This is a genomic window from Sinorhizobium meliloti, assembly GCF_017876815.1.
Taxonomy (GTDB): domain Bacteria; phylum Pseudomonadota; class Alphaproteobacteria; order Rhizobiales; family Rhizobiaceae; genus Sinorhizobium; species Sinorhizobium meliloti.
Window position 1 is genome coordinate 738,391 of the sequence record NZ_JAGIOS010000002.1, and the last position, 57,371, is coordinate 795,761.

The window sequence follows — 57,371 nt, forward strand, 5'->3', positions numbered from 1 at the left end:
TTGCGGGCTTCACCGTCTCGTCCTTCGCCAGCGCGACGGAGGCGCTCGCCGAACTTTCCGCCGACTTCGCGGGCATCGTCATCAGCGATATCCGCATGCCGGGCATGGACGGCCTTGCCCTTTTCGGCAAAGTTCTGGCGCTCGACCCTGACCTGCCAATGATCCTCGTCACGGGGCACGGCGACATACCGATGGCGGTGCAGGCGATCCAGGACGGCGCCTATGACTTCATCGCCAAGCCGTTTGCCGCCGATCGTCTTGTCCAGAGCGCCCGGCGCGCAGAGGAGAAGCGGCGGCTCGTCATGGAGAACCGGTCGCTGCGCCGCGCGGCCGAGGCCGCATCCGAAGGCCTGCCGCTGATCGGCCAGACGCCGGCCATGGAGCGGCTTCGCCAGACCTTGAAACACATCGCCGACACCGATGTCGACGTGCTGGTCGCCGGCGAGACGGGCAGCGGCAAGGAGGTCGTCGCCACGCTGCTGCACCAATGGAGCCGCCGCAGGACCGGCAACTTCGTGGCGCTGAATTGCGGCGCTCTGCCGGAAACGGTGATCGAAAGCGAGCTCTTCGGCCACGAGCCCGGCGCCTTCACCGGCGCCGTCAAGAAGCGGATCGGCCGGATCGAGCATGCGAGCGGCGGCACGCTCTTCCTCGACGAGATCGAGGCCATGCCGCCGGCAACGCAGGTGAAGATGCTGCGCGTGCTCGAAGCCCGCGAGATCACGCCGCTCGGCACCAACCTGACCCGCCCGGTCGACATCCGCGTCGTCGCCGCCGCCAAGGTCGATCTCGGCGACCCGGCCGCACGCGGCGATTTCCGCGAGGATCTCTATTACCGGCTGAACGTCGTGACGCTCTCGATCCCGCCCCTGCGCGAACGGCGCGACGACATCCCCCTCCTCTTCTCCCATTTCCTGGCCCGCGCCTCGGAACGCTTCGGCCGCGAAGTGCCCGCGATCTCGGCTGCCATGCGCGCGTACCTGGCGACGCATTCCTGGCCCGGCAATGTGCGCGAGCTTTCGCACTTCGCCGAACGGGTGGCGCTGGGGGTGGAGGGAAACCTGGGAGTTCCGGCCGCAGCGCCCGCCTCAAGCGGAGCGACCCTGCCGGAAAGATTGGAACGCTACGAGGCCGATATCCTCAAGCAGGCGCTCACGGCGCATTGCGGCGACGTCAAAGAGACCCTGCAAGTCCTCGGCATCCCCCGCAAGACTTTTTACGACAAGCTGCAGCGCCATGGGATCAACCGGGCAGATTATGTCGAACGGGCGGGCCCGGGGCGTCCCAATGCCATATCGAAAACTTGAGCCTGCGGCAGCGACAAAGTCGGTGACCGTGCGGCAGGTTTAAGCCCCTCCCACCTGTGGGGAGGGGCGATCACTTGCCCGGCGCTGCAAGTCGTCTGCGCCCGGCATGAGGTGAGAAGGCCGCCTATTCCGCCGTCGCCTCGAAGTCGACCCTGTCGAGAAGCAAGAGCGGATTTTGCGAAGCAACCGCGAATTCGAGCGCACCGATTCCGTTTGCGGATTTGGATTTGACCGTCAACGTGAACATCCCCGGTTTGGCAATGAACTGCGAAGCTGCGTCCAGCACGTCCTGCAACCGAGGCTCCTGCGCGGCAAACTGCTGCAACGCCACCGAAGCCGTCATCGTGAGCATGCCGCGCGCCTGATCCTCCGTCATGTCGTTTTGCTCGGCATAGGCCTTTATGGCCTTGGCGGCGAGACCTTTGTCCTCGATCTTCAGCTTTGCTTCACGGGCGGTGAGGCCGAACAGCGCTGCCCGCATCTTCGCCTCGTCGCCGGAAAAGAAGTCGCCGCTCACGCCCCCCAGCAGGCCGGAGAGGGAAAAGCCGCCAATATCTTTTCCACGTGCGGAGATATCCTTGATGACCAGAGTCTGGTTCGGCTCGTCCCAGGCGGCTTCGATGTTGGACGACAGGACCACCTCATTGAAACCGAGGTTGCGAAGCTGCGCGAACGGCTCGTCGTGCATATGCTCCGGGATCGGCAGGGTCAGATCCTGATATCTGATGCGGATGTCGGTCGGAATGCCGTTGCGTGGCTTCGTGAGCGCCAACTCGTAATCCTTGAGCGAGAAGCGGACGCGCCTCGGCACCGAATCCTGTGTGTCGCTCTCGGCGTCTTCGGTTTCTGTATCGGGCAGATCGGCATCCAGACCCGCCAGCCGGACCGTACCGAATTCCGGCAACAGTGTCGTGAAGGCAAATCTCTCGCGCTGCTGCTCGTCGAGCGCGACCATCCTCTGCAGACCCTCCAAGGTCGAATTCCAGGAAAATCCCGAAATGCTCGCTTCGGAGACCTTGACGTAGTCCGCGCCCTCTCCCATCGAGAGGCCATTCAGCGTGCCGTCAAGCTTCCGTCCATCGACCTCGAGGGCTAGGCGATCTATCGAAACCTTGATCCTCTCGCCTTCGTCACCGTCCTTCATCGGCGCGTCGATCGTAAGGCCGAGCATTTCCATGTCGGCCTTCTTCGTCATGTCGATAATCGACAAGACCCGATTGAAATAGGCTTGGCGTTCCGCCGGCGGCAATTGATCCGGCGCCGAGACCGATTTCAGCTTTTTGAGCGTCTCGACCAGCGGCTCGGCCGGCATTCGCATGCTGAAGCCGCTGCTGCGAACCTCGTCATAGCCGAAGCTCGCCTCGCCATCCGAGAAGGCGATGTCCTTTACCGAAATCGGCCCATAGACAGGCTTTGCCTCGTTGTCGTCCGAGCCGGCTTTTTCGGTATAGAGCCGCGCCAGATAGGCGGCATCGATATCCTGCGCCGTCACGGCTCCGATGGAACCCGCCACCCTATTCTTCCTGCCGCCCTCTCCCCCCGAACGGTCCACGCCGACTTCGAAGCTGCCGCCGCTCGCCGAATAGCGGGCGATACGCCCATCGGCGATGCCTTCCGAGACCACGTTCCTGTAGATCAGCTTCTGCTCGGTCCCGGCAACGATCTGTGCGAAGACGATCTCCGGGGCGGAGATACGCCTTGCCGTGAAAAGTTCTACTCGCTTGGAGATCGAGAGTTCGCTCTTCCCGCCGAACATCTGCTCCAAGGTGCCGCGATCAAAATCTGCTTCTTCGACGACCGCGCGCGGGACAGAGACCGTGCCGAAAGCAGTCTTGAGTTCAAGGCCGCTTACTTCGAGCATGCCCTGGAGGAAAAAGATACTGGGCCGGCCGTCAACCGCGGCGATACGAACGTCCGACCCGTCCTTCAGCGGCAAGGCCACGTCGCGCAGATGAATTCGCCCAAGGAAATCCGCTTCGACGCTGCCCGCCTTGCCACCGCGCTCGGCGATCATCCTGCTCACGCGATTTTCTACGATGGTCTTGTAGCCGGCCATGCCGGCGGCGGTGATTGCTATCACCGCAACTGCGGCCCAAAGCGCCTTGCGTCTCTTTTTTCCCGTTGCTGCCTCAGCTTGCCCCACGACAATCGTCCTTCCGCTACCTGCTTCACCGCGCCCCATTCGTGACGCGTGATTAGATGCAAGGAGCTGCATTTGCAAGCATGGCGGGAGGACAATCCAGAGCAGATAACTGACGCGCCCGACATCCTCGCCCGGGACCGGACCGCGCCGGAGGCGGCCATTCAAAAACCATCTTGACGCCGTGCCGATAACCGTTCCTAATTGCGCCATTCACCAGGGGGGTCCCGGCAAGGGGCTGAGATACTGCTAGAGCGCGCAGTGACCCGTTGAACCTGATCCAGTTCATACTGGCGTAGGGACGGTGCAGACGTGCGACAGCCAGGATTCCGTGTACCCGCGATCCGTCGGCCAAACGTCTTTTCATCCTTCCGGCTTCAGAACTGGGTCTCCAACGCGAAAACTTTGGAGCCTCAAGATGAATCTAGTCAAACCTCTCGCCGCGGCGCCCTCGGTCACCCAGGGACCGCTTCCCGCATCCCGCAAGGTCTACAAGCCGGGCGATATCCATCCCGACATCCGCGTGCCGATGCGCGAGATCGCGCTCCATCCGACCTCCGGCGAGCCGCCGGTCACCGTTTACGACTCCTCCGGTCCCTACACGATCGAAAACGCCGATATCCGCATCGACGCGGGCCTGCCGCGGCTTCGCAGCGACTGGGTTCTCAAGCGCGGCGATGTCGAAAGCTACGACGGCCGTGCGGTGAAGGCCGAGGATAACGGCTTTGCGACCGGCGAACGGCTGACGCCGGAATTCCCGGTTCGCAATCGGCCGCTCAGGGCCAAGCCCGGAAAAGCGGTGACCCAGCTCGCCTATGCCCGCGCCGGCATCGTCACGCCGGAGATGGAGTTCATCGCCATTCGCGAAAATCTCGGCCGGAAGGCCGCGAAGGAGGCGCTCGCCCGAGACGGCGAAAGCTTCGGCGCCTCGGTACCCGATTTCGTCACACCTGAATTCGTCCGCCAGGAGGTGGCCGCCGGCCGGGCGATCATTCCGGCCAACATCAACCATCCGGAAGCCGAGCCGATGATCATCGGCCGCAACTTTCTGGTGAAGATCAACGCGAATATCGGCAATTCCGCCGTCACCTCCTCGATGGCCGAAGAGGTGGAGAAGATGGTCTGGGCGACGCGCTGGGGCGCCGATACGGTCATGGACCTTTCCACCGGCCGCAACATTCACAACATCCGCGAATGGATCATCCGCAATTCGCCGGTACCGATCGGCACGGTACCGCTCTACCAGGCGCTGGAAAAGGTAAACGGCATCGCCGAAGACCTTTCCTGGGAGGTCTTCCGCGACACGCTGATCGAGCAGGCGGAACAGGGCGTCGACTATTTCACCATCCATGCCGGCGTCAGGCTTCACTATATTCCGCTCACCGTGGATCGCGTCACCGGCATCGTCTCGCGCGGCGGGTCGATCATGGCAAAATGGTGCCTGCATCACCATCGCGAAAGCTTCCTCTACGAGCATTTCGAGGATATCTGCGACATCTGCCGCGCCTATGACGTCTCCTTCTCGCTCGGCGACGGCCTGCGTCCCGGCTCGATCGCCGACGCCAACGACAGGGCCCAGTTCGCCGAGCTCGAAACGCTCGGCGAACTGACGAAGATCGCCTGGGCCAAGGATTGCCAGGTGATGATCGAAGGGCCGGGCCATGTGCCTATGCACAAGATCAAGGAGAACATGGACAAGCAGCTCGCCGTCTGCGGCGAAGCGCCCTTCTATACGCTCGGGCCGCTCACCACCGATATCGCGCCCGGCTACGACCACATCACGTCAGGCATCGGCGCGGCGATGATCGGCTGGTTCGGCACCGCCATGCTCTGCTACGTGACGCCGAAGGAACATCTGGGCCTGCCCGACCGCAACGACGTCAAGACCGGCGTCATCACCTACAAGATCGCCGCCCACGCCGCCGATCTCGCCAAGGGGCACCCGGCCGCCCGAACCCGCGACGACGCGCTGTCGCGCGCCCGCTTCGAGTTCCGCTGGGAGGACCAGTTCAACCTCTCGCTCGACCCCGAAACCGCGCGCAACTTCCACGACGAGACGCTGCCCAAGGAGGCGCACAAGGTCGCGCATTTCTGCTCCATGTGCGGGCCGAAATTCTGTTCGATGCGGATTTCCCACGATATCCGCGCCGAGGCGCAGAAGGAGGGGCTCGAGGCAATGGCGGCCAAATATCGCGACGGTGGCGACCTTTACATGCCGCTCGATCAAAGCAATGCCGCGCCCGCTGGAGAATGAGATGCGCGTGCTGATCAGAGGGGCCGGCGTCGCCGGCCTCACCGCCGCCCATGAACTTCTCGCGCGCGGCGCCGAAGTAACGATCATCGAAAATGCCGCCGGCTTCACCGGGGCCGCTTCCTGGTATGCGGGCGGCATGCTCGCTCCCTGGTGCGAGCGCGAAAGCGCCGAGGAAACCGTCCTGACGCTGGGAATCGGCGCCGCCGACTGGTGGGAAGCCGCCCTCCCCGCCGGTTCCGTCCATCGCAACGGCACGCTCGTCGTGGCGCAACCCCGTGACGGAGCCGAACTCAAGCGCTTCGCCTCGCGCACCTCCGGCTTCCGCTGGCTCGATGCGGAGGAGATCGCAGCGCTTGAGCCGGCTCTCGCCGGCCGTTTCCGGCAGGCGCTGTTCTTTCCGCAGGAGGCGCATCTCGACCCCCGCCGGGCACTCTCGGCGCTCCGGCAAGGGCTGGCGGCACGCGGCGCCGCCTTCGCCGGCGAGGACATGGACGATCGCGGTTTCGCGCTCACCGTCGATTGCACCGGCGCGTCGAGGATCGGCGAGTTCGACGGACTTCGCGGCGTTCGCGGCGAGATGGCCTATCTGCAGACGGACGAGGTGACGCTCTCGCGCCCCGTGCGCATGCTGCATCCCCGCATCCCGCTCTATATCGTGCCGCGCGGCGGCGGGCTCTTCATGTGCGGCGCGACGATGATCGAGAGCGACGACGCCGGTCCGATCACCACCCGCTCGCTGATGGAACTGCTGAACGCCGCCTATTCGCTCCATCCGGCTTTCGCCGAAGCGCGCCTGGTCGAAACCGGCACGGGCGTGCGCCCCGCTCTTACCGACAACCTGCCGCGGGCCTGGCGCCGTGAAAACAGGATTACCGTCAACGGCCTCTATCGGCACGGCTTCCTCCTCTCCCCGGCCATGGCCGGGGAGGTGGCGGCACTGGCCCTTGGCGAAGAGAATCTTAGAGGAGATATCCGATGAAGCTGACCATCAACGGCGAGGAACATGAGCTTCAGGCCGCGACGCTCGCCGAACTCCTGCAGCGCCTCGAATTCGAGGGCGACTGGCTGGCGACCGCCGTAAACGGCGAACTCGTCCGGAAGGCCGACCGCGCCGGTCACCGGCTTGAGGACAGCGACCGTATCGAAATCCTGTCGCCCATGCAGGGAGGCTGACGATGCCGCTATTCTATGAAACCGAGGTCCGATCGCGGCTCCTGCTCGGAACCGCCCGCTATCCCTCGCCGGCCGTGCTCGCCGAAGCGGTGCGGCGGTCGGGCACCGATATCGTCACGGTCTCGCTCCGCCGCGAGACGGCCGGCGGGCGCCAGGGCGGCGCCTTCTTCGAGCTGATCCGCGAACTCGGCGTGCGCGTGCTGCCCAACACGGCCGGCTGCCATTCCGTCTCGGAGGCCGTGCTGACCGCCAGGATGGCGCGCGAGGTGTTCGGCACCGACTGGATCAAGCTGGAAGTGATCGGCCACCAGGACACATTGCAGCCGGACGTCTTCGGCCTCGTGGAGGGGGCTCGCATCCTCACCGGGGAAGGTTTCCAGGTCTTCCCCTACACGACGGACGACCTCGTCGTCGCCGAAAGGCTGCTGGAGGCGGGCTGCCAAGTGCTGATGCCCTGGTGCGCGCCGATCGGCAGCGCCATGGGACCGCAGAATGTGCAGGGCTTGCGCGCCATGCGCGCGGAATTTCCCGACGTGCCGCTGATCGTCGACGCCGGCATCGGCCGCCCGTCCCACGCGACGACGGTCATGGAACTCGGCTACGACGCGGTCCTGCTCAACACGGCCGTTGCCGGCGCTGCCGATCCCGCCGCCATGGCCGAAGCCTTCACCAAGGCGATCGATGCCGGCCACGCGGCTCACGGCGCCGGCATGCTGGAGCCGCGCGACATGGCCGTTCCATCCACCCCCGTTATCGGAAAGGCAGTCTTCTCGTGAAGCTCGATCCCTTCTATCTCATCGTCGACAGCGCCCAATGGATCGAACGGCTGGTGCCGCTCGGCGTCAAACTCGTGCAGCTCCGCATCAAGGACCGGAACGAGGAAGACATCCGCCACCAGATACGGGTCGCCAGGGCAGTCTGCTCCGCCCATGCATGCCAGCTGATCGTCAACGACTACTGGCAGCTGGCGATAGAGGAAGCCTGCGATTTCATCCATCTCGGTCAGGAGGATCTGGCGGAGGCCGATCTTGCCGCCATCCGTGCCGCCGGGCTCAAGCTCGGCGTCAGCACCCATGACGAGGCGGAACTGGCGAAGGCGCTCGCAGCCGAACCGGACTACGTCGCGCTCGGGCCGATCTATCCGACGATCCTCAAGAAGATGAAGTGGGCGCCGCAGGGGCTGGAGCGGCTTTCATGGTGGCGCGAGCGCGTTCACCCGCTCCCGCTCGTCGCCATCGGCGGCCTCAATACGGAGCGGATCGAAGGCGTCTTCGCGCATGGCGCCGACAGCGCCGCCGTGGTGACTGACATCACGCTGAATGCCGATCCGGAAGGAAGGACAAGGGAGTGGATACGGAAGACGGAGGCGTGGAGATAGCGGTAGCGCGGGGGGAGACGGCCCGGCCTCATGGGTCGAAGCAGCGATGCTTGACATTTGTCACATGTGATGAATTAAGTCAGGGTTTCCGTCCGAAAGAACTCCATGCCGATCCGCGCCAACGATCAGATCATCCACAAGGCCGCCTGGCTCTACTATACGCATGGCCTGCGCCAGGATGAAGTCGCCCAACGTCTCGAAATCTCGCGTGCTTCCATCGCCATGTATCTGCGCAAGGCCCGCGAGATGGGGATAGTCACCATCACCACGTCGACGGAACTCTTCTCCGACGACGTCCTTGCCCGCGAGCTGGAGGACGCCGCAGGACTGACGAGTGTCTGGATCGTCCCCGAGGACCGGCAGGCCATGGACCCGGCCGTCGAGATGCCCGTGGTGGCGGCCTCGGTTTTCCTGGAGCTCATCAACAAGGGCGACAGGATCGGTGTCGCCTGGGGCCGCACCGTATATCACATAGCGGACGTCATGCCGTTTGCCGATCTTCGGGGCGTGTCGGTCGTGCAGCTCTGCGGCAATCTCGGCGCTCCCTACTCCTACCGCCCGGATCAGTGCACCACGGAAATCGCCCGCCGTCTCAATGCGGAAGGCATCAATTTCTATGCGCCCCTCGTCCTCTCATCCGAGCGGCTCGCCGAGGAGTTGCGCCGCGAGCCCGTCATCAGGGAGCAACTTGCCACGATTTCGGACTGCAAGCTCGCGCTCTACTCCGTCGGGGGCATCGAGGAGGATAGCCACCTCGTCAAATGCGGTGCCCTTTCGGCGAAGGACCTGCATGCGATGGGCAAAAGGGGGGCAGCCGGCGTCATCGCCGGACAGCTGATCGATCTCGACGGCCAGTGGATGGACTGCGCGCACAACCGACGCTGCATCTCGGCAGACCTCGACTCCATCCGCGCGATCCGGAAGCGCATGCTGGTGGTGCAGGAGGAAAGCAAGTTCGAGCCGCTGATGGCGGCTCTGAAGGGCGGGTTTGCTTCGCATCTCGTCGTTACCGCCTCGATGGCGCGACGGATCATGGACCGCTGGAGCCGCGATCATTGAATATGCGCGCCGAGCGTCCATCGGGACGCGCGGCGCACGTAATCAGGGCTTCGGCATCCAGGCCGGCATGGCGACGTCGGCATGCGCGAATTGCGGCAGCTTCACGCCGAGTTCTTCCATGTTCTTGATGTCCTGATCGCTGAGGTCCTTCTGGGTGATCAGCGTCGGGGGCACGATCACCTGCCGGCCGGGATTCTCGCCGGCAAGCAGCATGGCGAGCGAACGCACCGAGACCTGGCCGACGACGGCAGGATTGGTCGCCGCGGTCGCCACCCAGGCCGAGCCCGCCTCCCGCATGGCGGCGATGTCCGAGGTCGAGATGTCGGCTGAGTAGATCTTCACGCTGGAGGAGAGGCCCGCCTCGTCGACCGCGATCTTCACACCCTTGGCGAATTCGTCATAGGGGGCGAACATCACCGTGATGTCCGGGTTGGCTGAAATCACGGAACGGGCCTGGTTGGCGACGGAATTGGCGATCGGGTTGTCCATGGTGCCGAACTGGGCAGCTTCCTCGATGCCGGAATATTTCTTCTTGAATTCCTTCCAGGTCTCGTCGCGGCGGTCGAGCGGGGCGATCCCGGCGACGTAGACGTAACCGGCCTTGAAGCTCTCGCCGTTCTCCTTGATCGCCTGTTCGAGGGCGAGACGGGCGAGGTCGCGGTCGGACTGTTCGATCTGCGGAATCTTCTCATTCTCGACATTCACGTCGAAGGCGACGACCTTGATGCCGGCATCGACCGCGCGCTGGGCAGCTTCCTTCATGGATTCCGTCAGGCCGTGCTGGATAATGATGCCATCCACTCCGAGCGCTATCGCCTGATCGACCATATCGGCCTGGAGCGCGGCGTCCTGACGGCTGTCGAAGATCTGAAGCTCAACGCCGAGCGCCTTGGCCTGCGCCTCGACGCCTGCGAGATAGGACTGAAAGAAGTCGCCGGTCGAAAGATAACGCACGAGCGCGATCTTCACGTCGCCGGGCTTGTCGAACGGCTTCGGCATGTCGGCGGCAAGGGACGGCACGGCAGAGGCAGCCGCGCCCATAAGCGCGAGCGTCCATCTGCCCAGGGTTCTTCGAGTTATGTCCATGTCAGTCTCCTCCACTGATGAACTTTGATGGTCCGCCGAGGTCTCCTCAGCGTTTGCCTCTTTTCGAGAGCGCAAAGGTAAAGATCAGGGCGACGACGAGCACGGCGCCCTTGATGAAATCCTGCGTGTAGTAAGGCGCATTCATCATCGTCAGGCCCTGCAGTAGGATCCCGACGAAAAGCGCGCCGACGGCCGTTCCGAAAGCGTTCGGCTTGGCCGCACCCAGCACGGCAAAACCGATCAGCGCGGCGGCGACGGCGTCGAGCAGCAGGTTGTTTCCGGAGGCGATATCGCCGCGGCCGAGGCGTGCTGCAAGCAGAATGCCGCCGATAGAGGCGAAGACGCCGGAAATGACGTAGGCCGAAATCTTGTAGGCATTGACCGGCGCCCCTGCGAGCGCGGCCGCGCGCTCGTTGGACCCGACCGCATACATTATGCGGCCGAAGCGGGTGTATTCGAGGAAGAACCAGATCGCTATGGCGAGCACCACGAGCACCACGACCGAGACCGGCACGAGGTTGGGCAGGACGAGATCGAAGCGGTGGCGCCCGAGCGCCAGGAAAGCCGGACTGAAAGTGCCGGTCGCGACCGAACCGTCGGGCAGCGTCATGCCCGCGGCAATCGAGCGGCCCTCGGTCGGGATGCGCTGAAGGCCGAGCAGCAGGAACATCATGCCGAGGGTAGCCAGAAGGTCCGGAACGCGCATGTAGACGATGATGAAGCCGTTGATCAGGCCGACGAGCGCGCCGACGGCGAGGCATACGAGCGCTGCCGTAAGCGCGTCGCCTCCCATCACCACCATAACATAGGAGGAAGCCATCATCGCCGTGGTGGCGACCGAGCCAATCGAGAGGTCGAACCCCCCGACGACAAGCGTCGCCGTCACGCCGAGGGCGAGAATGCCGGTGATCGACACGGATTGCAGAATGAAGACTGCGCTTTGAGGGGAGGCAAAACCTCCGGTTACGAGCGAGAAATAAAGAACCATGCCGGCGAGCAGCATGAGGAAGCCGTACTTGATCGCGGTCTCCCTGATGCCCCACGTGCCCGGAAGTACGGGGGCCGCGGCGGGTTTGCTCTGTTCACTGCTCATGATGCATGACCTGCTGATGGGATTGACCGGCGATCTCCGACAGCAGGCGCTCGACATCGACTTCAGTGTTTCGATGTTCGCCGACGATGGTCTGCTCCGACATGACGAGGATGCGGTCGGCGACCTCGAACGCTTCGTCGAGTTCGGTAAGGAAGAGGATGGTGGAACGGCCCGCGGCCGAGATGCGCAGCTTGTTGCCGATGTCCCGGCGCGCGGCGATGTCGACGCCCTGGAACGGCTCGTCGAGGATGAGCAATCGCGAAGGCTCGCAGAGCCAGCGCCCGACCATCACCTTCTGCTGGTTTCCGCCCGAAAGTGTCTGCATCTCGTCGCGTTCGTTTCGGCAGATCACGCCGAGCGAGGTGATCTGCCCGCGCGCCTTGGCCCTTTCGGCCCTGCGGCTGGATATGCCGCAGCGGGAGAGCTTGCCCAGAAACGGCAGGCTGATGTTCTCGTAGATGTTGAAATCGGGCACGATGCCGCTTTCGGCGCGGTCCTTCGCGACGAGGAAAACGCCGCGCGCAATCGCCTGACCGGTTGCCTTCGGCGCATAGCGCAATCCGTCAAGGGTCATTTCGCCGGCCAGCGGGGAGCGCGCACCAAACAGCGTTTCGGCAAGCGCCGTCTTGCCGACCCCCACTAGGCCGGTGACCGCGACGATCTCGCCGTCAAGGAGATCGAAATCGAAAGGCCGCGCATGGTCGGACAGCTTCAGGCCGCGCACCTTGAAGATCGGCCCGCCGGCCTTGTGCACCGCGATTTTGCCCGCCGAAACCTTGCGGCCCAGCATCGCGTCGACGGCGCCCTCATAGTCGAGATCGGGCCCGTCGAAACGGCCCGTGATCCGGCCATCGCGAAGCGAGACGATGCGGTCGGCGAGGCGGCGGATATCCGACATGCGGTGCGAGATATAGAGAATGGCGACGCCGCGTGCCTTTAGCCGGTCGACGAGATCGAAGAGGCGTTCCGCTTCGGCGCTCGAGAGGGAGGACGTCGGCTCGTCGAGGATAAGCACCTTCGGCTCATGCGACATCGCCCGGGCAATCGCCACCATCTGCCGGTCGGCAAGGGTCAGGTCGTTGACGTTGGCGGCAAGATCGATGGAGAGCCCCATATGGGCGGCGACCGCAGCCGCCTCGCGCCGGACGCGCCGCGGATTGAAGAAGAACCGCGAGCCACGTCCGTTCAGCCGGTCGAACGTCAGATTGGTTGCGACGTCGAGGTCGGCGACGACCCCATCATTGATGTTCTGGTGCACGGTGACGACGCCGGCGCGGATCGCCTCGGCAGGCGTCACCGGCTCGAAAGCCGCATCCGCAAGCGTGATCGCGCCGGAGTCGCGCGCATAGACGCCGGAGAGAATGCGCACGAGGGTGGATTTTCCGGCGCCGTTGGCGCCCATCAAAATCGTTACCGCGCCGGCCTCAAGATCGAGATCCACCCCTTGGAGAACCTGCACGGGTCCAAAGGATTTGCGCACGCCCTCGATGCGAAACACTGCCTGTCCGCTCATTGTCTCCTCCCGACGCTGCACGTTAGGATAGGCTTTCATCAAATGTCAAGGTCATTGACATTTGACAGAATGGTGCCTTAGCTGTGCCATGGCGGCGGGCGGTGGAGGCCGCGCCATCCGCAGGAGGAGGACGATATGGACAAGCAAGTCTTCGAGGCGCTCAGCGCCGAGTCATTGCCGCATCGGCTCGGCGGCAATTCCGCTCTCAGGGAGAAGATCGGCGGGGACGTTTCGCACTGGACCGTCAAGGAGATCGGCGACGGCAACCTCAACCTCGTGTTCATCGTCACGGGCAGCAAAGGCACGGCGGTCGTCAAGCAGGCCCTGCCCTATGTTCGCCTTGTCGGCGAGAGCTGGCCGCTGCCTCTGAAACGCTCCTTCTTCGAATACCACGCGCTGGTGCGCCAGGCTGCGCGTGCTCCCGGTATGGTGCCGGAGATTTTCTTCTTCGACGAGACGCAGGCGCTGATCGTCATGGAGTATCTGACACCGCACGTCATCCTGCGCCGCGCGCTGATCGATGGGCGCGAACTGCCCAATATAGGTTGCGATCTCGGCCTCTTCGCCGCCCGCACGCTTTTCCGCGGCTCGGACCTTTCCATGGCGACGCGCGACAAAAAAGCGGACCTGGCACTCTTTGCAGACAATGTCGAACTGTGCGACATCACCGAAAATCTCGTTTTCTCCGACCCTTATTTCGAAGCCGATCTCAACCGCCACACCGCGCCGCAGCTCGACCCGATCGTGATAGAGCTCCGCTCCGACCGCGACCTCAAGGTCGAGGCGCAGCGGCTGAAGCATCTCTTCTCCGCCAAGGCCGAAACGCTCTGCCACGGCGACCTGCATACCGGTTCGGTGATGGTCACGGACGCCGAGACCCGCGTCATAGACCCGGAATTCGCCTTCTACGGACCGATCAGCTTCGACGTCGGGATGCTTCTCGCCAATTTCTGGATGAGCTACTTCTCGCAGAGCGGCCAGGAGAGCACCACCGGCGCGCGCGACGGCATGCGCGCCTATCTGCTCGAGACGATCGAAACGATCTGGGAAACGTTCCGCTCCGAATTTGCCCAGCTCTGGCGGACCGAGCGCATGGGCATCCTCTACCAGGCGCGCGTTTTCGAGGACAGGAACGACCCGCTCGGCGCCGAGCAGGCGCTCAACATCGTCATCGACGATATCTGGCGCGAGATGCTGGGCTTTGCCGGAATTGAGATCCACCGCCGCATTCTCGGCCTCGCCCACAATGCCGATTTCGAAACGATTGCCGATCCCGACCGCCGCGCCGCCTGCGAAAGCAAGGCGTTGAAGCTCGGACGTCATCTCGCCGTCAATCGGCATCGCATCCACAGCCTCTGGGACATCCGCGCCACGGCGGAGCGGCTTCAGAAGGAGACACTCGCGTGAAAGTCGGAGACCGTCATTACCATACGATCTGGCTCAACGAGGATGGCCGCTCCGTCGACATCATCGACCAGCGCTGGCTGCCGCACGACTTGCGTGTCGTGACGCTGAAGACTGTCGCCGACGTGGCCCTCGCCATTCGCGACATGTGGGTGCGCGGCGCGCCGCTGATCGGCGTCACCGCCGCCTACGGCGTTGCCATCGCCATGACGAAGGACCCATCGGATGCGCATCTTGATGCCGTCTGGGACGAGCTTCACCAAACGCGGCCGACCGCCATCAACCTGCGTTGGGCGCTCGACGCGATGCGGGACCATCTGCGCCCGCTGCCGGAAGCAGGACGCGCGGACGCCGCCTACCAGCGCGCCACGGAAATCGCGGAAGAGGACATCGAACTCAACCGCGCCATCGGCGCGAACGGCCTCAAGGTCATCCGCCAAATCGCCGCCAAGAAGAAGCCGGGCGAGCCGGTTCGCATCCTCACCCACTGCAATGCCGGCTGGCTGGCGACCGTCGATTACGGCACCGCGACGGCGCCGATCTACATGGCGGTCGAGGAAGGCATACCGGTGCACGTCTATGTCGACGAGACGCGGCCGCGCAACCAGGGCGCCTATCTCACCGCCTGGGAGATGAGCAGCCATGGCGTGCCGCACACGCTGATCGTCGACAATGCCGGCGGCCATCTCATGCAGCACGGCGACGTGGACTTGGTGATCGTCGGCACCGACCGCACCACGGCCAATGGCGACGTCTGCAACAAGATCGGCACCTACCTCAAGGCGCTCGCCGCACGGGATAACGGCGTGCCCTTCTATGTCGCTCTGCCGTCGCCGACGATCGACTGGACGGTCCATGACGGGGTCAAGGAAATTCCGATCGAGGAACGGCCCGGCGACGAGGTGAGCTTCGTGCAGGGACGCGCGTCCGACGGCTCCATCGCCAGCGTGCGCATCTCGCCGGAGGGCAGTCCCGCGGCAAATCCCGCCTTCGACGTGACGCCCGCACGCCTGATCACCGGCCTTATCACCGAGCGCGGCATCGCCACGCCGTCACCGGAAGGGCTTAAAGCGCTCTTCCCCGAACGGCGTTGAGACGATGCCGCGACCGGACGGCAGTCAGACCTCTATGCTGCGCCGCGAGGCCACGACATAGAGCCCGCTCGCGAGGGTCGCGACAGCGCAATAGGTGATGGCGCCGAGCGGGCCGAAGCTGTCCACGAAGAGCCCGCCGAGGACAGCGCCGCTGGCGATGCCGACCTGGAAGGTCGCGACGATGAGGCCGCCCGTGCTTTCCGCATGGTCGGGGGCGGCTCGCACCATCCAGGTCTGGACGGCGACGGGCAGCGCCCCGAATGCGAAGCCCCAGAGGGTCACCGCCACGGCCGACACGACATCGAACGAACCGAAGGTCACGAGGGCGAACGCCATCGCTGCGATGAGCAGCGTTCCGATGCTCACGGCCGCCGTGATGCTGCGTTCGATGATGAGCCCGCCGGCGAGATTGCCGAAGAAGCCGCCGGTGCCGTAAGCCAGCAGGATCAGCGAGATCGCCTCGATGCCGAATTCCGGGACGTTTTCGAGGAACGGGCGCACATAGGTGAAGCCGGCGAAGTGGCCCGAGACGAAAAGCAGGACGGTGATGATCCCGATGCGGATGCTCGGCATGCGCATCAGATCGAAGAGGAGCTTCAGGCTCGGCGCCGATTGCGGCGGCAGCCGCGGTATGGTCGCCATCTGCACGATCAGCGTTACGGCACCGACCGCCGCAGCCATCAGGAATGCGGCGCGCCAGCCCCAGAGATCGCCGATATAGGCGCCTATGGGCGCCGCGCAGACCGTCGCCACCGAGACGCCGGTGAAGACGATCGACATGGCACGCGGCACGAGCGACATCGGCACGAGACGCAAGGCGATTGCCGCCATCATCGACCAGAAGCCGCCGAGCCCGATGCCGAGGACGACGCGTGCGGCAAGGAGCATGGCGAGATTGGTGGCGAAAGCCGCAAGCAGGCTGGAGGCGATCAGCGCCAGGGTGAAGCCCCAAAGCACGAGCCGGCGGTCGAACCGGCGCGTGGCGATGGCGATCGTCAGCCCGGCAACCGCGCCGACGACGGCGGTCGCCGTCACCGCCTGGCCGGCCGTGCCCGTGCTGATACCGAGATCGGCGGCCATCGGCGTCAGAATGCTGACGGGGAGGAATTCTGCGGTGACGAGGCCGAACACGCCGAGCGCGAGGGAGCCGACCCCGGCCCATGCCGGATCGATTCGCTCCTCGCTTTCCGGTATGAACGTGGCGTCCAGAGTGGTCGCTGTATCTGTCATAAGAGCGGTCTCCTTGAGAGGGTCCGGCTTAGATAAGGCGTGACGCCCTGGACATTCCATGCTAGAAATTCCGCAATGCTTGATCATTCGTCCAAAACATCGTCTTCCGCTTCGGAGGATTTTCTCAGCGAACTCCTGCGCGGACTGCGCCTCGACGGCGTCGACTACGTCCGTTGCGAATTGACCGCCCCCTGGGGAATTTCATTTCCGGCGCAGGAGGCGGCGCGCTTCCACTTCATCTGCGGAGACTGCTGGCTACGGGTGGCCGACGGAGACTGGATCGAACTGAAGCGCGGCGATGCCGTGCTTCTGCCGCGTGGCGGCGCGCATGCGCTGGCGAGCGCGCCCGGCGAGAAGCTGTCGCCGCTCGAAGCCTATTCGGTCGAGGAGGTATGCCATTGCGTCTACGACGTCTGCGGCGGCGGGCGCGGCAAAACCACCATCCTTTTCTGCGGCAGTCTGCGGTTCAACATGGATGCCATGCATCCGTTGCTGCGCATGATGCCCGACGTAATGCGCATCGACGCCCTGACGGCCAGCGAGCCGGCGATCCCGCATATGCTCGACGCCATGGCGCGGGAAGTCGGCGCCAGCCGCGTCGGCTCCGGCGGCGTGCTGGCGCGGCTCGCCGACGTGCTCGCGGCGCTCATCATCCGCTCCTGGGTGGAGCACGGATGCGGCAATACGAACGGCTGGGTGGCGGCGGTCCGCCACCCCGGGCTCGGCCGCGTGATCGCGGCCATGCACCTCGATCCGGAAAAGACCTGGACCGTGGATTCCCTCGCCAAGCTCATGGGCGCCTCGCGCTCCGGCTTCGCGCAGCAGTTCGCCGCCGTGGTCGGCGAGACGCCGGCCCGCTATCTCACGCAAGTGCGCATGCACCAGGCACGGCAATGGCTGACCCGCGACCGCATGCGCATCTCCGTGGTTGCACGCCGCCTCGGCTATGACTCGGAGGCCTCGTTCAGCCGCGCCTTCAAGCGTGTGATCGGCCTGCCGCCAAGCCACTATCGCGGCTCCGAACCGCCGGAGGCGCCGACATTCGCCGTCGGCGAGGGGTGAGGGAGAGGCAAAGAAGACCTATCCTGGAAGTGCTTTAGGGCGGCCACTCCTCGGCTGTCCATTCCCGCACGGTGTGGATGACGCGCAGGATCATGACGCTTTGGCGGCCGCCGTGATTCATCAGTGCATATGCGATTACATAGGGCAAGCGGGTGATGGACTTCTCGTACGTGCCGATCACCCGCCCCGGCCTCCCGGTCGCCATCTCGCCAAGTGCTGCAGCCGTGTCGCGAACCCGTCCCGCCACTCTTGCCGCTGAGTCCGGATCTTCCCGTGCAATGAAGAGAACCTGATCCTTGAGGTCGTCCAGAGCTGCACGCGACCACTGAACAGGCCGCCTCAAACTTTGTCGCCCTTACCGGTCTCGGCCTTCCGGATCACGTCGAAAATTTCAGCCATGGCCTCTTCATGCGGAACGAGGCGGCCAGCTTCGGCATCGGCCATACCGCGCTTGATCCCGTCGATGATTTCAAGCTCCCGGTCCACATAGGCAGCTACGGCTTCGCCCGCGAGGAAGGAGCGGCTACGCGAAGTGGCGCTAGCGATCCGATCGAGCTTCTTCTTTAGCTCGGGGCTGACCCGAATGGTCATAGTGGTGCTGACGGGCATAATGTTATCCTGTATTCGGCTGTGTACATGTTAACACATGATGCCGAATCGGTTCAAGGCTATGCCTCTTCGGAGGACGGAGCGCTCACCATTGGACCAAGTCATCCCACATCTCGTCGTAAGCTTCGCGCTGAAGTGGCTTACTTGCCGCCCCACCAATGACGATCCCGTGCTTCTCTCGAAGCCGTCTTGCCGTCTCCAATGGCTTTTCCCGATTGCGACGGCGGTCGATAGCCTCCTTCATGGCGGTGACGATCGCCTCTCTTATGCTGAGACCTGCCATACGGGCGAACGTGCGCGTCAAAGCATCCGCCTGGGGGTCGTTGATATTGATCGCCATCGCAGCAGCCCATTCAGATCGCATTCGCTGATAATGCGGGCACTATCCCGTGCAAGCAAGCTCGCGAGGCGACGGCATGAGAACGCGGCCTGATCCCTCTACCGCAAACGCCGCCCGTCTTCGGCGAAGAACCGCCTTCGGTCATCGGGCACGGCGAAAGAAAGTTTTTCCCCCGCCTGCCAGTTCGGGCCCTCGCGCTGTTCGACGACGAGGCTCTGGCCGTCTTCGAGCTGGCAATAGAGGTAGCGCGTTCCGCCGAGATATTCCGAGAACTCGACCTGGGCAGCGATCCGTTCCGGCCCCGGCTCCGCCACCGCGATATGTTCGGGCCGTATGCCGAGAAGCAGGCGCTCGCCTTGCTTCAGACTGCCGCCGTCGATCGCTGCCTCGAGTGTGGTCTCGCCGACCCGGATCGTCCCGTCCCCCTGCCATTCCGCATCGAGGAAATTCATCCGCGGCGAACCGATGAAGCCTGCCACGAACATGTTGGCCGGGTCCTCGTAAACGTCGCGGGGGCTGCCGGCCTGCTCGATCCGGCCGTCCCGAAGCACGACGATCTGATCGGCCAGCGTCATCGCTTCCGTCTGATCGTGGGTGACATAGACCATCGTGTTGCCGAGCTCGCGGTGCAGGCGGGCAATCTCGATGCGCATCGAGACGCGCAGTTCCGCATCGAGGTTGGAAAGCGGCTCGTCGAACAGGAAGACGTCGGGCTTGCGCACGATCGCCCGGCCGATCGCCACGCGCTGGCGCTGGCCTCCGGAAAGCTGGCCGGGCCTTCGGTCGAGCAGATGGTCGATCTTGAGGATGGCCGAGACCTGCGCGACGCGGCGCGCGATTTCGGCCGGGTCGGTTCGGGCCATCTTGAGCCCGAAACCGAGATTTTCGCTGACGCTCATATGCGGGTAGAGCGCGTAGGACTGGAAGACCATGGCGATGCCGCGCTCGGAGGGGTCGAGGTCTGTCACGTCCCTGCCCTTGATGGCGATCTCCCCCTCGGTCACCTCTTCGAGCCCCGCGATCATGCGCAGCAGGGTCGATTTCCCGCAGCCTGACGGGCCGACGAAAACGACGAAATCGCCTTCCTCGATCGTCAGGTCGATGCCATGGATAACCTCCAGGCCGCCATAACTCTTGCGTATGTCGCTGAGCACGACACTCTTGTTGCTGATGCCGTTCGCCATCCTGGAGATCGCCTACTTGTCCGCCTGGACCCAGACGAGCATCTCGCCCGGCGCCCGGTTGTCCCAGAGATGATAGGGCACGAAGCGTGCTTTGTGCGGGCGGCGCTCAGGCCTCGTCTGGCGGTAAAGCGCCTTGCCCCAGTCTTCCGTTTCCTCGCGCTCGACGGAAATGTCGATGGCGACCGCACCGTTCAGATCGTCGAGCACGACGGTCTCGGCAGGCGGCAGTTCGCGGGGAAGCGCGATTGCGTTCAGGTCCTCGCCATTGTCCGTGGCCTCGACGCAGTAGACGAGCGGACCGCGCATCAGCGCCACGCGGCCGACGTCCTGCCGCACCTTCGGATTGGCATATTGCGGCCGAAGCGCCAGCGGCAGGTAAAGCGCCACGCGGTCGCCGTCCGACCATTCGCGTTCGATGCGGGCATAGCCGCCGGTCAGATGCGCCGAGAGATCGAGCATCGTACCGTTGACGCTGAGCGTCGCGCCCGCCGCCCATTCCGGTATGCGCAAGGACAGCGCGAATTTCGCCGGCCTGTCGAGCTTCGTCGTGAAGGCGATCGCCCCCTCCCAGGGATAGTTGGTCTCTTGCCTGAGCTCGACCTCGGCGCCGCTCGCGAGTTTCAGCCGCGCCGTGCTTTCGCCGTAGAGATGGACGGCGATCTCGTCCTCGGCGACCGCATACATATAGGAACCGATCGAGGTCACGAGCCGCGCGATATTGGGCGGGCAGCAGGGGCAATGATGCCACTTCCATCGGTGGTGCCTGCCGGTGCTTTCGAGCGGATTGTCGTAGAAGAAAGTCCTGCCGTCGATGGAAAGGCCCGGCAAGGCGCCGTTATAGAGCGCCTGTTCCATGATGTCGGCATAGCGGCGGTCCGGGCCGCGGCCGAGCATGCGGCTCGCCCAGAAGACAAGGCCGACGGAAGCGCAGGTCTCGGCATAGGCCGTGTCGTTGGGCAGGTCGTAATAACTGGTGAAACCCTCGTTCGACGCAGCCGGGCCGATGCCGCCGGTGATGTACATCTGCTTCGTGGTGAGGTCGTCCCACAACGTTTCCAAGGCTGCCGTCAGGCTGTCGTCCCTGTATTCGGTCGCGATATCGGCCATGCCGGAATAGAGGTACATCGCGCGCACGGCGTGGCCGACGACCTTCGTCTGTTCGCGCACCGGCTGGTGCGCCTGGCCGTACTCATAGGTCCTCTGGATGAAGCTTTCCGGATCGCGGCCATCGCGTCTGGCTTCCTCGGTGAAGAAATGCGGCTCGGTGCCGCGCTCGTCGATGAAGAACTTCGAAAGGTCGAGATACTTCTTCTCGCCCGTCACGCGCGCAAGCTTGACGAGCGCGAGCTCGATCTCCTCATGGCCGCAATAACCAGGGATCTGCCCTTCGCCGCGCCCGAAGACCGTGATCATATAGTCCGTAAAGCGGCACATGATGTCGAGAAGCTTGCGCTTGCCGGTCGCCTGGTAATAGGCGACGGCAGCCTCGATCAGATGGCCGGCGCAATAGAGCTCGTGGTGGTCGCGCAGATTGGTCCAGCGCCTGTCGGGCTGGACGCGCTGGAACCAGGCATTGAGATATCCGTCCTGGTCCTGCAGCTTCTCGTACATGTCGATGATCCGGTCGGCGCGCGCCTCGAGTTCCGGATTGGGGCGGCGGTAGAGCGAATAGGCGATCGTCTCGATCGACTTGCCGAGGTCTGAGTCCCAGAACATCTGCGTGGTACCGCCCCAGGGTTGGATGGGGATGACGATGCCGGGGCTCGGCTGACTGGCGTCGATCGCCTTGATCATGCCCGCCTCGACGCAGCGGTCGAGCAGGGTTTCGGCGGTGGATCGGCAGACGGCATCCTGCCATTTGCCCCAGAATCCGCCGAGTTCGACATCGGGAACGGCAACGGGGCGAAACTGGCGGTCTTTCACGGTCTTTGTCATGAGGTCACTTTCTCTCGGATCATTTCACCGCGCCGGCCATCAGCCCGCGCATGTAATAGCGTTGCAGAAGAAGGAACACGAAGAGGCAGGGAACGACCATCACCGCGACGCCGGCCTGCACCGCGCCCCAGTTGATCGCGCCGAGACGGCCGGCGCGCACGGCGGTCATCAGAACGGGAAGCGTGTAATTGTCGTTGCTGGCCAGGAGGACGAGCGCGGCGAAGAATTCGTTCCAGGCATTGAGGAAGGCGAAGATCGACACGGTCGCAATCCCGGGCATGACCAGCGGCAACAGCACCCGGACGAGAAGTTTCAGGTCGCGGGCGCCGTCGATGCGCGCCGCTTCCTCGATCTCCTTCGGCACGGCATCGAAGGCGTTGCGCATCATGAAGACGGAAAAGGGAAGCTGCAGCGTCACATAGACGAGCATCAGCCCGACGAGCGAATTGTTGAGCCCGAGCCGCGCCAGAATGATGAAGAGCGGCGTCAGGATCGATTGGAACGGGACCATCAGCGTCGCGATGATCAGTACGAAGAGCGCGTTCTTGAACGGGAAGCGGTAGCGGGAGAAGCCGTAGCCGGCGAGCACGCTGACCGCGACGGTCAGGACGACCGTTCCGATCGACACGAGGAGCGAATTGAACATGTGCTGCCAGATGCCGGCACCGAAGCTGTCGAGCGCCCGGTAGGCGTCGAAACTCAGCCCCGAGATCGGCCATGGCGGCAGCGGCGGCCTGCCGGATTCGCTGTTCGGCCGGAAGGAGGCAAGAAAGGAAACGGCAAAGGGCGCCAGGAAGAAGAAGGCCGTGCCGATGCCGATGCCGTGATAGACGATCCTGTCCCGGAGCGCCTTGCGGGCGCGGATTTCGCGGCGCGTCCTCATGGGCGTTCATCCCCCACCTTGAGCAGCCAGAGCTGGACGACGCTGAGCGTCACCAGGATCAGGAGGAGCGCGATCGACAGTGCCGCGCCGTAGCCGAGATTGAAGGACACGAAGGACTGGTTGAAGATATAGTAGACGACGGAGATCATCTTGTTCTGCGGACCGCCGCTGGTCATGATGTAGAACTGGTCGAAGGCGAGGATCGAGCCGGTGACCGAAAGGATGAGCGCCAGCGCCATGGTCCGGCGCATCAGGGGCAGCGTCAGGTGGCGGAAGCGTTGCCAGCGGCCGGCACCGTCGATGCGCGCGGCCTCTGTCAGTTCGGCCGGGATGGCCTGCAGCCCGGTCAGCAGGATAATCATGGTGAAGCCGGCGATCTTCCAGACGACCATGACGATGATCGTCAGAAACGCGGTATCGAACTTGGCGAGCAGGTTGATCCGTCCGGAGGTCAGGCCCAGTATATCGAAGAGCGGCGCGAAGAGCCCGCTGTCGACATTGGCGAGCCACACCCAGAGCAGCGAGGCGGACGCGAGCCCCACCACGACAGGCAGAAAGACGATGGTCCGGTAGAGCGAGACCAACGGCCTCTGTTTCTCCACGAAAATCGCCAGCGGGAAGGCGACCGCGAAAATCGCTATCGTGACGATCAGGGTATAGTGGGCGGTGAAACCGAGCGCGTTGAAGAACCGCGCATCGGTGAACATCCGCGTATAGTTGCGCAGGCCGATCCAGGCCGGCTCGCCGAGCAGCGGCCATTTGTGCAGGCTCATCCACAGCGTGAACAGCACCGGCAGCACGAAGAAGAGCGTGACGAGCGCCATGGCGGGCGCGATATAGATGAGGCCGCGCCATCCGGCTTGCCGCTTCGGGCGTCGCCGGCGGGTGGCGGATGTGAGTGCTGACGTCGTCATGGATGCGCTTTCAAGGGTTTCGAGGCATCGGCGGCAGGGGGGAAACACCCTCTCGGCATATTCATGTTCGCGGGTTGGCGCAGGCCCTGCTTCTTGCCGATCTCCCCCTTTGTGGGGGAGATGCCCGGCAGGGCAGAGGGGGGATGTCCCCCATCCGCCATTCACGAAGCAGCACACCTTTCGTGCCAGCCTCACTGCCCCGCGTCGATGATCGACTGCATCTCGTCTTGTGCGTTCGAGAACGCACCGTCGACGTCGTCGCCATAGATCGCGGCATTGGTAAAGGTCGCCCACGGCCCGTTGGCGCTGTTGATCAGGTCGTTGAACTGCAGCGTATAAGGCGTCTGGGCGACGGCGATCGCCTCCATGCCGACCTTCAGGCGCGGGTCGAGGCCTTCGAGCACCTCATTGGCGATGTCGCCGCGGGTGGGCAGGCTGCCGAATTTCGCCATGATCTTCTGGCCTTCCGGCGAATAGGTATATTCGAGGAATTCCTTGACCTCTTCGAGCTTCGGCGTTCCCTTGGTGACGACGAAGTTGTCGCCGCCGGCAAAGGAGGACGGCTTGCCGTCGACGCCGGGGATCAGCGTCACACCGAAATCGATCTCGGGATGCTGCGTCACCAGCGTGCCTATGGCGAAGGCGCCGAGGCTCTGCTGGCCGATCTTGCCATTGGTGAAGCTGAGGAAATTCACGCCGTTGTCGCTCGCGGCACCCGCAGGAACGAGGTCCTTCTCGACCATGTTGCGGTAAATGTCGACGGCCTTGCGCATCTGCGGCGTATCGAGCGTCGCGGTCTTGCCGTCGGCCGAAAGGATGTCGGCGCCCGCGCCCCAGGTCAGCGGCGTGAAGGTGAAGATCATGCAGCCGCCGCAGCCGCCGCCGGAGAAGTAGAAGCCGTAGGTGTCGCCGCCGAGCGCGCGGATTTTTTCGGCATTGGCGGTGATCTCCTCCCAGGTCTTCGGCGCCTTTTCGGGGTCGAGGCCGGCCTTTTTGTAGAGGTCCTTGTTCCAGGCGAAGATCGAGGTCTCGACCGTGAGCGGCAGGCCGTAGATCTTGTCCTCATAGGTGCCGAGCTTCACATGCGAGGGCGAGAGCGAATTGAAGTAGGGCAGCGCCTTCGACCAGTCGGTGAGGTCTTCCAACTGACCGGCGGCGGCGAAGGCCGGCGTGTAGATCAGGTCGAGCGAAAGCGCGTCTGGCGCCTGCCCGCCGGCGATCGCAGTGGCATATTTCTGCACGAGCTCGGCAAAAGGCACTTCGGTGAGCTCCACCTTGTTCTCGTGACCTGCATTGTAGGCCTTGACGACTTCCTTGAACGAGTCGCCGATACCCGAGCGGACCCACATGCTGATCGTCTCGGCCGAAGCGGCCGAAATCATGCTGGCCGATATGAGGGCCGTCGCTGCCATCAGTTTCTTGAACATTTCGCATTCCTCCCAAATGCGGGGCCACCTCGGGTGAACCCCATCTCCTCAATCAGTTCTGTCGTCCCACGCCTCCGCAGGAGTCCCGTACGACAAGCCTGCAGGGCAGCTTGCGCAGGCCGGGCTCGATCGTCCGGCCCTCCGCAAGCGCGAGCACCATCAGCCCGGCCTCCCGCCCAAGCTCCTTCAGGTTCATGTCGACGGTCGTCAGCGGCGGCCGCGTCTGCGCCGCCATGATCTCCCAATTGTCGAAACCGATGACGGAGACATCCTCCGGCACCCTCACGCCGCGTTCGCGCAGCGCATCGACCACGCCCCGGGCGATCTGGTCGTTGCCGCAGAAGATGCCGTCGGGCCTTTCGCCGCCCGTATTCCAGATGCGGTCGATCGCCTCGTGACCCCAGGCCTCCGACCAGACTCCATGCAGGACCGGCGCCCCACCGCCCGCAACGGCCCGAAATGCCTCGGCGCGCTCGACCGCGGAGGTGAATTCCAGCGGGCCCGTGATGTGCAACAACCGCTTGCGGCCCATCTTCTTCAGCCGTTCCGCCGCCAGCCTCGCACCGTGACCGTCGTCGGAAGTCAGCGTCACGCTGCCGGGCTCGCCCTTGGTGAAAGCATAGACGACCGGCACCGGCAGGCCGGCGAGATCGACCGGGAGAGACCTGTCGACCCGCTTGCCTGTCGCGATGATGCCGTCCACCTGCTTGTCCAGCATGGCGTCGACATGAATTTTCCCAAGCGCCGGGTCGTCCTCTATGGCGCACAGGAAGACCGATACTCCATGATCCACCAGTGCTTCCGAAACCCCGGCCATGACCGGCAGCGTGAAGCGCCCATAGGTGTCGTTCGTCAGAAGGCCTACGGTGAAACTGCGGTTGCTCAAGAGCCCCCGCGCTAGCGCGTTCGGCCGGAAGCCGATCTCCGCCGCGAGATTCTTGATCCGCTCGCGCGTGTCGGCAGCCATGCGACCATTGTCGTTGAGAGCCTTCGAAACGGTCGAAACGCTCACGCCGGCGACCCTCGCCAGATCGTGAATGGTGACCCGATGCCCCTTGCTGCGCTGTGAATTCAGTTTCGCCTCCTCCCGAGAGTCACAATGAGAAAACCTTTTCTCAATGCGAGAGTCAAGCTGAGAAAAGGTTTTCTCACCAAATAAGTATGATTTTCGCGAGTGGTGTGGGCGACGAAGGTGGCAGCAGCTTGCCCCTCACCCTAACGCTCTCCCCGCGCGCGGGGAGAGGGGACGAGTACGACGCTGCCGCGAGTCCCCTTCGCCCCGCCTGCGGGGAGAAGGTGGCCGGCAGGCCGGATGAGGGGGGGTGCTGGCGTTTAAGCTTCAGATCACAATGATTTTAGTTAGAGCGGGATGCGGGCGGAAAACCACACATACTTTTCCTCGTCCCGCTCGTCAGGAGAAACTGAGCGGCCGATCGCCCTGTTCATCCTTGATGCGGGTCGGCAGGCCGATCCGGTTGAGGATATCGAGGAACGGCCGCGGGGGCAGTTCTTCCACATTCGCCATCTGCCTGGCGTCCCACTCGCCGCTGGCGATCAGCATGGCGGCCGCCACCGGCGGAACGCCGGCCGTGTAGGAGATGCCCTGCGAGCCCACTTCTTCATAGGCTTGCCTGTGGTCGGCGACGTTGTAGATGAACACCTCGCGTTCCCTGCCGTCCTTCAGGCCCTTGACGAAATCGCCGATGCAGGTCTTGCCCTCGTAGCCAGGCGCGAGCGACGCCGGGTCGGGCAGGACCGCCTTTACCACCTTCAGCGGCACGACTTCGAGGCCCTCGGCGGTCTTGACCGGCTGCTCGGACAGGAGGCCCAGGTTCTTCAGAACCGTGAAGACGTTGATGTAATGGTCGCCAAAGCCCATCCAGAAGCGCACATCGGCCCCGTCCATGTTCTTCGACAGCGAGTGAACCTCGTCATGGCCGGTCATATAGGCCTGGCGCTTGCCCACGACGGGCAGGTCGAACTCCTTGCCGACCTCGAACATCCGGTTCGTCTGCCAGGCACCCTTCTGCCAAGAATAGACGACGCCGGTAAATTCGCGAAAGTTGATCTCCGGATCGAAGTTGGTGGCGAAATACTTGCCGTGGTTGCCGGCATTGATATCGACGATGTCGACATCCGTGATCTTGTCGAAATATTCGTCCTTGGCGAGACGGGCATAGGCATTGACCACGCCCGGGTCGAAGCCGACGCCGAGAATGGCGGTGATGCCCTTCTCCTTGCACTCGGCGGCGCGCTTCCATTCATAGTTCCCGTACCACGGCGGCGTTTCGCAGATCTTGTTCGGCTCCTCATGGATCGCCGTGTCCATATAGGCCACACCCGTGTCCATGCAGGCGCGTAGCACCGACATGTTGACGAAGGCGGAGCCGACATTGATCACGATCTGAGAGCCGGTGCTGACGATGAGCGCCTTCGTCGCCTCGACGTCGAGCGCATCGAGCGCATGCGCCTCCAGCTTCACCTCGGTCTTCAGGCTCTTCTTTTCGCGTACGGACTCGACGATCTTGCGGCACTTGTCGACCGTGCGTGAGGCAATATGAATATCTCCCAATACATCGCTGTTCTGGGCGCATTTGTGCGCCACGACCTGTGCCACGCCACCGGCGCCGATGATGAGAACGTTCTTTTTCATTTCGGGGGATATCTCCTTCTACCCGTCTTGCTTGCGTGAAGCCTCAGGAGAGGCTCTGCTCGTAGTCCGCGTAGGTGAATTCGCGGACGGTCCTGACGCTTCCGTCAAGTTCCCTGATGGCGATCGCCGGCATCTTCACGCCGTTGAACCAGTTCTTCTTGACCATCGTGTAACCGGCGGCGTCCTGAAACGAGATGCGGTCGCCGACCTTAAGCTCTTCGGCGAAGCGGAACTCGCCGAAGACGTCGCCGGCGAGGCAGGACTTGCCGCAGATCATGTAGCTATGCGACCCCTCGTTCGGCAAAACCTTGGCGGTCTCGCGATAGATCAACAAGTCCAGCATATGCGCCTCGATCGAACTGTCGACGATGGCGAGATTCTTGCCGTTGTAGAGCGTGTCGAGCACCGTCACTTCCAGCGTCGTGCTCTTCGTGATCGAAGCTTCGCCCGGCTCCAGATAGATCTGAACGCCGTAGCGGTCGGAAAATGCCCTGAGGCGCGCCGAAAAGGCGTCGACCGGATAGTCGTCCCCGGTGAAGTGGATGCCGCCGCCGAGGCTGACCCAATCGACGCGGGCGATGAGCGCGCCGAACCTTTCCTCGATCTCGCCGAGCATCCGGTCGAAGAGGCCGAAATCCTTGTTCTCGCAATTGTTGTGGATCATGAAGCCGTTGATCCGGTCCATGACGCGCTCGACCTTCGCCACGTCCCACTCGCCGAGGCGGCTGAAGGGACGCGCGGGATCGGCGAGATCGAAGCTCGAGGAACTCACCTGAGGGTTGAGTCGCAGTCCGCGCGCGATGCCCGCCGCCTTGTCGGCAAAACGCTCCAACTGCGAGATCGAGTTGAAGATGATCTTGTCGGCGTGAGAGACCACTTCGTCGATCTCGTTGTCACCATAGGCGACACTATAGGCATGGGTTTCCTTGCCGAACCGCTCGCGGCCGAGCCTCACCTCGAAGAGCGAGGACGACGTGGTGCCGTCCATATAGTCGCGCATGAGGTCGAAAACCGACCAGGTGGCGAAGCACTTCAGCGCCAGCAAAGCCTTGGCGCCGGATTTCTCGCGCACATGGGCGATCCTTTCCATGTTGCGGGTAAGCTTGGCTTTGTCGATGAGGTAGTATGGGGTCTCGATCAAGGCAGGACCTGTCTGTTCTTAAATCCGAAACGGTCCTCCTAGGAAAACGTGACTGTTTGCGCAACCCGGCTCGGCCTGCCGAGACAAAATGCCCGCCCCGTGGCCCCGGGGGCGCCCGTCAAAGGAAGCTGCCTCGCGAGGCAGCCCGGAGCAGCGGATCGCAAGGGGGATCGGCGAGCCCCGCCTCCGCAAGCGCACTCAGCTCCCCCGCGACCTTGTGAAGCCCGTGCGCCTCGGCATGATGCATCAGCCCGCCCCGCCAGCGTGGAAAGCCGTAGCCGTGGATCTCCACGAGATCGATATCGGAAGCCCTCAGAGCCGTTCCATCTTCGAGAATCCGCGCAGCCTCGTTCACCATCGGCCAGAGGACGCAGCCGACGATGGACGCCTCGCCCCAATCGCGCCGGGGCCAGCCCCGAGCCTCCTCCGCGATGATGCGGGCGACCGTCGCGGAGGGCCGTGGCGTGCGGTCGCCCGGCGCGTAGTCGTACCAGCCGCCGCCGCTCTTCTGCCCGAAGCGCTCGATCGCCGAGAGGCGATCGGCAACCGGCGCAAAAGTCGTCTCGCCGCGGGCGCGGGCGGCACCGCGCTGGAAGGCGGCGATATCCAGCCCGCCGAGGTCTTGCGCCTCGAATGGTCCCATCGGCAGCCCGAAGGCGCGCAGGGCGGCATCGACGGCGGCCGGTGTCGCGCCGCTGAGCAGCAGCCGCTCGGCCTGGGCCCGCGTCACCTTGAGAATCCGGTTGCCGATGAAACCGTCCGAGATACCCGCGCGTACGGGGATTTTGTTGAGCATCCGCGCCAGCGCGAAACCGGTCGCCAACACGTCGGGCGCCGTCGCTTGCGTGGGCACGATTTCGAGAAGCTTCATCACCTGCGCCGGGCTGAAGAAATGCAGCCCGAGAAACCGCTCCCGGCTCCCGATGTCCGCGGCGATCCGTTCGGGATTGAGATAGGATGTGTTCGTCGCGAGAATGGCGTCAGCGCGACAGACGGCGGCGAGCCTTCGAAAGACATCGCGCTTCACGTCCAAATCCTCGAAGACCGCCTCGATGATCAGATCCGCCTCCGCGATCGCGGTATAATCCGTCGAGCCCGTGACGCCTGCAAGGCGCTCGGCCGCAAGCCCGGCGGAGATGCGCCCGCGTTTCACCGCCCCGTCGAAGATTGTGCGCAGCCTGGCAAGCGCCCGTTCCACCGCCGCCTCGTCACGCTCGACCAGGACGAGCGGAAGACCGGCGTGAAGCAGCGCCGCGGCGATGCCGGTTCCCATGGTGCCGCCGCCGATCACCGCCGCCGAACGGATCGGGCGCGGCTCGATGCCGGCAAGCGCCGGTGGGCGCCGTGCGGCGCGCTCGGCGTGAAAAACGTAGCGCAGGGGATTGCCGGTGGCGACGACGGCGATCCCGCCTCTATGCACGATGCTGAGGGGCACGATGCTCGTCCTCCGTGCGGGGCATGATTGACCGGCCGATCGGTCCATGCAAGGCTTTTATTGGCGAGGCCCAGAGGGTGCAGGGAGGAAACATGCCCGATTCCGACACCGTACTGTCGGCGCTTGAGGCCGGCGTCTTGCGCCTGACGCTCAACCGGCCCGACAAGCTCAACGCCTTCAACGAGGAAATGCATCTCGCACTGCGCGCCGGCTTCGAGCGCGCCCGTTCGGACGACGATGTGCGTGCCGTGATGCTGACGGGAGCGGGGCGCGGCTTTTCCGCGGGCCAGGACCTCGGCGACCGCGATCCCCGCAAGGGCGGCGCACCGGACCTCGGTCGCACGATCGAAACCTTTTACAACCCGCTCCTGAAGCTGATCCGAAGCCTGGAGAAACCGGTCGTCTGCGCCGTCAACGGAGTTGCCGCGGGGGCCGGCGCCAACATCGCGTTTGCCTGCGACATCACGCTTGCCGCCCGTTCCGCCCGCTTCATCCAGGCCTTCGCGAAAATCGGACTGGTGCCCGATTCCGGCGGAACCTGGAGCCTGCCGCGGCTCGTCGGCGAAGCGCGCGCCAAGGCGCTGGCGATGACGGCCGAACCGCTGGACGCGGAGACGGCAGCGAGCTGGGGCCTGATCTGGCGCGCCGTCGACGACGCGGCGCTGATGGACGAGGCCTCCGCGCTCGCCGTTCGGCTCGCTGCCGGGCCGACCAGGGGGCTCGGTCTGACCAAGCGCGCGATCCAGGCCGCCGCCACCCATTCCTTCGACGAACAGCTCGACCTCGAACGCGACCTGCAGCGCGAAGCCGGCCGCAGCGCCGACTATGCAGAGGGCGTGACAGCCTTCCTCGACAAACGCAACCCGGAATTCAGGGGTCGGTGACGAGCGGGCGGTGTCGGAGCCAGACGAGCAGTCCTACTCCCCAACATCCCGCCCCGTTTCGGCGACCGTCTTCAGCCGATGGGCGAATTCCCGCCGAAGTGTGCGGCGCAGCTCGGCCGCCTGGTGGCGGCGTTTTTCGGTTGCCGTCTCCGGGTGGTACTCCGGAACCGTGACGGGCCGGCCCGCATCGTCGACGGCGACCATCGTGAAATAGCAGGAATTGGTGTGCCGCCGCGTGCCCGCCCGGATGTTTTCCGCCTCCACCCTTATTCCGACCTCCATCGAGGTGCGGCCGGCATAGTTGATGGCCGCGCGGCAGGTGACGAGTTCGCCGACATGGATCGGCTCCTTGAAGATCACCTGGTCCACGGAGAGCGTCACCGCATATTGCTTGGAAAAGCGCGACGCGCAGGAGAAGGCCACCCGGTCGAGCAGGTTCAAAAGCGCGCCGCCATGCACCTTGCCGCTGAAATTCGCCATGTCCGGCGTCATCAGAACGGTCATCACCAGATGCCGCGTCTCCTGCTCCGTCATCATTCTTCCCCGCTTCCGGTCTTCGCCACCATCGTCAATACATCATATTGGGCGACGGTTGCGCCAGTCTGGTTGGTGACGCGGCAGTCCCATCGCACCTCCCCGTAGTCGGAGTTTATTCGCGGACTGATCTCCTTGCAGGTGAGCCGGACCTGAAGCGCATCGCCGGGATAGACGGGCGTCAGGAACCGCAGCCCGTCGACGCCGTAATTTGCGAGCACCGGCCCCGGGGCGGGATCGACGAAGAGACCGGCGGCCAGAGAGACGACGAGATAGCCATGCGCGACCCGGCCGTCGAAGAACGGATTGGCGCGTGCGGCCTCCTCGTCCATATGCGCGTAGAAGGTATCGCCGGTAAATTCGGCGAAGTGCTCGATGTCTTCGAGCGTAACGGTGCGCGTCTCCGTGACGATCTGGTCGCCGACCCGCAGCTCGGCGAGCGACTTGCGGAAGGGGTGCTCGCCCCCGGACCGCGCCGGCGCACCCTCCATCCAGCGGCCGGTGACGGCAGCGACGAGGCCCGGCGCGCCCTGGACGGCCGTGCGCTGCATGTAGTGCCTGACGCCCCGCATGCCGCCCAGTTCCTCGCCGCCGCCGGCCCGGCCGGGGCCGCCATGGACGAGACCCGGCAAGGGCGAGCCGTGCCCGGTCGACGATTTCGCGCTCAGGCGGTTGCCGATCATCACGCGGCCGTGGAACGGCGCCATGCCGATCACCAGCTCCCGCGCAATATCGGGATCATTGGTGAAGACGGAGGTGACGAGGCTCCCCCTTCCGCGCCTGACGAGGTCAACCGCCTCTTCCGCCGTATCATAGGGCATGACCGTGCTCACGGGGCCGAAGGCCTCGACGTCGTGAACCGACCGCGCTGCGTCGGGACTATCGCAATAGAGAAGAACGGGATTGAGGAAAGCCCCCGCCTCCGCATCGCCGGAGACAAGCTGCGGTCTTGCCGGATCGCCCGCAACGATCTCTGCATCCGTGGTGAGATCGAGGATGCGCGCCCTCACCTCTTCGCGCTGATCACGGCTTGCGAGCGGCCCCATCCGCACGTTCTCGTCGGCGGGATCGCCGAGCGGAACCTTGGCAAGCCGCTCGCCGAGAGCGGTGATCAGCGCGTCGCAATGGGCCCGCGGGGCGATCACCCTGCGAATGGCCGTGCATTTCTGCCCGGCCTTCGACGTCATCTCGCGGGCGACTTCGCGGACGAAAAGACCGAACTCCTCCGCTCCAGGGGCCGCATCGAGCCCGAGAACCGCCGCATTGAGGCTGTCGGCCTCCATGGTGAAGCGCACCGAATTACCGACGATCGCGGGATGGGTCTTGAGCTTGCGCCCGGTCGTGGCCGAGCCGGTGAAGGTCACCACGTCCTGGTCGCCGACATGATCCAGAAGATTGCCCGGGGAGCCGCAGACGAGCTGGAGCGCCCCTTCCGGAAGCAAACCGGTGTCGACGATCCGCCGTACCACCAGCTCGGCGAGATAGGCGGTTTGGCTCGCAGGCTTGACGATCGCAGGCATCCCCGCCAGCAGCGTCGGCGCGAGCTTTTCGAGCATGCCCCAGCAGGGAAAGTTGAAGGCATTGATGTGCACCGCGATGCCCTGACGCGGCGTCAGGATATGCTGGGCGGAAAAGGTGCCATCGCGCGACAGCGCCTCGACGTCGCCGTCGAGGAGCACATGGCTGTTCGGCAGTTCCCGCCTGCCCTTCGAGGCGTAGGAGAAAAGCGTGCCGATGCCGCCTTCGATATCGATCCAGCTGTCCGGGCGCGTGGCGCCGGTGGCGGTGGACAGCGCATAGAATTCCTCCTTGCGCTCCATAAGTGCCTGGGCAAGCGCCTTCAGCATCATCGCCCGTTCGTGGAACGACATGCGGCGGAGCGCCGGCCCGCCCTTTTCGCGTCCATAGGCAAGCGCAGCAGCGAAATCGATGCCGCTGGAATCGACGAGCGCCACCGGCGCGCCGGTCGCAGCGTCGCAAAGGGTCACGCCGTCCTTCGATCCGCGCATCCAGGCGCCGGCGATATAGCTTTCGAGCCGGCGCGGCCGGTCCGCCACTACGTTCATCGGATGGTCCTCCCGTCAGTTCAGCTTCAGCGTCGGCTCGGCATCGGCGGTCACTGATCGTAGCTGACGACGATCCGGTCGCTGAGCGGATAGGATTGGCAGGTCAGCACATAGCCCTGCTCCACCTCGTAGTCCTCGAGCGCATTGTTGCTCTCCATCTCCACCTCGCCTTCCAGCACCTTGGCGCGGCACGAGGAGCAGACCCCCGCCTTGCAGGCGAATGGCGCGTCCATCCTGTTTTCGAGCGCCGCTTCGAGGAGGCTCATCCCCTCTTTCGGAAATGTGAAGCTGCGCGTGGCGCCGTCGAGTGTGACGGTCGCCTCGCAGCGCGCCCGGCTGTCGGCGCCGGCGGCGGTTTCGACCTTGCGCCGGGCGCGGCCGGGCTGGGAGGCGGCGAACAGCTCGAACTTGATCCGGTCGTCGCCAAGGCCATGCGCGCGAAGTGCTGCGGCAACGCCAAGCATCATCGGTTCCGGCCCGCAGATGAAGGCGGTATCGGCCGACGTTACGTCGATCCAGCTCCGGAAGAGGGCAGTGCATTTTTCCCGATCGAGCCGCCCGCTGAACAGGTCGATCTCCTGGGCTTCGCTCTCGAGGACGTGCAGAACGGAAAGCCGCCCCAGATAGAGATTCTTGAGGTCGTCCAGTTCCTCGCGGAACATGATCGAGCTGAAGTGGCGGTTGGCGTAGACAAGCGTGAACGCGGACCGCGGCTCGCGCGCGAGCACCGTCTTTATGAGCGAGAGCACCGGCGTGATGCCGCTGCCGCCTGCAAAGCCGAGATAGTGTTTGGCGGCCTCCGGCTCGATAGGCGTAAAGAAGGCGCCCATCGGCGGCATGGCTTCCAGCGTGTCTCCGGGCTCGAGCTCCTCATTTGCCCAGCTGGAGAAGCAGCCGTCATCGACGCGCTTGATGCCGACCTTCAGGGCGCCTTCGTCAAGACCGGCGCAGATCGAATACGAACGGCGCAGCTCCTCGCCGCCGAAGAGGCGGCGGAACGTCAGATATTGCCCTTGCGTGAAATCGAAGGCGGCGCGGTCCTCCTCGCGCGGCTCGAGCGTCACCACCACGGCATCGCGCGTATCGCGCCGGACTTCGGTGATCTGAAGAGGATAAAAACGTGCCATTTGAGCGTTCTTCCCGCCTCGCATTACGTCAGATGCATTTGAAATAATCGAAGGGCTCCAGACAGTCCCGGCAGCGATAGCTCGCTTTGCAGGGCGTCGATCCGAACTGGCTGACCTTATCGGTCCGGGCGGAGCCACAGCGCGGACAGGAGACCGTCAGCGCCGCACCGCCCGAGAGGCCTTCGATCCGTTTCAACAGCCTGCCCTCCGCCCCGCTGCCGTCGACGGGGGCCGCAATGCCATAGCTTTCAAGCTTTTCGCGGCCCTCGGCGCTAATCCAGTCGGTGGTCCAGGCGGGCGAGAGCTGGCGTTCGAGCCTGACACTCTCGATGCCGTTCTCCTTGAGCCGCCGCTCGATATCGAGGTTGATGACCGCCGTGGCGGGACAGCCCGAATAGGTCGGCGTCACCGTCACCACCAGCGTTTCGCCATCCCAGTCGACGTTGCGGACGATGCCGAGGTCGGTCACGGAGATGACCGGAATTTCCGGATCCGGCACTTGCGAGAGCCAATGCCATACATCCGCGATCGAGGGGCGTATCGCCGTTGCCATATGAGCCTCCTACCAGCTGGCGCCGGGATAGGCGCGCTGCAGGAACTGCATCTCGGCGAGCACATAGCCGAGATGCTCCGTATGGAGGCCGCGCTTGCCGCCCTTGTGCATATAGCGGTCCTCCGGTTTTTCGAGCGTCGCCGCGCGAAGTGTCTCAGCGGCCAGCGCATGCCATTCGGCCTTCAAGCTCTCCGGCTCCGGCGCGACGCCGGCAGCCGCAAGGACGAGGTCGTGCGCCTCGCTCACGAACATCTCGCCGGTATAGGGCCAGATATCGACCAGCGCCTCCTGCATACGGGCGTGGCTTTCCGCCGTTCCGTCACCGAGGCGGATCACGAGATCGCGGCTCCGTTCGAGATGGTAGGCCACCTCCTTCGACGCCTTCTCGGCGATCGCGGCGATGCGCGGCTCGCAGGAGCTGCGAAGGCCTTTCAGCGCGAGATAGTGCCATGCATCGAACAGAAACTGACGCATCAGCGTCCCGCCGTAATCGCCGTTCGGCCGCTCGGTGAGCAGCAGGTTGCGGAAGTCGCGCGCGTCGCGGAGATAGGCAAGATCGTCCGCGCTGCGGCCCTTTCCTTCGACCTCGCCTGCAAAGCCGAGCCAGAGCTGCGTCTGGCCGATGAGGTCGAGTGCCGTGTTGGCGAGCGCGATGTCCTCTTCGAGAGCCGGGGCGTGGCCGCACCATTCCGAAAGACGATGGCCGAGGATCAACGCATTGTCGCCCATGCCGAGCAGGAAATCGAAAAGAGCGGCCCTGTCGACGACCGCCTGCATCGCGGTTGCCTGAACCATCACATGTGCCCCGCCTCATCCGGAATGTCGAAGAAAGTCGGGTGCCGGTAGACCTTCGCATTCGCAGGCTCGAACAACGGGCCTTTTTCCGAGGGCGCGCTTGCCGCTATGTCGCTCGAACGCACCACCCAGATGCTGACGCCCTCGTTGCGGCGGGTATAGACGTCGCGGGCGTTATTGATCGCCATTTCGGCATCCGGTGCGTGCAGGCTGCCGACATGGCGATGGTTCAGGCCGTGCTGGCCGCGGATGAAGACTTCCCAGAGGGGCCATTCGCTGGACATAACGTCTCGCTCCCGATGTTCATTCGGCGGCGACCGGCTGCGCGCGAAGTGCGGCCTTTTCGGCATGCGCCGTCAGGCCGTCCCGGAACCAGGCGCCGTCCTCCCAGGCCTTCCTGCGCGCGCCGAGCCGCTCGGCATTACAAGGGCCATTGCCGGCGATCACCTCGAAAAATTCGTTCCAGTCCGGCTCGCCGAAATCGTAGCCGCCTTTTTCCTCGTTCCACTTCAGATCCGGATCGGGGACGGTCAGCCCGAGATATTCGGCCTGTGGGACCGTCTGGTTGACGAATTTCTGTCTGAGTTCGTCGTTGGAGTTCTGCTTGATCTTCCACGCCATCGACTGGGCCGAGTGGACCGAGGCGTCGTCCGACGGGCCGAACATCATCAGCGACGGCCACCACCAGCGGTTCAGTGCGTCCTGCACCATGGCCCTCTGGTCAGGCGTGCCCTTCATCATCTTGATCAGAATGTCGTAGCCCTGGCGCTGATGGAAGCTCTCCTCCTTGCAGATGCGGATCATCGCGCGCGAATAGGGGCCGTAGGAGCAGCGCTGCAACGGCACCTGATTCATGATCGCCGCGCCGTCGACCAGCCAGCCGATGGCGCCGATATCCGCCCAGCTGAGCGTCGGATAATTGAAGATCGACGAATACTTGGCCTTGCCGGTATGGAGCTGCTCGTAAAGCGCGTCGCGGCTCACCCCCAGCGTCTCGGCGGCGCAGTAGAGATAGAGACCATGCCCCGCCTCGTCCTGAACCTTGGCGAGCAGGATCGCCTTGCGCTCCAGCGTCGGGGCGCGGGTGATCCAGTTGCCTTCGGGAAGCTGGCCGACGATCTCGGAGTGGGCGTGCTGGCTGATCTGGCGGATGAGCGTCTTGCGATAGCCTTCGGGCATCCATTCCTTCGGCTCGATCTTCTGACCCGCGTCGATCCGCTCCTGGAAAGCGCGCTCTTGCGGGTCCATATCGTCGGGGCTTTTGACCCGAGGGGCATCCGTCTTCACCATTTGAGCATACATGCTGCTCTCTCCTCCGCCGGAGGCGTTCGGGAGTGATGTCGATGCAGTTCCTTTTGACCGATCCGTTAGAATTTAGCGCAGGACATGTCACACTTCAACGTCATTTACACATTTTTCTGTGACATTTAGCGAGTGAGATCGGGCGGGTATTTTCGTCCATCTTCGTACTCGAATGAGGAACGAAGGAGCCGGCACGTTAAACGGGGTTGCCGGATTTCGCAGGCGCAGCTTCACCGCACAGCATTCGAAGCCGATGCTCCGTCGCCCCGGTCGCCTTCGGCAGCGGACCCGTAAGCGTGACGCAGTTCCGCGCGACATGCAGGTCCGCCTGGGGAGACAGGCTGCGGTACAGCCGTGCAAACAGGCGGCGGGCTTCGTCGCCTGGCCAATCCGCGGGCAGAATCTCGGCCGGCAGGCGCGGCTCGCGGAGCGTCACGAAGCGGAACTGGTGTACCATGAGGAGGCGTGCAGAAAGGCACTCGGCGGGAGCAATCGCCCTAGCGGTATCCGGAAGATCGGCGAGCTTGCCGAAGCAAGCGAGAAACCGCCGGTATGCCTGCGCGTGAGGTCCGAGGTCCCAACAGCCCGAGGCAAAGGCCTTCAACTCGCTCGCGCCCTGGGCAGGCTCCGCACGGAAGACCACGGCGGGCATGATCGCGCTCGGGAACGGCCGCACGCCGACCGCGAGCCGGGGGCCCAGCCGCGCATGGCCGGAGCGCTCAAGCATCTGCATCCGCTCCTCGGCCGACGAACCCATCAGCTGCACGAAATGCCAGCTCGCTTCCTCCGGCGGTCCAAAGATCACCCGCGCCGCCGCGGCGAATTCCGCGCGTGCGGCATCCGTCAGCCGATAGAAGCTGCGCCGTCCCTCCCGCTCTCCGGCGAGCTGGCCGGCGGCGACGAGACGGGACACGGCGGTTCTCACAAGCGTCTCGCTGATGCCGACGCCCGCGCAGATCTCGATCAGGTTGCCGATCCAGATCGCGCCGCCGCGCGGCTCCACCACGTCGCCGTAGATGGTGACGATGAAGCTTGCGGCCCTGAGCGGCGTTTCATCCAAAATTGGCCGGATGATCCTCGAGCCCTGCTCTGCCGAATTTTCGCCATTCGCCTGCATCCGACCACCTTTGGAGATCTACCGCACCGTTCCTCATCGTCTCCGATTAGAGCACCTCCAGGAAAACTGTGCAGCGGTTTTCCGTCCGGAAGTGCTTAACTTCAAAGACTTAGAGCGTTTCAGTGTCTCTTTGAAACACTGAAACGCTCTAAAGGAAACGGGCAGCAGATAAAAGCGCGACAGCGCCGCGAGCCTGCTCCTTGGTCTCCTCGGCCATCGCGCCGGACACTGCGATAGCGCTGAAAGCGAGGCCGCCAACTGTCGCGCGGATCAGGACGTTACGGAATCGTTCAATCATTAAAGCTGCCTTACTGTGGGTTACGGCCTTTGAGTCAGGCATTGTCGAAAGCAGGTTTGAAGCCGCTAAGACCAGTTCCGGAAAGCGCTGCTTGTCGCAAAACATGACTGTTGCCTGCGTGCGCTCCGTATAGCCGCTGTCTCCCAGACCACGTCTATTGGACTACAGGCTTGCGCCCGGTCTTAGGTCTTCACCCTGAAACCCAGCATCTCGAGTGCGGCGGTTGTGCCAGTCCGCATAACAATGCGGCCCCGGAACCGATCGGTTCCGGGGCCGTTTGGTCGCCTGACCGGGAGAAGAAGTCAGGCGGCCGCTACCTTCTTCGTCACACGGGCCCATTCCGGAATCCAGTCACGGTGCGCCGCGAGCAGATCGTCCACGAGCGACCAGATCTGGTCGAGATCGAGCTCGGCGGCGGTATGCGGATCCATCATCGCCGCGTGATAGAGGTGCTCGCGGTTCTCGGTGACGAGCGCCTGGACAGTCAACTCCTGGACGTTGATGTTGGTGCGAATCAGGGCCGTGAGCTGCGGCGGCAGGGCGCCGATATAGGTCGGTTGGATGCCGGATGAATCGACGAGGCAGGGCACTTCCGCCGCACAGTTTTCCGGCAGCGAGGTGATGCAGCCATTGTTCCTGAGGTTGCCGTAGATGACCGAAGGTTCGCCGGTCCAGACCGAATTCATGATCGAGGAGGCATATTCGCGGCTCTCCGCGACTTCGATCGTCTCCGCCTCCTTGAAGGCGGCCGCCTGCCCCTTCCAGCGCTCGATCTGCTCGACGCAGCGCTTCGGATATTCATCGAGCGGAACGCCGAATTTCTCGATCAGATCGGGGCGCCCGTCCTTGATGAAGTAGGGCGTGTACTCGGCGAAATGCTCCGAGCTCTCGGTGACGAAATAACCGAGCCGCGTCAGCATCTCGTAGCGAACCTTGTTGGGGCAGCGCGGGTTCCAGTGGCTGGGCTTGGGGAAGCGGCCCTCGCGGTAGCCGCGGATCAGGTCCGGATAGAGATCGCGATAGCTGCCGTCCTTCTGGCGGTGCTCGAACTTGAGATAAAACGCCATGTGGTTGATGCCGGCGGCGCGGTAGCGGATTTCTTCGAGTGGAATGTCGAGGTCCCGGGCAAGCTCGAAGGCCGTGCCCTGCACCGAATGGCAGAGGCCCACCTGCTTGATCGCCGGATATTTCTCGGCGATCGCCCAGGTGTTTATCGCCATGGGATTCACATATTGCAGAAGGATCGCCTCGGGGCAGACCTCGAGCATGTCCTCGCAGATTTTCCAGAGATGCGGCACGGTGCGGAGCCCGCGCATGATGCCGCCGACGCCCAGCGTGTCGGCGATCGTCTGACGCAGCCCGTATTTCTTAGGCACTTCGAAGTCGGTGACCGTGCAGGGCTCGTAACCGCCGATCTGGAAGGCGACGACGACGAAGTCCGCTCCTTCCAGAGCCTTGCGCTGGTTCGAATGGGTTTCGATCCTGGCATCGGCGCCAAGTGTGCGCGCCAGTTTGCCGGCGACGATCTCGCTTTCGGCGAGCCGCTCGGGGTTGACGTCCATCAGGGCGATACTCGCGGCCGAAAGCGCCGGGCGCTGCAATATGTCGCCGATGATGTTTTTCATGAAAACGGTGGAACCGGCACCGATGAAAGTAATCCTGGGTTGTCTCGTCATGGGATAGCCTCTGTTTGAACTCACGCGGCCACTTCGAAGGCGGCCTTTACCAGCCGCTCCGTGTAGGCAGTCTTGGGATTGTTGAGGATTTCGCTCACCGGCCCCTCTTCGACGATCTTGCCGTCCTGCATGACGACCACGCGGTGGCAGAGCGCGCGCACGACTTTCAGGTCGTGGGAGATGAAGAGATAGCTCAGGCCGCGCTCGTCCTGCAGCCGGCGCAGGAGTTCGATGATCTGCGCCTGCACCGAGAGGTCGAGCGCCGAGGTCGGCTCGTCGAGCAGGATGAATTCCGGTTCCAGCGCGACGGCGCGGGCGATCGCGATGCGCTGGCGCTGGCCACCGGAAAATTCGTGCGGGAAGCGCGAAAGGATGTTCGACGGCATGCCGGCGCTGACAAGCGCGTCCTCCACCCGCTTCAGCCTGTCCTTTCGGTTTTCGCCGATGCCGTTGACGATCAGACCCTCCTCTATGATCTGGCCGACCGACATTCGCGGGTTGAGCGAGGAGAAGGGATCCTGAAAGACGATCTGGATCTTCGAACGAAGCGGCCGCATGCCCTTGCGGTCCTTGTCATGGATCGGCTCGCCTTCGAAATAGATCTCGCCGCCATCGGTGTTGAGAAGCCGGATCAGCGCCTGGCCGAAAGTGGTCTTGCCGGAACCGGACTCGCCGACGAGGCCGAGCGTCTCGTGCCGGCGAAGATTGAGGCTGAGCCCGTCGACCGCGACGAGTTCCTTGAATTCCGGCCTGAAGAACCCGCCCTTCTTCAAGGTGAAGGAGACGCGGACATTGCGGCCGTCGAGCAGGATCGGCGCGTCGTCCGGCAGCGGATTGGCCGAACCGGAGGGTTCGGAGGAAAGCAGCCGCCGCGTATAGACGTGCTGCGGATCGGCAAACAGCGCCTCCGTCGTGTTGTGTTCCTTCACCTCGCCGAGCTGCATGACATAGACGTAATCGGAGAATTGGCGGACCACCGTCAGGTCATGCGTGATCAGGATCACCGCCATGCCGAGCTCCTGCTGCAGCTTGCGGATGAGGTTGAGTATCTGCGCCTGCACCGTTACGTCGAGCGCCGTCGTCGGCTCGTCGGCAATCAGCACGTCCGGATCGTTGGCAAGCGCCATTGCGATCATCGCGCGCTGGCGCTGGCCGCCGGAAAGCTGATGCGGATACTGGTTAAGGCGTGCTTCCGGGTCGGGGATCTGGACATGACGCAAGAGCTCCAGCGCCCGCTCGGCGGCGGCGCGCCGGCTGACGCGGCGATGCGCCCGGATCGCCTCGATGATCTGGCTGCCGATCGTGTAGACCGGGTTCAGCGAGCTCATCGGCTCCTGGAAGATCATCGAGATGCGATCGCCGCGCAGCGCCCGGCGCTCTCTCTTCGAGAATTTCAACACGTCCCTGCCGTCATATTCGATGCGCGCCTGCGGCGCGATCGTAGCGCGCTTCGACAGAAGCCCCATGACGGTGCGCGCGGTCACCGACTTGCCGGAGCCGGATTCGCCAACGATCGCCACCGTCTCGCCGCGGTAAAGCTGGAAGGAAACATCCTTCACCGCCTGGACCGTGCCGTTCTCGACCTTGAAGGATACCGCCACCTTTCGGGCATCGATCACCGGCCTCGCATCCTTCATATCGCGGTCGCGCCGTTCCTCGGGTGCCGGGACAATGCTTTCGATCGTTACCATCGGCATGCTCCTCAATAGGGGTCGATTGCGTCGCGCAGGCCGTCGCCCAGCGCATTGAAGGCGAAAACGGTGACGAGCACGAAGGCGACGGGCGAGAGAATCCAGGGATAGGAACCAATCGCGGAATAATTCGCCGTGTCCTGCAGCATCAGCCCCCAGGAGATCAGCGGCGGCTTGACCGCAAAGCCGAGGAAACTGAGGAAAGACTCGAGCAGCACCACATGCGGGATGGCGAGCGTCACCGCGACGATGACGTGGCTCATCACATTCGGGAAGATGTGCTGGAATATGATGCGCCGGTCCGTCGCGCCGATGGCGATCGCCGCCCGCACATATTCGATCCGCGCAAGCGCCAGGGTCTTGCCGCGCACCTCGCGCGACATCTGCGCCCAGCCGAGCGCCGACATCACGATGATGACGAAGGCGAGGAAGACATTGGTCGGCGCGGTGACCGGGATCAGCGAGGCGAGCGCCAGATAGAGCGGCAATTGCGGGAAGGCGAGCACAAGTTCGACGAAACGCTGCACCCAGGCATCGAAGCGCCCGCCGAAATAGCCGGACACCATGCCGACGGTGGTCCCGACCACGGTGACGATGAAGACGACGGTGAGCGCGATCATCAGCGAGATGCGCGAGCCGTAGAGGATGCGGGACAGCACGTCGCGGCCGAACTTGTCGGTGCCGAGCAGATGCACCGGCGTACCGTCGACGGCACCGAACAGATGCCGCTCGGCCGGGATCAGCCCGAAGAGCCTGTAGGGTGCGCCCTTGACGAAGAAGCCGAGGACCTGCGGGTTGTCGTAATCCGGTCCGATGATCGGCTGGAAGGTAACGGGATCGAGCTCCTCCGTCTCCCGCACCGGATAGCTCCTCGGCGGAAAGACGAAATTACCCTCCTTGTCCCGGAAGCTGATCGTCTGCGGCTGAGCGAAGGCTACGTCCGTCGCCTTCGGATCGACGGGCGACAGGAACTCGGCGAAGACCGCCATCAGGATCAGGAGGCAGACGAGGACAAGGCCGAGCAGGCCGGTCCAGGAACGCTTCAACCGGCGCCAGACGAGAGCGGAGTAGCTCTCGTGGTGGTGCTTTTCCTCGGGCTCGATCGCCACCGGAAGAGTGCTTTCGGCTTCGATGGTCATGCGTATACCCCCCCTCCCATGCGCACGCGCGGATCGAGCGCGGCGAGCATCATGTCGGCGATGATGTTGCCGACGATCAGCGTTGCGGAGAGGACCAGCATGAAGGTCGCCGTCACATAGACGTCGCCCACCCACATGGAGCCGACGATCGCCGGCCCGACGGTCGGCAGCGCGAAGATGATCGCCGTCTCGATCTCGCCGGTCAGCATGTAGGGAAGCACGACGCCCTGATACATGATCAGCGGGTGCAAAGCGTTCGGCACCGCATGGCGCATGACGACCGCGCCCTCGCTCAGGCCCTTGGCGCGTGCCGTTTCGACATATTGCGCGTTCAGCGTATCGAGGAGGTTGCCGCGCATCACCCGCATATTGTAGGCGAGCCCGCCGAAGGTGGCGATCGCCACGACCGGCCAGACATGCTTGATGAGGTCGACGAACTTGTCCCAGGACCAGGGCGCCCCGCCGTAGCGGGCGGAATGGAAGCTGTTGATCTCGCTCACATTGAAATGGAAGACGAGGATATAGACGATGATCAGCGCCATGAGGAAGCGCGGCACCGTCATACCGAGAAAGGATACCGTCGAAAGCAGGCTGTCGATCCAGGAATATTGCCGCGTCGCCGCGATGATCCCGAAAGCGATGCCGATCACCGACGCCAGAATGTGGCATACGAGCGCCAACGCCAGCGTTCGCGGCAGGCGCTCGCCGACCACGTCGGCTACCGGCTTGTTGTAGTAGAGGCTGTGGCCGAAATCGCCGCGCGTCACGATGCCCGTTATCCAGTTGACGTACTGGATCGGCAGCGGCTTATCGAGGCCATGCTCCTTGCGATAGGCCTGCGCCTGGGCATCCGCCTCCTCGAAAGAGGCGCCGCCCTGATTGATGAGCTGCGAGCGGATGTAGTCGCTGTAATCTCCCGGCGGTGCCTGGATGATGCCGAAGGTCACCACGCTCAGGACGAGCAGCACCGGAATGGCAGAGGCTATTCGGACAAGCAGAAATCTGAACATGCCGTTTCCTTCTGTCTCGAGTTCCGCGAGAGCCATGCCTGCATCGGCTCGCGGCGGCGTGAAGGGCTTGCACCCTCGCCGGCTCCTTTCCGGAGCCGGCGGAGGCGGTTCAGCTTCAGTTGATCGGGCCGCTTTCACCGGGCTTGCCGGGAAGCTGCTCGGGATAGAGTTCGTAGTCGCCCTGCTTGTCGGCGGCAACGAAGACCCGTTCGCGGATGATCGTGTCTTCCGCCCAGTTGAACATGAAGATCGGCGCGCCCGGAGGAATGTTCGAGAAGCGCTTGTTGATGATCAGCGCGCCCGGATACTCCGTCAGGCCGACGGTATCGACATTGGTGGTGGCCACCTTCTGGTACTGCTTCATCAGCTCCGTTCGCTCGTCATTGTCGTTGCTGGCGATAAACTTGTTGACGATGTCGACGAGCTCCTGTTCGTGGGGCATGACATCGACTTCGCCGCCTTCCGGAGCGCGGTGATGCCAGCTGGTGCGGGGGCCGGTCGGGGCGAGCTGAGGCGTGTTCTGCACCACGGATGCAAATTCCGCCGTGTTGCGATGAATCATCCAGTCGAAGCGGCCGGCATAATTGGCGGCGTCCCGCTGCTTGCCGTCGAGCGCATTGAGGACGACCCGGAGCCCGAGCTTCTCCATCTGCCCGACCATGCCTTCGGCAAGATTGCGGTCGGTGCTGTAGTCGGAATTGACGAGCAGCACGATTTCGACGTCGCGGCCGCCAAGCTTGCCGGCCGGGAAATTGACGAAGCCGTTGCCGTCCGTGTCCTTGAGCCCCACCTTTTCGAGAAGCACCTTGGCGCCTTCGAGATCGTGGGGGTAGTAGATGGTGGAGTTCCGGTCGTAGAAGCTCGTGCCGGAAGAAAGCCCGCCCGGATAGATCGCCGTGAAGGGACCCTTCACCAGGGCTTCGCCAAGCTTCTTGCGGTCGACCGCCATCGTGACGGCCTTGCGGAAGTCCAGATTGCGGTTGAGCTCCCGCACCGCCTTCGCGCGTTCGTCCGGGTCTCCCCAGCCATTGCCGGAGAAGTTCATGTGCATGTTGTAGCCGATGACGCGCGGGCCGAAGGCAAGTCGCGCCGGGGCGCTCTCATTGGCGGCGCGCTTCAGCGACTCCACGAAGTTTTCCGGCTGTTCGAGGTTCGAGATATCGCCCGAACCCGCGATCGCCTGCACGTCGCGGTCGGCCCAGGTCGAGAGCTTGTAGTGGAGCTCGTTGAGGTAGGGCAACTGATTGCCGGCCTCGTCGACCTTCCAGTAATAAGGATTGCGGCGCAGCACGATAATGTCGTCAGGACGATAGGCGACCGGCACCCATGCACCCATCACCGGAAGGTTCATATATTCGGCGGGGAAGCCGTTCTTGTATTCGTTATAGGTCGTGCCGGCATATTTCGGATGCTTGGTCTTGAGGATATGCGACGGGCCGGGGCAGAAGGTACCGTAGGCCATTGCGAAAAGATGCTGGCGCGGGAAGGCCTCCTTGAAGGTCCATTCGACCGTATACTGGTCGATCTTCTTGAGCGTCGTGCCCTCGCCGAAGGTTTCGGGCGTCGCGCCGTTCAACGGCGAAACGCTCGAGTCGAGGACATTGTCCTCCCAGTAGAACATGACGTCATCGGCGTCGAAGGGATCGCCGTCCGACCATTTCGCGCCCTCGATCAGATGCATGGTCAGCTTGCGGCCGTCCTCCGACCAGTCCCAGCTTTTCGCCAGATTCGGCAGCGGCTCCATATCGTCCGCCTCGACCTGGAAGAGCGGCGCGGTGCGCGTCAGGCACTCGAACATGCCGATGTCGATGCCGCCCCATCCTTGAGTCTGGCCGGCGCTGTAGTTCCAGCCTTCCGGCCGGCCGCCAATGACGTGGCGCATGACATCGCCATAGACGCCCATGCCGTCCGGCATGTTGCCGGCCTTGAAAACCATCGGCTCCTTCGGAAGCCGCTCGGCCATCGGCGGCAGCTTGCCGGCCTTGACGAATTTCTCCGTGACCCATTCGGGCTCCCTGTATTCGGGCAGCGCCTTGAACTCGAGAATGGAATCGCGCGACACATAGGTGATCTTGCCCTGTGCCGGAAAGGGCGGCTGCTCGGGCACCACGGTCGGCTCGGATGCGAAGGCCTGCACGGCAAAGGCGGATATGCCGATCAGCAGGCTCGCGGTCATATTCAGTCGATGCGTTTTCATTGTCCCAGGTTCTCCCTCCTGTCTTCGCCAAGCCGGGGCGGCCGGCGCTCCTCTTCCTTCGTGGCACCCGCGTCTCCTCACGCAGGTGACCTCGCGCGTCATCTCAATTTGCGGGCGATTTGCCCTGCTATCCGCCCCGACCGGGGATTGCCCCTCATCCGGCCTGCCGGCCACCTTCTCCCCGCCAGCGGGGAGAAGGAGACTCGCAGCGCCCGCCTAAGTCCCCCTCTCCCCGCCTGCGGGGAGAGGGTTAGGGTGAGGGGCAATTCCGGGCAGAGGTAGCCACTCTTCTACCCCGCAGCGCGCAGCTTCGCCGCTTCCTTCTCCGCGCGGATCTCCTCGATCGAGCGCACCTCGCGACGCGCGGCGCCCTTCCACTCCCGGGTGGCGACCGTGGCGCGGGCGAGCCTTTCCTTGGCCGCGTCGATTGCATGGGCATATTGCGGCAGCCATTTGGCCTGCGCGACCACCATTTCGTCGACCATCTGCCAGACTTCCTCCGGCGTGCAGATGGCGCCGACCAGCGGGTCGTGCAGCACGGCGAGCTTCAGGAGATCGATGTCGCCGGTGATCGCCGCATGAACGGACATGCGCTGGACGTTGACCGACGAGATGCAGGTGGCCGCACAGGCCTCCGGCAACGTGATGCCTGCCACCATGTTGATGCCGAACCGATCGACGAAGCCGGGGGATTCGATGATCGCATCTGCCGGCAGGTTGGTGATCACGCCGTTGTTCTTAACGTTGAAGTGGCCGCGATAGACCCGACCCGTCTCGAGCGCTTCGAGGATGCGGCTCGCATGTTCGTTCGAGCGCCTGATCGTTTCCAGCGGCCGGCCCGCCTCTTCGAGGAAGCGCGGATATTCGGTCTCGAACCAGTTGCGGGTCTCGGTCGAATAGCGGAGATACCCGCCGGTCTCCCCGTGGATCCAGTCCGACATGTCGATCCACCTGGAGATCTCGTCCGGACGCTTGCGGTACCAGGGCAGGTATTCGGACAGATGTCCGTTGCTTTCGGTCGAATAGACGCCGAAGCGCTTCAATACGTCGATCCGGAGCTTCTCCTGCTTGGAAAAGACGGGATGTGCCTCGAAGGCGGCGACGAGTTCGTCCTTGCCGACCTTGCGGCCGTTGAGACGGACATCGACGAACCATGTCTGGTGGTTGATGCCGGAGCAGATGTAGTCGAGCTCCCCGTCCCTGGCGCCGAGAATCTCGGCGATCTGCTCGGCCCCGTGCTGGACGCCGTGGCAGAGACCGACCGTGTCGACCTTGCCGTATTCGATCGCCGCCCAGGTGTTCATCGCCATCGGGTTGGCATAGTTGAGGAACTTGGCGCCGGGCTCAGCCACCTCGCGGATGTCCTTGCAGAAATCCAGGATCACCGGAATGTTGCGCTGGCCGTAGAGGATGCCGCCGGCGCAGATCGTGTCGCCGACGCATTGGTCGACGCCGTACTTCAATGGAATGCGAATATCGTCGGCATAGGCCTCGAGGCCGCCGACGCGCACGCAGCTGATGATGTAGCGCGCACCTTCCAGCGCCTTGCGGCGGTCGGTCGTCGCCGTCACCCGCGTGGGCAGTTCGTTCGCCTCGACGATCCGGTCGAGGATAGACTTGATCATGGCGAGGTTGTGCTCGCTCAGATCCGTCAACGCGAACTCGACGTCCCGGAGCTCCGGCACGGAAAGAATGTCGGTGAAGAGCTTCTTGGTGAAGCCGATGCTGCCGGCGCCGATGATGGCGATCTTGAAGCTGGCCATGGCCGTGCTATTCCTCCTCAGACTGCGACCTACGCGCTAAAAGGGTAAAATCAGTTCATTGGCCTGACCGGGATCGGCAATGCGGCATCCTCCTCGCCAACCCCTCGTCAAACGCCGCGATAACCGTATGTCTTGCGCGATCTGGGGGCATTATGTGTATAATCGGGTGCGCGACTAGAGAGGTATTGTGCTTTCATGGGTAATTCTGTGCTGCGGCAACTGATCGATCGGGGACCGGCGATGCGGACGGTCTCACTGCCGCGGGGACGCCAGAGCCTGCACACGATGCCGACAAGTACCGGCTACGAGATCAGGACCGATGCAAGCTACGATTGGGACGGCCGCAAGCGCGGTCAGACGCCCTTCACCGTCCTGCAGCACACGATCGGCGGCGCCGGCAACCTGCGATATGAAAACCGCACCCACCGCGTGCGTCCGGGCGAGACGCTGCTCCTGCTCGTCCCCCACAATCACCGCTATTGGCTGGAGGAAGGCGGGCGCTGGGAATTCTTCTGGATCTCCATGAACGGCGAGGAAGCGCTGAGGATCCACCGCGCCATTCTCGCCGTCACCGGTCCCATCATAAGGTTGCAGCCGGATACCGTGGAACATCTTGCCGACTGCAGCCTGCGCCTCATCGCCGGCGGCGAGACACCGGGCAGCGCCTCGGCGATCGCCTATGAGGCGGCGATGGCGCTCTATGACGATGTCTTCGGATCGCATCCGGTCCTTAGTGAAGAATACCGGAAGATGCAGCACGTGATCGATCACATCCTGGGCAATCTCGGCAAGCCACTTCCGGTCGAGGAGCTCGCGCGCATTTCGGGCCTGAGCCGCGCCCATTTCTCCCGGGCCTTCGCCGCCAGCGAAGGCATGCCGCCGGCGGAATTCGTGCTGCAGAAGCGCCTGCAGAGGGCCGTAAAGCTGCTGACCAAGACCGCGGATCTGCCGGTCAAGGAAGTCGCCATCCTGTCCGGCTTCGAGGACCCCAACTATTTCGCCAAGGTATTCCGCCGCGTCTTCGGCGCGAGCCCGACCGAGTTCCGCACCACCGGCATGTATGCGAGCGTACCTGCCACGGGCCGCAATGCGAGGACCAACGAATCCGTGACCACGTTGGCTGCGGCTTGCGATTGAAAAAGCCGCGATAAAAATTTACTAAACGGAGTACTCCAGCGCGGCACGGCAGAAGGACGGATGGAACCGAATGGTCACAATCAAGGAAATCGCGTCGGCCGTCGGCGTATCGTCGGCAACCGTCTCGCGCGTCCTCAACTACGATCCGACACTGTCTATCTCCACCAGGAAACGCCAGGCGATTATCGAAACGGCGGAAGCGCTCAACTATGCGACGCCACGCAATCGCAGTCGTGCCGCCGCACAAGCGGTCGGCGTCGGGCTGAAGATCGCGCTCGTGCACTTCCTCGATCCCGCCCAGGAACTCGCCGATCCCTATTATGTCGGCGTCCGGCTTGGCATCGAGAGCCGCTGCCAGGCGCTGAAGAGCGAAGTCGTCAAGGTCTTTCTCACCGGCAACCCTCCGGAAGCGACGATCCTGGAGGGCGCCTCGGGCGTGGTGGCCGTCGGCCACTATTACGGCGATGAGCTCGAATGGCTGCGCCGCCACAGCCGCCACCTCGTCTTTGCCGATTACGCACCCGCCGGAGACATGGAAGACACCGTGCTCAGCGACGTCTCGCTGGCGATGACCCGGCTCCTGGAGGCGGTGCATGCCATGGGCTACCGGCGCATCGGCTTCATCGGCTGGATCGACGCTTTCTACGGGCCCGACAACATCCATTCGGAGCGCCGTTGCCGCACCTATATCGACTGGATGACCAGGGCCGGGCTTTATGATCCGGAATTGTGCATGGTCGAGCCGATGACGCCGGACAGCGGCTACAAGCTTGCCAAGGCGATGCTGTCGAAGCCCAATCCGCCGAAGATCCTCATCACCTGCAACGACAATATGGCGCTCGGCGCCTACAGGGCCATCCACGAGACGGGGCTCAGGATTCCCGAAGATATCGCGGTCGCCAGCTTCAACGACATCCCGGTCGCGCAGTTTCTCGGGCCGCCGCTTTCCACGGTGAAGATCCCGGCGGAACTGATCGGCGAAACCGCCGTCGACCTGCTGCTCGAGCGGCTTTCGGGCCGCGAGGTCGCCAAGAAGGTGGTTTTCGGGACGGAAATCGTCTGGCGCGGCAGCACGCCGGCGCCGGCCGAGACCGCGAACAAGGCAGATGATATCGTATCGGCCGAGCCGGTTCTAAAAATCCCAGGGTGAAATCAATTCGAGCCCTGCCGTGGCGAAATCCGCCAGGTTGCGCGTGGCCAATCGCCCGCCGTTCACTCTGGCTATAGCGGCAATCATCCCATCCGGCGCCGACATGACGTGGCCGTGCCTCGATGCCGTACCCATGATTTCACCGTATTCCATCGCCGCTTCTTCCGTCAGACCGTATATCCGGTCGGCGAAGCGCTGCCGCCAACCATCGAGGCCAAGCTGCAGACGGCCGGCGCGCTGATCCGGCACAATTTTCTGGATGCCATAGGCGATTTCGGCGATCGTAACCGTCGGGAGTGCAAGCTCTGCATCATAGCGCACGAGCCAAGCGATGACGGCTTCGGAAGGTGTCTTGCGCAGCGTTTCCGAAATGACGTTGGTGTCTACGAAAATCAAAGGTCAGGACCCGGATGAGCCTTGCGGCTCTCTCTGATCACACCCTCGAGGTCGATGTCCGTGCCGCAACTCTCGAACAAGCGCGCATAGAAAGCACTCGCAGGCTCTCGGCCAGCTTCTCTGGTTTCATATAACTCAAGAGCACGCTCGACGATGTCAGCGATGGAGCGGTTCTCTCGCCGTGCAAGTCGGCGCGCCAGATCACGCGCTTTTGCACTTCGGACCGAAAGCTGTGGGGCACCCATGCCTCAATACTCCTTTCCCCCAATATAGGAGACGCATGCGATGCTAGCAAGATGGCTTGTGCAGGCTAGACGGCCGAAAGCGCCGTCGCCGCTCATAAAAACGAGGTAAAAATTTACTGAAAATAATTGCGTCTACCCGAGTTTTGAGAAATACTCCCGCCGGGACAGAGAGGACTGTCTCGGGGAACACGATTTCGGGAGGGAACAATGGACATTCAGACGCGTGCCTATCTGCCGCGTATCGCCGGGCTGGCTCTCGCGGGCGCAAGCTTCCTGGGGGTGACCGCGGCGCAGGCCAAGGAAATCACCATCTGGTGCTGGGACCCGAATTTCAACGTCGCGATCATGAAGGAGGCGGGCGCCCGCTATACGAAAACGCATCCGGACGTCACCTTCAACATCGTCGATTTCGCCAAGCTCGACGTCGAGCAGAAGCTGCAGACCGGGCTTTCGTCAGGCACCGCCGACGCGCTCCCCGACATCGTGCTCATCGAGGATTACGGCGCTCAGAAATATCTTCAATCCTTCCCGGGCGCCTTCGCGCCTCTGTCCGGCACCGTCGATTATTCGGGTTTCGCCCCCTACAAGGTCGAACTCATGACCCTCGACGGGCAGGTCTACGGAATGCCTTTCGATTCCGGCGTCACGGGTCTTTATTACCGCAAGGATTATCTGGAAGCCGCAGGCTTCAAGCCGGAAGACATGCAGGATCTCACCTGGGACCGCTTCATCGAGATCGGAAAGCAGGTCGAAGAGAAGACCGGCAAGAAGATGATGGGCCTCGACCCGAATGACGCCGGTCTCGTGCGCATCATCATGCAATCGGCCGGGCAATGGTATTTCGACAAGGAAGGCAAGCCGAACATAGCCGGCAATGCGGCGTTGAAGGCGGCGCTCGAAACCATCGGCAAGATCATGCAGGCGAATATCTACAAGCCCGCCAACGGCTGGTCCGACTGGGTGGGCACCTTTACCTCCGGCGACGTCGCGACCGTCGTCACGGGCGTCTGGATCACCGGCACCGTCAAGGCGCAGCCGGACCAGTCCGGCAACTGGGGAGTAGCACCCATCCCGGCGCTCTCGATCGAAGGCGCAACCCATGCCTCCAATCTCGGCGGCTCGAGCTGGTACGTGCTCGAAAGCTCCGAAGAAAAGGCGGAAGCCATCGACTTCCTGAACGAGATCTACGCCAAGGACATCGATTTCTATCAGAAGATCCTGCAGGACCGGGGTGCAGTCGGCTCGCTGCTCGCCGCCCGCGGCGGCGCAGCCTATGAGGCGGCCGACCCCTTCTTCGGCGGCGAGAAGGTCTGGCAGAACTTCTCCGACTGGCTGGCGAAAGTCCCCTCGGTCAATTACGGCATCTTCACCAACGAGGCGGATCTCGCCGTCACTGCGCAACTCCCGGCCGTGACGCAGGGAACGCCGGTCGACGAGGTGCTGCAGGCGATCGAGGCCGAGGTCAGCGCACAGATCCAGTGATGCGGTGGATGGCGGCGGGCATGCGCCCGCCGTTTCCGGCCGCGGCTCTTGCCGCGGCCAATTTCCGGCTGTCCGGCCTTCCAGGAGGGGAACATGGTTCGAGCGCGCCGCGGTATCGGCCGATATTACGACGTCAATGGCTGGCTGTTCGTCGCCCCGGCGCTGGGGCTGATCACCCTTTTCATGGTCTATCCCATCGCGTGGTCGCTCTGGATGTCGTTCCAGTCCGGCCGCGGCATGACGCTGAAGTTCGCGGGCTTCGCAAACATCGTTCGGCTCTGGAATGATCCGGTCTTCATCAAGGCGCTCACCAACACGATGACCTATTTCGTCGTGCAGGTGCCGATCATGATCCTGCTCGCGCTGATCCTGGCGTCGCTCCTCAACAATCCCCGGCTCGTCGGCCGAGGGGTTTTCCGCACGGCGATCTTCCTGCCCTGCGTCAGTTCGCTGGTCGCCTATTCGGTGCTCTTCAAGGGCATGTTCGCAACCGACGGGATCGTCAATTCGACGCTCCAGGCGATCGGTCTCGCCGCCTCGCCCATTCCGTGGCTGACGCATCCCTTCTGGGCGAAGGTTCTCGTCATTCTTGCCATCACCTGGCGCTGGACCGGCTACAACATGATCTTCTATCTTGCGGCACTTCAGAACATCGACAAGTCAATCTACGAGGTGGCGCGCATCGACGGCGTTCCGGCCTGGGCGCGCTTCACCCACCTCACCATCCCTCTGCTGAAGCCGGTCATCCTCTTCACGACAGTCATTTCGACGATCGGCACGCTGCAGCTTTTCGACGAGGTCTATAACCTGACCGAGGGCAAGGGCGGCCCGTCCAATGCCACGCTCACCCTGTCGCTCTACATCTACAACCTGACCTTCCGCTTCATGCCGAACCTGGGTTATGCGGCGACGGTCTCCTATGTCATCGTCGTCCTCGTCGCGCTCCTCGCCTTCGTGCAGTTCTTCGCAGCAAGGGAGCGTGACCGATGAACGGATTTGGACGTTTCGCGGCGATGGCAGCCACCTATGGCTTCCTCGGCCTGATGGCCTTCCTCTCCGTCTTTCCGTTCATCTGGATGGTGCTCGGCGCAACCAATTCGTCGATCGACATCATCAAGGGCAAGCTCCTGCCGGGCGCAGCCTTTGCAACCAATGTCGCCAACTTCTTCACGCTGGTGAACGTGCCGCTCGTCTTCTGGAACTCGGCCAAGATCGCGATCGTTGCGACCGTGCTCACGCTCGCCGTCTCCTCGCTCGCCGGTTACGGTTTCGAGATGTTCCGCTCGCGAAGACGCGAGCGCGTCTACCGGGCGATGCTGCTGACCCTGATGATCCCCTTCGCCGCGCTGATGATCCCGCTCTTCGTCATGATGGGGAAGGCAGGTCTCATCAACACGCATCTCGCCGTCGTCCTGCCCTCGATCGGCTCCGCCTTCGTGATCTTCTATTTCCGGCAGAGCACCAAGGCCTTCCCGTCCGAGCTGCGCGACGCGGCCAAGGTCGACGGGCTCAAGGAATGGCAGATATTCCTATTCATCTACGTGCCGGTCGTGCGTTCGACCTATGCGGCCGCCTTCGTCATCGTCTTCATGACCGCATGGAACAACTATCTCTGGCCGCTGATCGTGCTCCAGACCAATGAGACCAAGACGATCACGCTGGTCATCTCGTCGCTCGCCTCCGCCTACTACCCCGATTACGGCGTGGTCATGGTCGGGACGATTCTCGCGACACTGCCGACGCTTGCCGTTTTCTTCTTCATGCAACGCCAGTTCGTCCAGGGCATGCTGGGCTCAGTCAAATAGGAACGATGATGCGCTCTGTTACTTCCTTCAATGATTCATGGGTCTTCTCCGAAGGCTTCGACGCCGCCGACGCCGGAACGCTCCGGGCGGGTCAGCCGATCAGCCTGCCGCACAATGCCGTCGAACTGCCGTTCAACTATTTCGACGAGAGATGCTACCAGCGCGCCTTCACCTACCAGAGGGTTCTTGCCTGGCACCCGGACTTCTCCGGGCGCGAGGTCTCGCTCGTCTTCGACGCGGCAATGGCCGATACGGTCGTGTATCTCAACGGCGAAGAGATCGTGGCGCATAGGGACGGCTACACGCCTTTCGAGGCGCGCCTGACGGACAGGCTCCTGGAAGGCGACAATCTCATCACGGTGAAGATCGACGGCAGCGAAAATCCGGAGATCCCGCCTTTCGGCGGCCGGATCGACTATCTGACCTATGCCGGTATCTATCGCGACGTCTGGCTGAAGGTCACCGATCCGGTTTCGATCGCCAATATCAAGATCGAAACCCGCGACGTGCTCTCCGACACCAAGGCCGTCTCCCTCCGGTGTGACCTTTCCAATCCGCAAGGGCTATCCTTCTCCGGCACGATCTCGGCGCTCCTCAAGAATGCGGCCGGCGAAGTGCTGGCCGAGGTCGCCGGCGAGACGACCGGCCAGAGCCTCGCCTTTGAAATGGACGGCCTCAGGGGCCTTTCCCTTTGGGATATCGATGATCCGGTGCTCTACGTGATCGAAGTCGAGCTCAGGACCGGTCACGGCTCCGACCGCTTCGCCGCGCATTTCGGCTTCCGCACGGCGGAGTTCACGACCGAAGGCTTCCGGCTCAATGGCCGCCCGCTGAAGATCCGCGGGCTGAACCGTCACCAATCCTTCCCCTATGTCGGCTACGCCATGGGGCGCACCGCCCAGGAGCGCGACGCTGACATCATGAAGCACAGGCTTCACTGCAATCTCGTGCGCACCTCGCATTACCCGCAGTCGAAATGGTTCCTCGACCATTGCGACCGCATCGGGCTCCTCGTCTTCGAAGAAATCCCCGGCTGGCAGCATATCGGTGGGGAGGAATGGAAACAGGAGGCAATCCGGAACGTCCGCCGCATGATCGAGCGCGACTGGAACCACCCGTCGATCGTCATCTGGGGCGTGCGCATCAACGAGTCGCAGGATTCGCACGACTTCTATGCCGAGACCAATCGCCTCGCCCGCGAGCTCGACCCGACACGGCAGACGGGCGGCGTGCGCTACATCACCGACAGCGAATTTTTGGAAGACGTCTACACGATGAACGACTTCATCCTCGGCAACGAGGAACTGCCGGGCTCGAACCGGCCGCGCACGGCTCTTCGCCCGCAGCAGGAATGTACCGGGCTTCCCCGCAAGGTGCCCTATCTCATCACCGAATTCGGCGGCCACATGTATCCGACGAAGATCTATGATCAGGAGCAGCGCCAGGCCGAGCATGTTCGCCGGCACCTGGAGGTGCTGAATGCGGCCTATGGCGATCCCGGCATCTCCGGTGCGATCGGCTGGTGCATGTTCGACTACAACACCCACAAGGATTTCGGCTCCGGCGACCGGATCTGCTATCACGGCGTCATGGACATGTTCCGCGAGCCGAAATTCGCGGCCTATGTCTATGCCAGCCAGTGCGATCCCTCCGAGGAAATCGTGATGAAGCCGGTGACCTTCTGGGCGCGCGGTGAGCGCAACATCGGCGGCGTGCTGCCCTTGATCGTGCTGACGAATTGCGACGAGATCGAATTGAAATACGGCTCGCTTACCAAGCGCGTCGGCCCGGATCGCGAGAATTTCCCGCACCTGCCGCATCCACCGGTCGTCATCGACCACCGCCACTTCACCAAGGACGAGCTCGGAGTCTGGGGCATGAAGTGGGAGAGCGCGGAATTTACCGGCTTCATCGCCGGCAAGCCGGTCGCCGATCTCCGCATGGCCGCCGACCCCGTGCCTACGACGCTTCAGGTCGAGGCGGACAGCAAGACGCTCCGTGCCGAAGGCCGCGACAGCGTTCGCGTCATCCTGCGCGCGCTCGACCAGGCCGGCAACGTCCTGCCTTTCCTGAACGATGCGGTCGACATCGAGATTCATGGTCCGGCGCGCCTCGTCGGACCGGCCCGCATCGTCCTCCAGGGCGGTTCCGCCGGTTTCTGGCTGGAGTCCACGGGCGCCGCCGGCGCCATCGTCGTCTCGGTCGCGTCGTCGCGGCTCGGCGCGGCGAAGCTCGACCTCGTCGCCCTGGCGGACGGAGCGGCGAGCGCATGAGCGAACTCCAACTCAGCGATGTCCGTAAATCCTATGGCGGTCTCGAGGTCATCAAGGGCGTCGATCTCGACATAAAGTCCGGCGAGTTCGTCGTCTTCGTCGGACCGTCCGGCTGCGGCAAGTCCACGCTGCTCCGGATGATCGCCGGGCTCGAGGAGATCACCTCCGGCGACCTGACGATCGACGACGTCCGGATGAACGATGTCGACCCGTCCAAGCGCGGGATCGCCATGGTGTTCCAGTCCTATGCGCTCTATCCGCATATGACGGTCCGCGAGAATATGGGTTTCGCGCTCCGTTTCGCGGGCGTCCCCAGGGCCGAGATCGAGAAGCGGGTGAACGAGGCCGCCCATATCTTGGAACTCGGGGCGCTGCTCGACCGCAAGCCGAAGCAGCTTTCGGGCGGCCAGCGCCAGC

52 protein-coding genes and 1 riboswitch (2 of these 53 only partly in view) are annotated in these 57,371 nt (G+C 63.5%); of the genes, 18 read left to right on the forward strand and 34 right to left on the reverse strand.

Features of this window, described 5'->3' with window-relative positions; genetic code table 11:
- A protein-coding gene (gene dctD, locus JOH52_RS22370) for a C4-dicarboxylate transport transcriptional regulatory protein DctD (protein ID WP_088196508.1) crosses the window boundary here: on the forward strand, nt 1-1,307 show its 3' portion. 76 nt of this gene lie to the left of the window's left edge; only the last 1,307 of its 1,383 coding nucleotides appear in the window; its start codon lies beyond the left edge, outside the window; its stop codon occupies nt 1,305-1,307.
- A 124-nt stretch (nt 1,308-1,431) separates the two neighbouring features.
- Here dctD and JOH52_RS22375 read toward each other — a convergent pair whose 3' ends face one another.
- On the reverse strand, nt 1,432-3,450 hold the full coding sequence (locus tag JOH52_RS22375) for a hypothetical protein (RefSeq protein WP_027989235.1): 2,019 nt from the start codon (nt 3,448-3,450) through the stop codon (nt 1,432-1,434).
- 205 nt (nt 3,451-3,655) lie between these two features.
- A riboswitch (TPP riboswitch) is annotated at nt 3,656-3,767 on the forward strand.
- 98 nt (nt 3,768-3,865) lie between these two features.
- On the opposite strand from JOH52_RS22375, the gene thiC reads away from it, so the two are divergent.
- The 6 genes from thiC (at nt 3,866) to JOH52_RS22405 (ending at nt 9,311) form a co-directional block, all read left to right on the forward strand.
- Entirely contained in the window at nt 3,866-5,701 is a 1,836-nt protein-coding gene (gene thiC, locus JOH52_RS22380; protein WP_010976311.1) for a phosphomethylpyrimidine synthase ThiC, read from the forward strand.
- 1 nt (nt 5,702) lies between these two features.
- Nucleotides 5,703-6,680, forward strand: a complete 978-nt coding sequence (gene thiO / locus JOH52_RS22385) for a glycine oxidase ThiO (RefSeq protein WP_107010463.1) — start codon at nt 5,703-5,705, stop codon at nt 6,678-6,680.
- A complete protein-coding gene (thiS, locus tag JOH52_RS22390; RefSeq protein WP_003529414.1) occupies nt 6,677-6,874 on the forward strand; it encodes a sulfur carrier protein ThiS in 198 nt (65 codons plus the stop codon). Before thiO ends, thiS begins: the two co-directional genes overlap by 4 nt.
- Before the next feature lie 2 nt (nt 6,875-6,876).
- On the forward strand, nt 6,877-7,650 hold the full coding sequence (locus tag JOH52_RS22395) for a thiazole synthase (RefSeq protein WP_003529413.1): 774 nt from the start codon (nt 6,877-6,879) through the stop codon (nt 7,648-7,650).
- Nucleotides 7,647-8,252, forward strand: coding sequence for a thiamine phosphate synthase (locus JOH52_RS22400; RefSeq protein WP_003529412.1), 606 nt, complete (start codon nt 7,647-7,649; stop codon nt 8,250-8,252). Before JOH52_RS22395 ends, JOH52_RS22400 begins: the two co-directional genes overlap by 4 nt.
- Before the next feature lie 105 nt (nt 8,253-8,357).
- Nucleotides 8,358-9,311, forward strand: a complete 954-nt coding sequence (locus JOH52_RS22405; RefSeq protein WP_003529411.1) for a sugar-binding transcriptional regulator — start codon at nt 8,358-8,360, stop codon at nt 9,309-9,311.
- Nucleotides 9,312-9,353: 42 nt separating this feature from the next.
- Here JOH52_RS22405 and JOH52_RS22410 read toward each other — a convergent pair whose 3' ends face one another.
- The 3 genes from JOH52_RS22410 to JOH52_RS22420 are packed head-to-tail and all read right to left on the reverse strand — an operon-like array spanning nt 9,354 to nt 13,003.
- Nucleotides 9,354-10,397, reverse strand: a complete 1,044-nt coding sequence (locus JOH52_RS22410) for a substrate-binding domain-containing protein (RefSeq protein ID WP_010976315.1) — start codon at nt 10,395-10,397, stop codon at nt 9,354-9,356.
- Nucleotides 10,398-10,443: 46 nt separating this feature from the next.
- Nucleotides 10,444-11,490, reverse strand: a complete 1,047-nt coding sequence (locus JOH52_RS22415) for an ABC transporter permease (protein WP_003529409.1) — start codon at nt 11,488-11,490, stop codon at nt 10,444-10,446.
- Nucleotides 11,480-13,003 carry a sugar ABC transporter ATP-binding protein gene (locus JOH52_RS22420; RefSeq protein ID WP_003529408.1) on the reverse strand — a complete coding sequence of 508 codons (1,524 nt, stop codon included), beginning with the start codon at nt 13,001-13,003 and terminating at the stop codon, nt 11,480-11,482. The genes JOH52_RS22415 and JOH52_RS22420 overlap by 11 nt, the downstream gene beginning before the upstream one ends.
- A gap of 135 nt (nt 13,004-13,138) precedes the next feature.
- On the opposite strand from JOH52_RS22420, the gene mtnK reads away from it, so the two are divergent.
- Nucleotides 13,139-14,410 (forward strand): S-methyl-5-thioribose kinase, encoded by a 1,272-nt coding sequence (gene mtnK, locus JOH52_RS22425; RefSeq protein ID WP_107010448.1) that lies wholly within the window; start codon nt 13,139-13,141, stop codon nt 14,408-14,410.
- Nucleotides 14,407-15,501 (forward strand): S-methyl-5-thioribose-1-phosphate isomerase, encoded by a 1,095-nt coding sequence (gene mtnA, locus JOH52_RS22430; protein WP_003529406.1) that lies wholly within the window; start codon nt 14,407-14,409, stop codon nt 15,499-15,501. Before mtnK ends, mtnA begins: the two co-directional genes overlap by 4 nt.
- A gap of 24 nt (nt 15,502-15,525) precedes the next feature.
- Here the strand turns inward: mtnA and JOH52_RS22435 are convergent, their stop codons facing one another.
- Nucleotides 15,526-16,731, reverse strand: coding sequence for an MFS transporter (locus JOH52_RS22435; RefSeq protein WP_014530076.1), 1,206 nt, complete (start codon nt 16,729-16,731; stop codon nt 15,526-15,528).
- A 75-nt stretch (nt 16,732-16,806) separates the two neighbouring features.
- On the opposite strand from JOH52_RS22435, the gene JOH52_RS22440 reads away from it, so the two are divergent.
- Nucleotides 16,807-17,793, forward strand: a complete 987-nt coding sequence (locus tag JOH52_RS22440) for an AraC family transcriptional regulator (RefSeq protein WP_003529403.1) — start codon at nt 16,807-16,809, stop codon at nt 17,791-17,793.
- A 34-nt stretch (nt 17,794-17,827) separates the two neighbouring features.
- Here JOH52_RS22440 and JOH52_RS22445 read toward each other — a convergent pair whose 3' ends face one another.
- The 12 genes from JOH52_RS22445 to JOH52_RS22500 form a co-directional block, all read right to left on the reverse strand.
- The gene (locus tag JOH52_RS22445; protein WP_010976319.1) at nt 17,828-18,136 is read right to left on the reverse strand and encodes a type II toxin-antitoxin system RelE/ParE family toxin; all 309 of its coding nucleotides are present in this window, start codon (nt 18,134-18,136) and stop codon (nt 17,828-17,830) included.
- Nucleotides 18,133-18,402 carry a CopG family ribbon-helix-helix protein gene (locus JOH52_RS22450; RefSeq protein ID WP_013850271.1) on the reverse strand — a complete coding sequence of 90 codons (270 nt, stop codon included), beginning with the start codon at nt 18,400-18,402 and terminating at the stop codon, nt 18,133-18,135. The genes JOH52_RS22445 and JOH52_RS22450 overlap by 4 nt, the downstream gene beginning before the upstream one ends.
- Nucleotides 18,403-18,487: 85 nt before the next feature.
- The gene (locus JOH52_RS22455) at nt 18,488-18,742 is read right to left on the reverse strand and encodes a type II toxin-antitoxin system VapB family antitoxin (protein WP_014527708.1); all 255 of its coding nucleotides are present in this window, start codon (nt 18,740-18,742) and stop codon (nt 18,488-18,490) included.
- Between the two features lie 98 nt (nt 18,743-18,840).
- On the reverse strand, nt 18,841-19,926 hold the full coding sequence (locus tag JOH52_RS22460) for an ABC transporter ATP-binding protein (protein WP_107010449.1): 1,086 nt from the start codon (nt 19,924-19,926) through the stop codon (nt 18,841-18,843).
- Nucleotides 19,927-19,938: 12 nt separating this feature from the next.
- The gene (locus tag JOH52_RS22465) at nt 19,939-21,861 is read right to left on the reverse strand and encodes a glycoside hydrolase family 127 protein (RefSeq protein ID WP_107010450.1); all 1,923 of its coding nucleotides are present in this window, start codon (nt 21,859-21,861) and stop codon (nt 19,939-19,941) included.
- 19 nt (nt 21,862-21,880) lie between these two features.
- Complete coding sequence (locus tag JOH52_RS22470; RefSeq protein ID WP_107010451.1) at nt 21,881-22,744, reverse strand: carbohydrate ABC transporter permease; 864 nt, start codon at nt 22,742-22,744, stop codon at nt 21,881-21,883.
- On the reverse strand, nt 22,741-23,658 hold the full coding sequence (locus tag JOH52_RS22475; RefSeq protein WP_014527704.1) for a carbohydrate ABC transporter permease: 918 nt from the start codon (nt 23,656-23,658) through the stop codon (nt 22,741-22,743). Before JOH52_RS22475 ends, JOH52_RS22470 begins: the two co-directional genes overlap by 4 nt.
- Before the next feature lie 191 nt (nt 23,659-23,849).
- On the reverse strand, nt 23,850-25,085 hold the full coding sequence (locus JOH52_RS22480; protein ID WP_014527703.1) for an ABC transporter substrate-binding protein: 1,236 nt from the start codon (nt 25,083-25,085) through the stop codon (nt 23,850-23,852).
- Nucleotides 25,086-25,137: 52 nt separating this feature from the next.
- Nucleotides 25,138-26,097 (reverse strand): LacI family DNA-binding transcriptional regulator, encoded by a 960-nt coding sequence (locus tag JOH52_RS22485; RefSeq protein ID WP_014527702.1) that lies wholly within the window; start codon nt 26,095-26,097, stop codon nt 25,138-25,140.
- A 399-nt stretch (nt 26,098-26,496) separates the two neighbouring features.
- Entirely contained in the window at nt 26,497-27,738 is a 1,242-nt protein-coding gene (locus JOH52_RS22490) for a saccharopine dehydrogenase family protein (protein WP_003528009.1), read from the reverse strand.
- A gap of 43 nt (nt 27,739-27,781) precedes the next feature.
- A complete protein-coding gene (gene nspC / locus JOH52_RS22495; RefSeq protein ID WP_014530072.1) occupies nt 27,782-28,879 on the reverse strand; it encodes a carboxynorspermidine decarboxylase in 1,098 nt (365 codons plus the stop codon).
- Nucleotides 28,880-28,997: 118 nt separating this feature from the next.
- A complete protein-coding gene (locus JOH52_RS22500; RefSeq protein ID WP_107010452.1) occupies nt 28,998-30,314 on the reverse strand; it encodes a 3-hydroxyacyl-CoA dehydrogenase family protein in 1,317 nt (438 codons plus the stop codon).
- Between the two features lie 92 nt (nt 30,315-30,406).
- Here JOH52_RS22500 and paaG point away from each other — a divergent pair, with 92 nt between their 5' ends.
- Nucleotides 30,407-31,198 carry a 2-(1,2-epoxy-1,2-dihydrophenyl)acetyl-CoA isomerase PaaG gene (paaG, locus tag JOH52_RS22505; RefSeq protein WP_014530070.1) on the forward strand — a complete coding sequence of 264 codons (792 nt, stop codon included), beginning with the start codon at nt 30,407-30,409 and terminating at the stop codon, nt 31,196-31,198.
- Between the two features lie 33 nt (nt 31,199-31,231).
- On the opposite strand, the gene JOH52_RS22510 is transcribed toward paaG, so the two are convergent.
- The 15 genes from JOH52_RS22510 to melA (JOH52_RS22580) all read right to left on the reverse strand — a co-directional run bounded on the left by JOH52_RS22510 (nt 31,232) and on the right by melA (JOH52_RS22580) (nt 48,466).
- Nucleotides 31,232-31,732: an acyl-CoA thioesterase gene (locus JOH52_RS22510; protein ID WP_014530069.1), complete on the reverse strand. Its 501-nt coding sequence runs from the start codon at nt 31,730-31,732 to the stop codon at nt 31,232-31,234.
- Nucleotides 31,732-33,798: a phenylacetic acid degradation bifunctional protein PaaZ gene (gene paaZ, locus JOH52_RS22515; protein WP_014530068.1), complete on the reverse strand. Its 2,067-nt coding sequence runs from the start codon at nt 33,796-33,798 to the stop codon at nt 31,732-31,734. The genes JOH52_RS22510 and paaZ overlap by 1 nt, the downstream gene beginning before the upstream one ends.
- Before the next feature lie 50 nt (nt 33,799-33,848).
- Nucleotides 33,849-34,925 (reverse strand): 1,2-phenylacetyl-CoA epoxidase subunit PaaE, encoded by a 1,077-nt coding sequence (gene paaE / locus JOH52_RS22520; RefSeq protein ID WP_003528000.1) that lies wholly within the window; start codon nt 34,923-34,925, stop codon nt 33,849-33,851.
- A 28-nt stretch (nt 34,926-34,953) separates the two neighbouring features.
- Complete coding sequence (gene paaD / locus JOH52_RS22525) at nt 34,954-35,478, reverse strand: 1,2-phenylacetyl-CoA epoxidase subunit PaaD (protein ID WP_014530066.1); 525 nt, start codon at nt 35,476-35,478, stop codon at nt 34,954-34,956.
- Nucleotides 35,479-35,487: 9 nt separating this feature from the next.
- On the reverse strand, nt 35,488-36,273 hold the full coding sequence (gene paaC / locus JOH52_RS22530) for a 1,2-phenylacetyl-CoA epoxidase subunit PaaC (protein ID WP_003527998.1): 786 nt from the start codon (nt 36,271-36,273) through the stop codon (nt 35,488-35,490).
- Complete coding sequence (gene paaB / locus JOH52_RS22535) at nt 36,273-36,557, reverse strand: 1,2-phenylacetyl-CoA epoxidase subunit PaaB (protein ID WP_003527997.1); 285 nt, start codon at nt 36,555-36,557, stop codon at nt 36,273-36,275. The genes paaC and paaB overlap by 1 nt, the downstream gene beginning before the upstream one ends.
- A gap of 19 nt (nt 36,558-36,576) precedes the next feature.
- Complete coding sequence (gene paaA, locus JOH52_RS22540) at nt 36,577-37,575, reverse strand: 1,2-phenylacetyl-CoA epoxidase subunit PaaA (protein WP_010976335.1); 999 nt, start codon at nt 37,573-37,575, stop codon at nt 36,577-36,579.
- Between the two features lie 196 nt (nt 37,576-37,771).
- On the reverse strand, nt 37,772-38,692 hold the full coding sequence (gene paaX, locus JOH52_RS22545) for a phenylacetic acid degradation operon negative regulatory protein PaaX (RefSeq protein WP_107010453.1): 921 nt from the start codon (nt 38,690-38,692) through the stop codon (nt 37,772-37,774).
- A 148-nt stretch (nt 38,693-38,840) separates the two neighbouring features.
- A complete protein-coding gene (locus JOH52_RS22550) occupies nt 38,841-39,095 on the reverse strand; it encodes a hypothetical protein (protein ID WP_234834478.1) in 255 nt (84 codons plus the stop codon).
- Between the two features lie 197 nt (nt 39,096-39,292).
- Nucleotides 39,293-40,666, reverse strand: a complete 1,374-nt coding sequence (gene melA, locus JOH52_RS22555) for an alpha-glucosidase/alpha-galactosidase (protein WP_014530062.1) — start codon at nt 40,664-40,666, stop codon at nt 39,293-39,295.
- 20 nt (nt 40,667-40,686) lie between these two features.
- A complete protein-coding gene (locus JOH52_RS22560; protein WP_107010454.1) occupies nt 40,687-42,357 on the reverse strand; it encodes an ABC transporter ATP-binding protein in 1,671 nt (556 codons plus the stop codon).
- An 11-nt stretch (nt 42,358-42,368) separates the two neighbouring features.
- Nucleotides 42,369-43,496 carry an ABC transporter permease gene (locus JOH52_RS22565; RefSeq protein WP_107010455.1) on the reverse strand — a complete coding sequence of 376 codons (1,128 nt, stop codon included), beginning with the start codon at nt 43,494-43,496 and terminating at the stop codon, nt 42,369-42,371.
- Nucleotides 43,493-44,506, reverse strand: a complete 1,014-nt coding sequence (locus JOH52_RS22570) for an ABC transporter permease (protein WP_003527990.1) — start codon at nt 44,504-44,506, stop codon at nt 43,493-43,495. Before JOH52_RS22570 ends, JOH52_RS22565 begins: the two co-directional genes overlap by 4 nt.
- Before the next feature lie 115 nt (nt 44,507-44,621).
- The gene (locus JOH52_RS22575; protein ID WP_107010456.1) at nt 44,622-46,703 is read right to left on the reverse strand and encodes an ABC transporter substrate-binding protein; all 2,082 of its coding nucleotides are present in this window, start codon (nt 46,701-46,703) and stop codon (nt 44,622-44,624) included.
- A gap of 290 nt (nt 46,704-46,993) precedes the next feature.
- Nucleotides 46,994-48,466, reverse strand: a complete 1,473-nt coding sequence (gene melA / locus JOH52_RS22580) for an alpha-glucosidase/alpha-galactosidase (protein ID WP_003527988.1) — start codon at nt 48,464-48,466, stop codon at nt 46,994-46,996.
- A 195-nt stretch (nt 48,467-48,661) separates the two neighbouring features.
- Here melA (JOH52_RS22580) and JOH52_RS22585 point away from each other — a divergent pair, with 195 nt between their 5' ends.
- Together JOH52_RS22585 and JOH52_RS22590 are read left to right on the forward strand one after the other, a co-directional pair.
- Entirely contained in the window at nt 48,662-49,603 is a 942-nt protein-coding gene (locus JOH52_RS22585) for an AraC family transcriptional regulator (RefSeq protein ID WP_014530061.1), read from the forward strand.
- Between the two features lie 70 nt (nt 49,604-49,673).
- On the forward strand, nt 49,674-50,753 hold the full coding sequence (locus JOH52_RS22590; RefSeq protein ID WP_003527984.1) for a LacI family DNA-binding transcriptional regulator: 1,080 nt from the start codon (nt 49,674-49,676) through the stop codon (nt 50,751-50,753).
- Here JOH52_RS22590 and JOH52_RS22595 read toward each other — a convergent pair.
- Nucleotides 50,736-51,149, reverse strand: coding sequence for a type II toxin-antitoxin system VapC family toxin (locus JOH52_RS22595; protein WP_017272516.1), 414 nt, complete (start codon nt 51,147-51,149; stop codon nt 50,736-50,738). The genes JOH52_RS22590 and JOH52_RS22595 overlap by 18 nt on opposite strands.
- On the reverse strand, nt 51,146-51,394 hold the full coding sequence (locus JOH52_RS22600) for a type II toxin-antitoxin system VapB family antitoxin (RefSeq protein WP_003527982.1): 249 nt from the start codon (nt 51,392-51,394) through the stop codon (nt 51,146-51,148). Before JOH52_RS22600 ends, JOH52_RS22595 begins: the two co-directional genes overlap by 4 nt.
- Before the next feature lie 207 nt (nt 51,395-51,601).
- On the opposite strand from JOH52_RS22600, the gene JOH52_RS22605 reads away from it, so the two are divergent.
- The 5 genes from JOH52_RS22605 to JOH52_RS22625 form a co-directional block, all read left to right on the forward strand.
- A complete protein-coding gene (locus JOH52_RS22605; protein WP_003527981.1) occupies nt 51,602-52,876 on the forward strand; it encodes an ABC transporter substrate-binding protein in 1,275 nt (424 codons plus the stop codon).
- A gap of 93 nt (nt 52,877-52,969) precedes the next feature.
- Entirely contained in the window at nt 52,970-53,866 is an 897-nt protein-coding gene (locus tag JOH52_RS22610) for a carbohydrate ABC transporter permease (RefSeq protein ID WP_014530060.1), read from the forward strand.
- Nucleotides 53,863-54,681 carry a carbohydrate ABC transporter permease gene (locus tag JOH52_RS22615; RefSeq protein WP_107010457.1) on the forward strand — a complete coding sequence of 273 codons (819 nt, stop codon included), beginning with the start codon at nt 53,863-53,865 and terminating at the stop codon, nt 54,679-54,681. Before JOH52_RS22610 ends, JOH52_RS22615 begins: the two co-directional genes overlap by 4 nt.
- A gap of 8 nt (nt 54,682-54,689) precedes the next feature.
- Nucleotides 54,690-56,954, forward strand: coding sequence for a glycoside hydrolase family 2 protein (locus JOH52_RS22620; RefSeq protein ID WP_040120938.1), 2,265 nt, complete (start codon nt 54,690-54,692; stop codon nt 56,952-56,954).
- Nucleotides 56,951-57,371, forward strand: partial view of an ABC transporter ATP-binding protein gene (locus JOH52_RS22625; protein ID WP_107010458.1) — the beginning only. Its footprint extends 650 nt past the window's final position; 421 of the gene's 1,071 nt are visible here — the first part of the coding sequence; the start codon lies at nt 56,951-56,953; its stop codon lies beyond the right edge, outside the window. The genes JOH52_RS22620 and JOH52_RS22625 overlap by 4 nt, the downstream gene beginning before the upstream one ends.

Bases quoted from the DNA above. Each gene is read 5' to 3' on its own strand.
- thiC (WP_010976311.1), top strand. From the start codon at position 3,866: ATGAATCTAGTCAAACCTCTCGCCGCGGCGCCCTCGGTCACCCAGGGA.
- thiO (WP_107010463.1), top strand. From the start codon at position 5,703: ATGCGCGTGCTGATCAGAGGGGCCGGCGTCGCCGGCCTCACCGCCGCC.
- thiS (WP_003529414.1), top strand. From the start codon at position 6,677: ATGAAGCTGACCATCAACGGCGAGGAACATGAGCTTCAGGCCGCGACG.
- JOH52_RS22395 (WP_003529413.1), top strand. From the start codon at position 6,877: ATGCCGCTATTCTATGAAACCGAGGTCCGATCGCGGCTCCTGCTCGGA.
- JOH52_RS22405 (WP_003529411.1), top strand. From the start codon at position 8,358: ATGCCGATCCGCGCCAACGATCAGATCATCCACAAGGCCGCCTGGCTC.
- JOH52_RS22410 (WP_010976315.1), bottom strand. From the start codon at position 10,397: ATGGACATAACTCGAAGAACCCTGGGCAGATGGACGCTCGCGCTTATG.
- JOH52_RS22415 (WP_003529409.1), bottom strand. From the start codon at position 11,490: ATGAGCAGTGAACAGAGCAAACCCGCCGCGGCCCCCGTACTTCCGGGC.
- JOH52_RS22420 (WP_003529408.1), bottom strand. From the start codon at position 13,003: ATGAGCGGACAGGCAGTGTTTCGCATCGAGGGCGTGCGCAAATCCTTT.
- mtnK (WP_107010448.1), top strand. From the start codon at position 13,139: ATGGACAAGCAAGTCTTCGAGGCGCTCAGCGCCGAGTCATTGCCGCAT.
- JOH52_RS22435 (WP_014530076.1), bottom strand. From the start codon at position 16,731: ATGACAGATACAGCGACCACTCTGGACGCCACGTTCATACCGGAAAGC.
- JOH52_RS22440 (WP_003529403.1), top strand. From the start codon at position 16,807: ATGCTTGATCATTCGTCCAAAACATCGTCTTCCGCTTCGGAGGATTTT.
- JOH52_RS22450 (WP_013850271.1), bottom strand. From the start codon at position 18,402: ATGCCCGTCAGCACCACTATGACCATTCGGGTCAGCCCCGAGCTAAAG.
- JOH52_RS22455 (WP_014527708.1), bottom strand. From the start codon at position 18,742: ATGGCGATCAATATCAACGACCCCCAGGCGGATGCTTTGACGCGCACG.
- JOH52_RS22460 (WP_107010449.1), bottom strand. From the start codon at position 19,926: ATGGCGAACGGCATCAGCAACAAGAGTGTCGTGCTCAGCGACATACGC.
- JOH52_RS22465 (WP_107010450.1), bottom strand. From the start codon at position 21,861: ATGACAAAGACCGTGAAAGACCGCCAGTTTCGCCCCGTTGCCGTTCCC.
- JOH52_RS22470 (WP_107010451.1), bottom strand. From the start codon at position 22,744: ATGAGGACGCGCCGCGAAATCCGCGCCCGCAAGGCGCTCCGGGACAGG.
- JOH52_RS22475 (WP_014527704.1), bottom strand. From the start codon at position 23,658: ATGACGACGTCAGCACTCACATCCGCCACCCGCCGGCGACGCCCGAAG.
- JOH52_RS22480 (WP_014527703.1), bottom strand. From the start codon at position 25,085: ATGTTCAAGAAACTGATGGCAGCGACGGCCCTCATATCGGCCAGCATG.
- JOH52_RS22490 (WP_003528009.1), bottom strand. From the start codon at position 27,738: ATGAAAAAGAACGTTCTCATCATCGGCGCCGGTGGCGTGGCACAGGTC.
- paaG (WP_014530070.1), top strand. From the start codon at position 30,407: ATGCCCGATTCCGACACCGTACTGTCGGCGCTTGAGGCCGGCGTCTTG.
- JOH52_RS22510 (WP_014530069.1), bottom strand. From the start codon at position 31,732: ATGACGGAGCAGGAGACGCGGCATCTGGTGATGACCGTTCTGATGACG.
- paaZ (WP_014530068.1), bottom strand. From the start codon at position 33,798: ATGAACGTAGTGGCGGACCGGCCGCGCCGGCTCGAAAGCTATATCGCC.
- paaE (WP_003528000.1), bottom strand. From the start codon at position 34,925: ATGGCACGTTTTTATCCTCTTCAGATCACCGAAGTCCGGCGCGATACG.
- paaD (WP_014530066.1), bottom strand. From the start codon at position 35,478: ATGGCAACGGCGATACGCCCCTCGATCGCGGATGTATGGCATTGGCTC.
- paaC (WP_003527998.1), bottom strand. From the start codon at position 36,273: ATGGTTCAGGCAACCGCGATGCAGGCGGTCGTCGACAGGGCCGCTCTT.
- paaB (WP_003527997.1), bottom strand. From the start codon at position 36,557: ATGTCCAGCGAATGGCCCCTCTGGGAAGTCTTCATCCGCGGCCAGCAC.
- paaA (WP_010976335.1), bottom strand. From the start codon at position 37,575: ATGTATGCTCAAATGGTGAAGACGGATGCCCCTCGGGTCAAAAGCCCC.
- paaX (WP_107010453.1), bottom strand. From the start codon at position 38,692: ATGCAGGCGAATGGCGAAAATTCGGCAGAGCAGGGCTCGAGGATCATC.
- JOH52_RS22550 (WP_234834478.1), bottom strand. From the start codon at position 39,095: ATGTTTTGCGACAAGCAGCGCTTTCCGGAACTGGTCTTAGCGGCTTCA.
- melA (WP_014530062.1), bottom strand. From the start codon at position 40,666: ATGACGAGACAACCCAGGATTACTTTCATCGGTGCCGGTTCCACCGTT.
- JOH52_RS22560 (WP_107010454.1), bottom strand. From the start codon at position 42,357: ATGGTAACGATCGAAAGCATTGTCCCGGCACCCGAGGAACGGCGCGAC.
- JOH52_RS22565 (WP_107010455.1), bottom strand. From the start codon at position 43,496: ATGACCATCGAAGCCGAAAGCACTCTTCCGGTGGCGATCGAGCCCGAG.
- JOH52_RS22570 (WP_003527990.1), bottom strand. From the start codon at position 44,506: ATGTTCAGATTTCTGCTTGTCCGAATAGCCTCTGCCATTCCGGTGCTG.
- JOH52_RS22575 (WP_107010456.1), bottom strand. From the start codon at position 46,703: ATGAAAACGCATCGACTGAATATGACCGCGAGCCTGCTGATCGGCATA.
- melA (WP_003527988.1), bottom strand. From the start codon at position 48,466: ATGGCCAGCTTCAAGATCGCCATCATCGGCGCCGGCAGCATCGGCTTC.
- JOH52_RS22585 (WP_014530061.1), top strand. From the start codon at position 48,662: ATGGGTAATTCTGTGCTGCGGCAACTGATCGATCGGGGACCGGCGATG.
- JOH52_RS22590 (WP_003527984.1), top strand. From the start codon at position 49,674: ATGGTCACAATCAAGGAAATCGCGTCGGCCGTCGGCGTATCGTCGGCA.
- JOH52_RS22600 (WP_003527982.1), bottom strand. From the start codon at position 51,394: ATGGGTGCCCCACAGCTTTCGGTCCGAAGTGCAAAAGCGCGTGATCTG.
- JOH52_RS22605 (WP_003527981.1), top strand. From the start codon at position 51,602: ATGGACATTCAGACGCGTGCCTATCTGCCGCGTATCGCCGGGCTGGCT.
- JOH52_RS22610 (WP_014530060.1), top strand. From the start codon at position 52,970: ATGGTTCGAGCGCGCCGCGGTATCGGCCGATATTACGACGTCAATGGC.
- JOH52_RS22615 (WP_107010457.1), top strand. From the start codon at position 53,863: ATGAACGGATTTGGACGTTTCGCGGCGATGGCAGCCACCTATGGCTTC.
- JOH52_RS22620 (WP_040120938.1), top strand. From the start codon at position 54,690: ATGCGCTCTGTTACTTCCTTCAATGATTCATGGGTCTTCTCCGAAGGC.